Annotated in this window: 51 protein-coding genes and 1 tRNA gene (1 of these 52 cut by a window edge); 32 read left to right on the top strand and 20 right to left on the bottom strand. The window is 71.2% G+C overall.

Translation table 11 applies throughout. The features are described 5' to 3' along the window. A partial coding sequence (locus tag ACQB60_RS39840) for an FG-GAP repeat protein (RefSeq protein WP_496930988.1) occupies nucleotides 1–1328 on the top strand: 1328 nt, incomplete at its 5' end. Nucleotides 1329–1481: 153 nt separating this feature from the next. Next, complete coding sequence (locus ACQB60_RS39845) at nucleotides 1482–2435, top strand: Yip1 family protein (RefSeq protein ID WP_496930989.1); 954 nt, start codon at nucleotides 1482–1484, stop codon at nucleotides 2433–2435. Nucleotides 2436–2511: 76 nt separating this feature from the next. Here ACQB60_RS39845 and ACQB60_RS39850 read toward each other — a convergent pair whose 3' ends face one another. Next, the gene (locus ACQB60_RS39850) at nucleotides 2512–3009 is read right to left on the bottom strand and encodes a phosphoribosyltransferase (protein ID WP_384846957.1); all 498 of its coding nucleotides are present in this window, start codon (nucleotides 3007–3009) and stop codon (nucleotides 2512–2514) included. A gap of 8 nt (nucleotides 3010–3017) precedes the next feature. Then, nucleotides 3018–3593, bottom strand: a complete 576-nt coding sequence (dcd, locus tag ACQB60_RS39855; protein WP_384846959.1) for a dCTP deaminase — start codon at nucleotides 3591–3593, stop codon at nucleotides 3018–3020. Between the two features lie 496 nt (nucleotides 3594–4089). Here dcd and ACQB60_RS39860 point away from each other — a divergent pair. Next, nucleotides 4090–4163 (top strand) — tRNA-Gly (locus ACQB60_RS39860). Nucleotides 4164–4535: 372 nt separating this feature from the next. Here ACQB60_RS39860 and ACQB60_RS39865 read toward each other — a convergent pair. Further along, entirely contained in the window at nucleotides 4536–6902 is a 2367-nt protein-coding gene (locus ACQB60_RS39865; protein ID WP_496930990.1) for an N-6 DNA methylase, read from the bottom strand. Nucleotides 6903–7203: 301 nt separating this feature from the next. Here ACQB60_RS39865 and ACQB60_RS39870 point away from each other — a divergent pair, with 301 nt between their 5' ends. From ACQB60_RS39870 to ACQB60_RS39890, 5 genes are all read left to right on the top strand, one after another. Beyond that, entirely contained in the window at nucleotides 7204–7551 is a 348-nt protein-coding gene (locus ACQB60_RS39870) for a transcriptional regulator (RefSeq protein ID WP_359039907.1), read from the top strand. Next, nucleotides 7548–8219, top strand: coding sequence for a nucleotidyl transferase AbiEii/AbiGii toxin family protein (locus tag ACQB60_RS39875; protein WP_496930991.1), 672 nt, complete (start codon nucleotides 7548–7550; stop codon nucleotides 8217–8219). Before ACQB60_RS39870 ends, ACQB60_RS39875 begins: the two co-directional genes overlap by 4 nt. 469 nt (nucleotides 8220–8688) lie before the next feature. Then, nucleotides 8689–9921, top strand: coding sequence for a M6 family metalloprotease domain-containing protein (locus ACQB60_RS39880; RefSeq protein ID WP_496930992.1), 1233 nt, complete (start codon nucleotides 8689–8691; stop codon nucleotides 9919–9921). 121 nt (nucleotides 9922–10042) lie between these two features. Continuing rightward, complete coding sequence (locus tag ACQB60_RS39885) at nucleotides 10043–10810, top strand: ANTAR domain-containing protein (protein WP_496930993.1); 768 nt, start codon at nucleotides 10043–10045, stop codon at nucleotides 10808–10810. A gap of 165 nt (nucleotides 10811–10975) precedes the next feature. Continuing rightward, on the top strand, nucleotides 10976–12610 hold the full coding sequence (locus tag ACQB60_RS39890; RefSeq protein ID WP_496930994.1) for an outer membrane protein assembly factor BamB family protein: 1635 nt from the start codon (nucleotides 10976–10978) through the stop codon (nucleotides 12608–12610). A gap of 17 nt (nucleotides 12611–12627) precedes the next feature. On the opposite strand, the gene ACQB60_RS39895 is transcribed toward ACQB60_RS39890, so the two are convergent. After that, nucleotides 12628–13635: a DUF3048 domain-containing protein gene (locus ACQB60_RS39895; RefSeq protein WP_496930995.1), complete on the bottom strand. Its 1008-nt coding sequence runs from the start codon at nucleotides 13633–13635 to the stop codon at nucleotides 12628–12630. A 100-nt stretch (nucleotides 13636–13735) separates the two neighbouring features. After that, nucleotides 13736–14662, bottom strand: coding sequence for a cation diffusion facilitator family transporter (locus tag ACQB60_RS39900; protein WP_496930996.1), 927 nt, complete (start codon nucleotides 14660–14662; stop codon nucleotides 13736–13738). A 140-nt stretch (nucleotides 14663–14802) separates the two neighbouring features. Between ACQB60_RS39900 and ACQB60_RS39905 the strand changes: the two genes are divergently transcribed. After that, the gene (locus ACQB60_RS39905) at nucleotides 14803–15477 is read left to right on the top strand and encodes a precorrin-8X methylmutase (RefSeq protein WP_496931086.1); all 675 of its coding nucleotides are present in this window, start codon (nucleotides 14803–14805) and stop codon (nucleotides 15475–15477) included. Here ACQB60_RS39905 and ACQB60_RS39910 read toward each other — a convergent pair. Continuing rightward, entirely contained in the window at nucleotides 15449–16246 is a 798-nt protein-coding gene (locus ACQB60_RS39910) for a cobalt-precorrin-6A reductase (protein ID WP_496930997.1), read from the bottom strand. The genes ACQB60_RS39905 and ACQB60_RS39910 overlap by 29 nt on opposite strands. A 165-nt stretch (nucleotides 16247–16411) precedes the next feature. Between ACQB60_RS39910 and ACQB60_RS39915 the strand changes: the two genes are divergently transcribed. Continuing rightward, nucleotides 16412–17524 (top strand): cobalt-precorrin-5B (C(1))-methyltransferase, encoded by a 1113-nt coding sequence (locus tag ACQB60_RS39915; RefSeq protein WP_496931087.1) that lies wholly within the window; start codon nucleotides 16412–16414, stop codon nucleotides 17522–17524. A gap of 19 nt (nucleotides 17525–17543) precedes the next feature. Here the strand turns inward: ACQB60_RS39915 and ACQB60_RS39920 are convergent, their stop codons facing one another. Further along, on the bottom strand, nucleotides 17544–18197 hold the full coding sequence (locus ACQB60_RS39920) for a CatB-related O-acetyltransferase (RefSeq protein ID WP_496930998.1): 654 nt from the start codon (nucleotides 18195–18197) through the stop codon (nucleotides 17544–17546). A 149-nt stretch (nucleotides 18198–18346) separates the two neighbouring features. Here ACQB60_RS39920 and ACQB60_RS39925 point away from each other — a divergent pair, with 149 nt between their 5' ends. Beyond that, nucleotides 18347–19387: a rod shape-determining protein gene (locus ACQB60_RS39925; RefSeq protein WP_496930999.1), complete on the top strand. Its 1041-nt coding sequence runs from the start codon at nucleotides 18347–18349 to the stop codon at nucleotides 19385–19387. Nucleotides 19388–19508: 121 nt separating this feature from the next. Then, the gene (locus tag ACQB60_RS39930) at nucleotides 19509–20279 is read left to right on the top strand and encodes a sensor domain-containing protein (RefSeq protein WP_496931000.1); all 771 of its coding nucleotides are present in this window, start codon (nucleotides 19509–19511) and stop codon (nucleotides 20277–20279) included. Here ACQB60_RS39930 and ACQB60_RS39935 read toward each other — a convergent pair. After that, nucleotides 20218–20703, bottom strand: coding sequence for an SLAC1 family transporter (locus ACQB60_RS39935; RefSeq protein ID WP_496931001.1), 486 nt, complete (start codon nucleotides 20701–20703; stop codon nucleotides 20218–20220). The two genes, ACQB60_RS39930 and ACQB60_RS39935, sit on opposite strands and share 62 nt — an antisense overlap. Before the next feature lie 188 nt (nucleotides 20704–20891). Here ACQB60_RS39935 and ACQB60_RS39940 point away from each other — a divergent pair, with 188 nt between their 5' ends. The 4 genes from ACQB60_RS39940 to ACQB60_RS39955 are packed head-to-tail and all read left to right on the top strand — an operon-like array spanning nucleotide 20892 to nucleotide 22989. Beyond that, nucleotides 20892–21056, top strand: coding sequence for a DUF5993 family protein (locus ACQB60_RS39940; protein ID WP_496931002.1), 165 nt, complete (start codon nucleotides 20892–20894; stop codon nucleotides 21054–21056). Continuing rightward, nucleotides 21056–21694: a disulfide bond formation protein B gene (locus ACQB60_RS39945; protein WP_496931003.1), complete on the top strand. Its 639-nt coding sequence runs from the start codon at nucleotides 21056–21058 to the stop codon at nucleotides 21692–21694. The genes ACQB60_RS39940 and ACQB60_RS39945 overlap by 1 nt, the downstream gene beginning before the upstream one ends. Beyond that, the gene (locus tag ACQB60_RS39950; RefSeq protein WP_496931004.1) at nucleotides 21669–22205 is read left to right on the top strand and encodes a cupin domain-containing protein; all 537 of its coding nucleotides are present in this window, start codon (nucleotides 21669–21671) and stop codon (nucleotides 22203–22205) included. Before ACQB60_RS39945 ends, ACQB60_RS39950 begins: the two co-directional genes overlap by 26 nt. Beyond that, nucleotides 22198–22989, top strand: a complete 792-nt coding sequence (locus ACQB60_RS39955) for an SDR family NAD(P)-dependent oxidoreductase (protein ID WP_496931005.1) — start codon at nucleotides 22198–22200, stop codon at nucleotides 22987–22989. Before ACQB60_RS39950 ends, ACQB60_RS39955 begins: the two co-directional genes overlap by 8 nt. 439 nt (nucleotides 22990–23428) lie before the next feature. Here ACQB60_RS39955 and ACQB60_RS39960 read toward each other — a convergent pair whose 3' ends face one another. Further along, nucleotides 23429–23710, bottom strand: coding sequence for a DUF397 domain-containing protein (locus tag ACQB60_RS39960; protein WP_496931006.1), 282 nt, complete (start codon nucleotides 23708–23710; stop codon nucleotides 23429–23431). Next, entirely contained in the window at nucleotides 23670–24518 is an 849-nt protein-coding gene (locus ACQB60_RS39965; RefSeq protein ID WP_496931007.1) for a helix-turn-helix domain-containing protein, read from the bottom strand. The genes ACQB60_RS39960 and ACQB60_RS39965 overlap by 41 nt, the downstream gene beginning before the upstream one ends. 138 nt (nucleotides 24519–24656) lie before the next feature. Here ACQB60_RS39965 and ACQB60_RS39970 point away from each other — a divergent pair, with 138 nt between their 5' ends. Genes ACQB60_RS39970 through ACQB60_RS39980 form a run of 3 tightly spaced genes read left to right on the top strand, consistent with a single transcriptional unit; the run spans nucleotide 24657 to nucleotide 26801 of the window. After that, nucleotides 24657–25037, top strand: a complete 381-nt coding sequence (locus ACQB60_RS39970; RefSeq protein ID WP_496931088.1) for an ATP-binding protein — start codon at nucleotides 24657–24659, stop codon at nucleotides 25035–25037. A gap of 49 nt (nucleotides 25038–25086) precedes the next feature. Next, complete coding sequence (locus ACQB60_RS39975) at nucleotides 25087–25518, top strand: DUF7144 family membrane protein (protein ID WP_496931008.1); 432 nt, start codon at nucleotides 25087–25089, stop codon at nucleotides 25516–25518. 5 nt (nucleotides 25519–25523) lie between these two features. After that, nucleotides 25524–26801 carry an ion channel protein gene (locus ACQB60_RS39980; protein WP_496931009.1) on the top strand — a complete coding sequence of 426 codons (1278 nt, stop codon included), beginning with the start codon at nucleotides 25524–25526 and terminating at the stop codon, nucleotides 26799–26801. Between the two features lie 118 nt (nucleotides 26802–26919). On the opposite strand, the gene ACQB60_RS39985 is transcribed toward ACQB60_RS39980, so the two are convergent. Continuing rightward, nucleotides 26920–27828: a LysR family transcriptional regulator gene (locus ACQB60_RS39985; RefSeq protein WP_496931010.1), complete on the bottom strand. Its 909-nt coding sequence runs from the start codon at nucleotides 27826–27828 to the stop codon at nucleotides 26920–26922. Between the two features lie 259 nt (nucleotides 27829–28087). Between ACQB60_RS39985 and ACQB60_RS39990 the strand changes: the two genes are divergently transcribed. From ACQB60_RS39990 to ACQB60_RS40000, 3 genes are read left to right on the top strand one after another with little or no spacing between them, the layout of a single operon-like run. After that, nucleotides 28088–29362: an SGNH/GDSL hydrolase family protein gene (locus tag ACQB60_RS39990; protein ID WP_496931011.1), complete on the top strand. Its 1275-nt coding sequence runs from the start codon at nucleotides 28088–28090 to the stop codon at nucleotides 29360–29362. Next, nucleotides 29359–30675 carry an MFS transporter gene (locus ACQB60_RS39995; RefSeq protein ID WP_496931012.1) on the top strand — a complete coding sequence of 439 codons (1317 nt, stop codon included), beginning with the start codon at nucleotides 29359–29361 and terminating at the stop codon, nucleotides 30673–30675. The genes ACQB60_RS39990 and ACQB60_RS39995 overlap by 4 nt, the downstream gene beginning before the upstream one ends. A gap of 54 nt (nucleotides 30676–30729) precedes the next feature. After that, a complete protein-coding gene (locus tag ACQB60_RS40000) occupies nucleotides 30730–31188 on the top strand; it encodes a hemerythrin domain-containing protein (RefSeq protein ID WP_496931013.1) in 459 nt (152 codons plus the stop codon). A 9-nt stretch (nucleotides 31189–31197) separates the two neighbouring features. Here ACQB60_RS40000 and ACQB60_RS40005 read toward each other — a convergent pair whose 3' ends face one another. Next, nucleotides 31198–31587: a hypothetical protein gene (locus ACQB60_RS40005; RefSeq protein WP_496931014.1), complete on the bottom strand. Its 390-nt coding sequence runs from the start codon at nucleotides 31585–31587 to the stop codon at nucleotides 31198–31200. Between the two features lies 1 nt (nucleotide 31588). Continuing rightward, nucleotides 31589–32011 carry an SH3 domain-containing protein gene (locus ACQB60_RS40010; RefSeq protein WP_496931015.1) on the bottom strand — a complete coding sequence of 141 codons (423 nt, stop codon included), beginning with the start codon at nucleotides 32009–32011 and terminating at the stop codon, nucleotides 31589–31591. A gap of 126 nt (nucleotides 32012–32137) precedes the next feature. On the opposite strand from ACQB60_RS40010, the gene ACQB60_RS40015 reads away from it, so the two are divergent. Genes ACQB60_RS40015 through ACQB60_RS40025 form a run of 3 tightly spaced genes read left to right on the top strand, consistent with a single transcriptional unit; the run spans nucleotide 32138 to nucleotide 36134 of the window. After that, nucleotides 32138–33046 (top strand): hypothetical protein, encoded by a 909-nt coding sequence (locus ACQB60_RS40015; RefSeq protein WP_496931089.1) that lies wholly within the window; start codon nucleotides 32138–32140, stop codon nucleotides 33044–33046. Between the two features lie 53 nt (nucleotides 33047–33099). After that, the gene (locus ACQB60_RS40020; protein ID WP_496931016.1) at nucleotides 33100–34131 is read left to right on the top strand and encodes an endonuclease/exonuclease/phosphatase family protein; all 1032 of its coding nucleotides are present in this window, start codon (nucleotides 33100–33102) and stop codon (nucleotides 34129–34131) included. 38 nt (nucleotides 34132–34169) lie between these two features. Continuing rightward, nucleotides 34170–36134 carry an FUSC family protein gene (locus tag ACQB60_RS40025; protein WP_496931017.1) on the top strand — a complete coding sequence of 655 codons (1965 nt, stop codon included), beginning with the start codon at nucleotides 34170–34172 and terminating at the stop codon, nucleotides 36132–36134. A 21-nt stretch (nucleotides 36135–36155) separates the two neighbouring features. Here the strand turns inward: ACQB60_RS40025 and snpA are convergent, their stop codons facing one another. Beyond that, nucleotides 36156–36827 carry a snapalysin gene (gene snpA, locus ACQB60_RS40030; protein ID WP_496931018.1) on the bottom strand — a complete coding sequence of 224 codons (672 nt, stop codon included), beginning with the start codon at nucleotides 36825–36827 and terminating at the stop codon, nucleotides 36156–36158. 233 nt (nucleotides 36828–37060) lie between these two features. On the opposite strand from snpA, the gene ACQB60_RS40035 reads away from it, so the two are divergent. Then, nucleotides 37061–38038 carry a LysR family transcriptional regulator gene (locus tag ACQB60_RS40035; RefSeq protein ID WP_496931019.1) on the top strand — a complete coding sequence of 326 codons (978 nt, stop codon included), beginning with the start codon at nucleotides 37061–37063 and terminating at the stop codon, nucleotides 38036–38038. 234 nt (nucleotides 38039–38272) lie between these two features. After that, entirely contained in the window at nucleotides 38273–39442 is a 1170-nt protein-coding gene (locus ACQB60_RS40040) for a hypothetical protein (RefSeq protein WP_496931020.1), read from the top strand. Between the two features lie 115 nt (nucleotides 39443–39557). Here the strand turns inward: ACQB60_RS40040 and ACQB60_RS40045 are convergent, their stop codons facing one another. After that, the gene (locus ACQB60_RS40045; RefSeq protein ID WP_496931021.1) at nucleotides 39558–41678 is read right to left on the bottom strand and encodes a PhoX family protein; all 2121 of its coding nucleotides are present in this window, start codon (nucleotides 41676–41678) and stop codon (nucleotides 39558–39560) included. A 550-nt stretch (nucleotides 41679–42228) separates the two neighbouring features. On the opposite strand from ACQB60_RS40045, the gene ACQB60_RS40050 reads away from it, so the two are divergent. From ACQB60_RS40050 to ACQB60_RS40060, 3 genes are all read left to right on the top strand, one after another. After that, nucleotides 42229–43224 carry a VWA domain-containing protein gene (locus ACQB60_RS40050; protein ID WP_496931022.1) on the top strand — a complete coding sequence of 332 codons (996 nt, stop codon included), beginning with the start codon at nucleotides 42229–42231 and terminating at the stop codon, nucleotides 43222–43224. Between the two features lie 95 nt (nucleotides 43225–43319). Further along, entirely contained in the window at nucleotides 43320–44954 is a 1635-nt protein-coding gene (metG, locus tag ACQB60_RS40055; RefSeq protein WP_496931023.1) for a methionine--tRNA ligase, read from the top strand. 228 nt (nucleotides 44955–45182) lie between these two features. Further along, nucleotides 45183–45353 carry a hypothetical protein gene (locus ACQB60_RS40060; RefSeq protein ID WP_496931024.1) on the top strand — a complete coding sequence of 57 codons (171 nt, stop codon included), beginning with the start codon at nucleotides 45183–45185 and terminating at the stop codon, nucleotides 45351–45353. Between the two features lie 210 nt (nucleotides 45354–45563). Here ACQB60_RS40060 and aspS read toward each other — a convergent pair whose 3' ends face one another. Further along, complete coding sequence (gene aspS, locus ACQB60_RS40065; protein ID WP_496931025.1) at nucleotides 45564–47351, bottom strand: aspartate--tRNA ligase; 1788 nt, start codon at nucleotides 47349–47351, stop codon at nucleotides 45564–45566. 135 nt (nucleotides 47352–47486) lie between these two features. Between aspS and ACQB60_RS40070 the strand changes: the two genes are divergently transcribed. Continuing rightward, nucleotides 47487–49721: a SpoIIE family protein phosphatase gene (locus ACQB60_RS40070; RefSeq protein WP_496931026.1), complete on the top strand. Its 2235-nt coding sequence runs from the start codon at nucleotides 47487–47489 to the stop codon at nucleotides 49719–49721. On the opposite strand, the gene ACQB60_RS40075 is transcribed toward ACQB60_RS40070, so the two are convergent. The 4 genes from ACQB60_RS40075 to ACQB60_RS40090 all read right to left on the bottom strand — a co-directional run bounded on the left by ACQB60_RS40075 (nucleotide 49646) and on the right by ACQB60_RS40090 (nucleotide 54539). Beyond that, on the bottom strand, nucleotides 49646–50740 hold the full coding sequence (locus tag ACQB60_RS40075) for an AI-2E family transporter (protein WP_496931027.1): 1095 nt from the start codon (nucleotides 50738–50740) through the stop codon (nucleotides 49646–49648). The two genes, ACQB60_RS40070 and ACQB60_RS40075, sit on opposite strands and share 76 nt — an antisense overlap. Before the next feature lie 61 nt (nucleotides 50741–50801). Further along, on the bottom strand, nucleotides 50802–51758 hold the full coding sequence (locus ACQB60_RS40080) for a pirin family protein (RefSeq protein ID WP_496931028.1): 957 nt from the start codon (nucleotides 51756–51758) through the stop codon (nucleotides 50802–50804). Nucleotides 51759–51878: 120 nt separating this feature from the next. After that, on the bottom strand, nucleotides 51879–53951 hold the full coding sequence (locus ACQB60_RS40085; protein ID WP_496931029.1) for a hypothetical protein: 2073 nt from the start codon (nucleotides 53949–53951) through the stop codon (nucleotides 51879–51881). 93 nt (nucleotides 53952–54044) lie between these two features. Further along, the gene (locus ACQB60_RS40090; RefSeq protein WP_496931030.1) at nucleotides 54045–54539 is read right to left on the bottom strand and encodes an SseB family protein; all 495 of its coding nucleotides are present in this window, start codon (nucleotides 54537–54539) and stop codon (nucleotides 54045–54047) included. 151 nt (nucleotides 54540–54690) lie between these two features. Here ACQB60_RS40090 and ACQB60_RS40095 point away from each other — a divergent pair, with 151 nt between their 5' ends. Next, a protein-coding gene (locus tag ACQB60_RS40095) for an alpha/beta fold hydrolase (protein WP_496931031.1) crosses the window boundary here: on the top strand, nucleotides 54691–55453 show its 5' portion. The gene runs 29 nt beyond the window's last position; the window shows 763 of its 792 coding nt (coding positions 1–763); its start codon is at nucleotides 54691–54693; its stop codon lies off the right edge, out of view.

Genomic DNA, 55453 nt, shown 5'->3' on the forward strand with positions numbered 1-55453 from the left:
CGGTCGGCGTGCCCGCCGCCACCGTCAAGGGCAAGGCGAGGGCCGGGTACGTCAGCGTCGCCTTCGGCGGGAAGTACGGGCCCGGCCCGCACGGAACGGTGCGCGTCACCCAGTCCACCACCGGCGTCCCCGGCACCCCGGAGTCCGGCGACCGCTTCGGCGCCGCCGTCGCCACGGCCGACGTCGACCACGACGGGTACGCGGACCTCGTGATCGGCGCCCCCGGCGAGTCCATCGTCACCAGCACCGACGCGGGCAGCGTCACCGTCGTCCACGGCTCGGCCACCGCCGCGTCCACCGGCTTCGCCCGCGCCACCACCGCCGCCCGCGGCGACCGCCCCGGCGCCGCCTACGGAAACGCCCTGGCCGCCGCCGACTTCACCGGCGACAAGCGCGTCGACCTGGCCATCGGCGCCACCGACCGGATCGTGGCCAACACCACCCCGTCCGGCGCCCGCACCGTCCCCCTCATGGCCGCCCGGCACGGCTTCGGCGGCCGCGCCCCCGTCCTGGCCACCGGCGACTTCGACTCCGACGGCAACGCCGAACTCGCCGTCTCCTACTACACCGAGAACGAGCCGTACATCCGCTCCTACGTCGAGCTCCACACGTACGGCAGGAGCGGGCCCGCCTTCGGCCTCTCCTGGAGCAGCGCCAACAGCGCCGCGAACGCCCTCGCGGTAGGGGACTTCAACGGCGACGGCCGCGACGACCTCGCCCTCGGCAACTGCCGCGAGATCGCCGACGAGAACATCGACGACCCGTGCGGCCCCGAGGAACTCACCAAGGGCGGCGGCATCCACATCCACTACGGGAACGGCGCCGAACCCGCCTGGCGGGGCCAGACCCTCAACCAGGACACCCCGGGCGTGCCCGGCATCGCTGAATCGGGTGACGGCTTCGGTGACGCGCTCACGGCCGCCGACGTCGACGGCGACGGCAGGGACGACCTGGTCGCGGGCGCCCCCGGCGAGGCCATCGGCAGCAGGGCGGGCGCGGGCGCCGTGACCGTCCTCAGGGGCGGCGCACAGGGCATCCTCGACGGCTCGGGCAAGGCGAGGGCGGCCGCGTACCACCAGAGCAGCCCCGACGTCCTCGGTTCGCCCGACCCCGGCGACCGCTTCGGCGGCAGCCTCCGGACGGCCGACTACGACAAGGACGGCCGCCCGGACGTCTCGGTGGCGGCCCCCGGCGAGAACGACTCCGCGGGCGGCGTCTGGTTCTTCCCGTCGGGCGCCCCCGCGAACGGCTCGGTGGTCACCCCGAACTCCCTGGCCCTGCCCGCCTCCCAGGACCCACTGAAGTACGGAGAAGTCCTGGGCCGGTAGGGGCGGGGAGCAGGAGTGGGGAGCAGGAGTGGGGAGCAGGAGTGGGGATATCCCCTCAGGGTCCCCCTAGGGGTTGTCACAGGACGGCCGCAAACGCCCCTCTCCTCCGGAGGAGGGACGCCCCACTCAGGCAGACCAGGTACGTTCGATTCCGTGGCTGGATTCAGGATCGGACGCGGCCGGGACAACCGCGCCCCGCAACAACGACCGCGGCAGGAGCCGTACGGCGGACAGCAGGCCCCCCAGGGCCCGCCCCCGTACGGCTCCCAGCCGAACCCGCACGCCTACGGCCGCGCCCCGCAGCAGCCGGGCTACCCGCAACAGCAGGGGTACCCCCAGCAGCCGGGCCATCCGCAGCAGCAGTGGCCGCAGGCAGGTGGTGGCGCCCACGGCGAGCCGGAGTACTTCGGCGGCGGCCAGGGCGGACCCGGCGACCCGGGCCACGGCGGCTACGACCCGTACGCCGCCAACAACCCCGGCAGCACGCAGGCGTTCTCGCTCGGCGAGGACCCGTACAACGAGGGCGACACGTACCGCGCGGGCCAGGCACCGGCCCCGCCCATCGGCCCGAAGCTGCACTGGAAGGACCTGCTCCGCGGCATCGTCGTCCGCCCGGGCCCGACCTTCCTGCAGATGCGGGACTACGCGATGTGGGCGCCCGCCGTCATCGTCACGTTCCTCTACGGCCTGCTCGCGATCTTCGGCTTCGACGGCGCCCGCGAGGACGCGATCAACGCGACGCTCTCCGCGGCCGTCCCGTACGTCCTCACCACGGCCGTGGCGATCACGATCAGTGCCTTCATCCTCGGCGTGGTCACGCACAGCCTCGCCCGCCAGCTCGGCGGCAACGGCGCGTGGCAGCCGACGGTCGGCCTCTCCATGCTGATCATGTCCATCACGGACGCCCCCCGCCTGGTCGTGGCCATGTTCCTCGGCGGCAACCAGCCCTTCGTCCAGCTCCTCGGCTGGGCGACCTGGCTGGCGGCGGGCGCGCTGCTCACGTCGATGGTGAGCAAGTCCCACGATCTGCCCTGGCCGAAGGCGCTGGGCGCCTCGGCGATCCAGCTCCTGGCGATCCTGTCGATCGTCAAGCTCGGCACGTTCTAGGCAGACGTACGAGGGCCCCGGTGAGAGTGACGCACTCTCACCGGGGCCCTCGTACGTCCGTTGTCCGTGGACCGGATTACGCGTCCAGAACCTGCCCGGCCCGCTGCACCACGGGCGGCTCGACGCTCCACGGGAAGTTGATCCACTCGTCGGTGCGCTTCCACACGTACTCGCACTTCACCAGCGAGTGCGACTTCTCATAGATCACGGCGGACCGGACCTCGGCGACCTCGTCGAGGCAGAAGTCGTGGACGAGCTTCAGCGTCTTCCCGGTGTCGGCGACGTCGTCGGCGATGAGCACCTTCTTGTTGGAGAAGTCGATCGCGTTCGGAACGGGCGCCAGCATCACGGGCATTTCGAGCGTCTCGCCGACGCCCGTGTAGAACTCCACGTTCACCAGGTGGATGTTCTTGCAGTCGAGCGCGTAGGCGAGACCGCCGGCGACGAAGACGCCGCCGCGCGCGATCGACAGGATGATGTCGGGCTCGTACCCGTCGTCGGCGATGGTCTGCGCCAGCTCGCGCACGGCGGTGCCGAACTTCTCGTACGTAAGGTTCTCGCGCACGTCACTCATGCTGGATGTCACACCTGTGTCCGATGGAAATTGAGGAAGGAACGGGAGGCGGTCGGTCCGCGCTGGCCCTGGTAGCGCGACCCGTACCGCTCCGAGCCGTACGGTGCCTCGGCGGGCGAGGTGAGCCGGAACATGCACAGCTGGCCGATCTTCATGCCCGGCCAGAGCTTGATCGGCAGCGTCGCGAGGTTCGACAGTTCGAGGGTCACGTGCCCCGAGAACCCCGGGTCGATGAACCCGGCGGTCGAGTGCGTGACGAGCCCGAGCCGCCCGAGGCTCGACTTCCCCTCCAGGCGCGACGCCAGGTCGTCGGGGAGCGTGATGACCTCGTACGTCGACGCGAGCACGAACTCACCGGGGTGCAGGATGAACGGCTCGTCCCCCTCCGGCTCCACGAGCCGCGTCAGGTCGGCCTGCTCGACGGACGGGTCGATGTGGGGGTACCGGTGGTTCTCGAACACCCGGAAGTAGCGGTCGAGCCGCACGTCGATGCTCGACGGCTGCACCATGGATTCGTCGTAGGGATCGATCCGCACCCGTCCGGCGTCGATCTCGGCCCGGATGTCCTTGTCTGAGAGAAGCACGCCCCGAGGATACGCAGAGCGCGCGGGCCAGCCGCAATTCACTCTCCGCGACCGCCCCGCGCGCTCTGCGCTCCAGCGCTGTTCTACGACTGCTGCTACCGCTCCTGCTACCGCTTCTGCAGCGTCACCGGCACGGCGTGCCGGAGCCGGGCGCACCGGGGACACCGGAGGAGCCGCCCGGGGCCGAGCCGGTCGGCCTGCTGCATCGGAAACGAAGCGGTGCTGAACACGTGCCCTTCGGCACAACGGACGACGGTGCGCTCCATCAAGTCCTCGAGTCCCTTCCCCATACCGTGACGACGAAAGGCCACATTAAGGGATGAAAGGGACGCGGCTCCAGGCGGCACGACCGCGATTCACCGTACGCCCCAACTCCCTTCACCCGCAGTCACTTACACCTCTCAGAACGCAGCCGGGCCCTGGGCGCGGAGGCGCCCGGAGCCCGGGATGAGGTACAGTGTCCGCCAGTACGAAGCCGCTTCAGGGGCCGTACTACGCGGGTGTAGTTTAATGGTAGAACATCAGCTTCCCAAGCTGAGAGCGCGAGTTCGATTCTCGTCACCCGCTCCATGACAAGGCCCAGGTCGTCAACCTGGGCCTTCCTTGTGGTCCGGGTCGGTCAGTGGGCTCGCACCATTCGTGCTTCTTTCCAACGGCTGACAGCCACGCACAGGCAGGCCGGCTCGTTCAGAGTTGGCCGGCCGCGGACAGGACAAGCAAGCAGAGGCCCATCGTCGTGGCAAAAGCAGTGCCGCCGTAAAGGACTGCCTCGGCGAGTCCGGCTCCGGTGCTGGCCTTGAGGATCCCAGCAACGAGGGCCACTACGAGAGAGAACAGCGCTGCCACGAGGAGCCACAGATACCTCGTTCCGGATCGCGGCTCGCACGATGGAGCATTCACAGAAGTCTTCCTTCACGAAGGGGCTAAAGCGGGAGGAGCGCATCATTCCGGGACCAGGACGCCGGTCAGCAGATGGGCGGCGAGTGTGCTGCGATGGTGCATCGCGGCCTGAATGAGTTCGCGATGCGCGGTGATCTGTGCGCCTACCGCATCTAGCGCGTTGCTGATTCGCCGCTGGTGAGCAAGGGGCGGCAACGGTACGGGCAGAAGTGCCAGTGTGGCGGCGCTGAGGGAAGGGACGGCGGTGCCGCGGGCGTACTCCTTGAGCCAATGCACCGTCTGCGGCAGAGACAAGTAGGCGAGCAGGTAGCTGGGGAGGACAAGGACCTCCCCGTCCGATTCCAAGGCACGCAGCCGCAGCAGGTTGGTGCTGAACAGCCAGCCGTCCTGCGCCTTCTCTACCAAGGCAGGGGGCATCTGGGCGCCGGAACGCACGCACAGGATGTCTCCGGGGCGGAGACGGAACCTTGCCAGTGCGCGGGCGACGTCCTCACCCACTTTCTCCATGTCGCGATCGTCGATACGTCCCTCGCGCAGATGCTTCGGCATCACGACACGCAGATCGCCTGCCACGGAGCGAACCTCGGCCGGCAGCCGTGAGTAGGACGGGCCGGCCATGATCTCGACCAGATCGCCCAGCGGAACCCGACGCCAGTCATGAGGTAGCCCGTCATACGAGAGCTCGACGGCTGACGGCAAAGGGCTGTACGAGAGCGCATCGACCGCACCGTCTACGGCTTTCGTTCGACGCCTGGCCGTATCAAGCGCCCGCTTCGTGACTGCTGCCTCAGTCGCCGCATCAGCCGGTGAGGCCGCAGACATCCATCTGTCCACATAGTCGGCGGGGTTCAGCGAGTAACCCGCAGCCCGCACGGCCTCCAGCGGAGCAGCGACCGCAAGATGGCCGGCGCTCTGCCGCCCGAGGCGGAATCCAGTTCCTCGCCGCCACGCCTGAACGGTTTCCGTCACCGCCCCGACGTGTTCGTCGGACAGGACCCGCGGTCCGCGACTCGCCTTGTCGCCCAACTCTCGGGCGTCCACGAACAGGATCTCCTCGCAAACCGCTGTGGAACGCCTCAAGAACCACAAGCAGACGGACACCTGAGCCCCCGAGAAGAGCTGGGGCGGCAGCGCGACGATGCATTCGACAGCCCTGTCCTCCACCAGCCTGCCCCGAATCTCCCGCTCCCGGATGTCTGTGGAGGAGCCCGCGCTGACCGGCATCACGACGCCTGCACGGCCCTCGTCCTTGAGGGACACCAGGACATGCTGGAGCCAGGCGAAGGCAGGGTTGCCTGAGGGAGGCGGTCCGTACGGCCAGTCGATGCCCTCACGCGGCCTCGCCCCAACCCCGCGAGCGTTGAACGGCGGATTGGTCAGGATCAGGTCGGCCTGGCGGGCCTTCGGCCAGACACGCTCGTTCCATGGGGCCATGGTTACGGCCTCCAGTTCGACCGGCACTCCGTGCAGCGCAAGGTTCATTCCGGCGAGCTGAAGTGTGCCGCGCTGCGGGCTCTCACCACGCAGGGTCAGAGGCACGACGCCACCGAGGCGTTCAGCGACCCCGTCAAGCATCTCGCCCGCGCGAACATACGGGTCGTAGACGCGTTGCTCGGAGTCCTCGTCGTCTATGACGGCGTCCCGCATCAGCCGCACGACAGCACGGGGGGTGAAGAACTCTCCACTGGGAAGACCGGCTCGGGAGCCGAATTGATCCACCAATTGCCGGAACTCATCGATCCCCAAGCCGTCGGTCAGGCGAATCACCTCGACGACATCCGCGTACTCCCGAGGCTCCAACCTGACGATGGCTGCCCGCATGCCCGGCGGCACACCACGCAGGCGAAGTGCCTCGTCGGCCGCCTCCCCGATCTCCTGCAACAACGTCGCTGCGGCCGCCCTGGATCGAGCCCGCGCCGCACGCGGGAGCGACACCGAAGGCGGGTCTCCGCTCACCTGAAGAAATACCAACGAGAGGAGCAAGGCAAGGTAGTCCGTCATCGATCCGCCACCGCGCACGGCGTCCGCCATCGGTCCCAGCAGTTGCGCGAGTTGTCGTGCACGCTGTTCTTCGTCGCTCGACAGACCGCTGACGGCTGCCTCATCGCTCGGCGTGGTCGCTTTCTGGCGGGCGTCGTCCGATGCCGTGAGGTTCCGCCGCATACGGTCGGCATAGGTGATCCCGGGCGGCTCGTCGGACGCACGCGCGCGCGACGGGATCGGACGGGAGTCAAGCCACCCGAGAACCGCCCGCAGACTGAAGAGTTCCGTCTCCCCCGTCCTGACCGGCTCCGGATAATCCTCGTACCGACGCTGCCAGTTGGTGACCGCCGGCCGCATCACCCCAGCCAGCTCTGCGAGTTCGGCCCTCGACAACAGGCGATCTTCGCTGAGACCCGTACCGTCCATGAAACCCCCGTACACCGCCCCGGTTGCTCTCGATGAGGGAACGGTAGAGAGGCGACGGTGAGAGCGTCAATGTGCGCACCGTCGGTGCGCATATTGACGGGTTGCGAGACACACAGGATGCGAGGTGGAGCTCCAGGGGCCATCGAAGCTCTCAACAGCTGTTTTCTTTTCCATAGCCCATCTCTTCCGCCCGGTCGACAGAAGGTGAGGGGCATTCCTTGTTAACGGGGTACCTGAGATGGACCTGCGCCAGTCTGCGGATCACTTAGCCCACCGCAGGCTCTTCCTGGATAATCAACGTATGGCAACACAGCCCGGTCTCTCTGATCTTCGCCGCGCCAAGTTTGCTCGCCGTGCGCCTGGCGCACTTTCCGAGCTCGTCGGTCCCCAGCACGGCACGGTGACCCTGCCTCTGCATCTGGCGTGGTCGGGGCTCACCACGTTCGATCTCGACCAGCCGCGGCTGCGGATGAGCTACTACCGGATTGTCCTGGCCGAGGGGCTGCGCGACGATCTCATCCGGTTCCTCAATCGTGACCTTCTGGTCAGCCTGTGGCCCACATTGCGCACACTGGTCAGCCGTGATGTCCGGGAAGTGTGGGAGAGCTCCTTCGACGAGCTGGCTCACGGAGCCCAGGCTGCTGCGTGAACCTCACAGATCTGCACCGTCGGCTGCTTGCGGACGTCCTTGACGTGGGTGGCGTCTACCCTCTGGCGCTCACCGGTGGCTACGCGGTTCAAGCACATGGGCTGGTCAACCGGCTCAGCCAGGATCTCGATGTCGCGACCGAGAACCCGGAACGCATGGAGGACATCGCCACCTCCGTGCGCAGCGGACTGGAAGAGCGCGGATGGCGCGTGAGAGCTCTGGAGACAGATCCACTGTCAGCGCGGCTCATCGTCACCGATCCCGCCAGCCTTGAGGAGTGCGAGGTCGACGTCCTCAAGGAGACACTTTGGCGGCCCCCTGTGCGCACCGAGCACGGGCTGGTGCTGTCCCTCGAAGATGTCGTCGGCACGAAGGTTCGCGCACTGGCCGACCGGGGACTCGCCAGAGATCTGGTCGACGTGCAGGCCGCAGCGGACCGCTGGAGCCACATGGATCTGGAACAACTTGGCCGTCGCCACGCCCGCGACGCATTCGATCTACGCGAGCTTCAAGCACGTCTGGGCGGGGCCGATTGGATCGACGACACCGAGTTCGCCGCCTACGGGCTGGACGAGCCGGCAATCACCGAGCTGCGTCGGTGGGCGCAGTCGTGGGCCGACGACATCGGCGAACGACTCCAGGAGCTGGAAACTCCACACGAGGACTGAAGACCGCAAGGGCGCCGTCGGCCATGAAGGCACGTTTCAGAGCCGACCGCTCACAGCCCGGTTGCACCTCGACCGCACACGCGGCTGCCAACCTGACGTCCAGTGCGTGCGTAGTGGCTCTGCCGACCCGGAAGAGGCGGTAACAACCTGCTGGCCGATTCCGTGCCCATAGCGTGCCCTTCAGAGCGGACAACAACGGTCAGCAGCGGGTGCAACAGACCGCCACGCCTGAAGCGGGACATCGAATCACCGCAGGTCAAAGGGCACGAGGCCGTCCAAGCGCCGTCGCTTCCCAAGCTGAGAGCGCGAGTTCGATTCTCGTCACCCGCTCTTCTTCGAACCCCCGGACCGATGACGGTCCGGGGGTTCTTTTGTTGGGGCCATCCGGCCCTCCCGTCGCGCGCGGGCCGGGCTCCCCGGCTTGTGCTGGTCGCACAGCGCCACCACAAGCCGACCTCCGGGAGCCCCGATGAAGCGCATATCCCTGGCCGCCGCCGCGGCCGCCACCGCCAGTGCTCTGCTCACCGCCCTCACCGCCACCACCGCCCTGCCCGCCGCGACCGCGTTCGCCGCCTCCGCCCCGCCCTCCGGGCCCTGCGCCCTCACCGGACCTGGCGGCGCCTACCAGTTCGAGGGCCTGCCGACGCCGGGCAACTTCCGCAAGACGTCCGGGACCGTGAGGGCGTACACCGTCTTCATCGACTTCCCCGACGCCCCGGCCGAGGGCACCCCGCAGGAGCGCTACGCCGAGTTCTTCCCGGCCGTCGCCGACTACTACGGCAAGAGCTCGTACGGGAAGATGGACTACCGCTCCACGCCCCGCCTCCAGTGGATCCGCATGTCCAAGCCGTTCAGCGCGTACGGCATCGACCGCGGCGTGCCGTTCCAGCCCGGGTACGAGGCGATCACGCGAGAGATCGTCGCGGCGGTCGGCGACGAGGCGGACCTCGGTTCGTACGACGTCCTCAACGTCCTCGCCACTCCCAACGCCGGTCCGCCCGCCACCGAGAAGGTCCTCTCCGTCACCTTCGCCGGGGGGTACATGGACCTCGGGAAGGGGTCCGTGCCCTGGGCGGGTTCCTTCATCTGGAGCCGGCAGACCGGTGACAGCGCCTGGCGCGTCCTCAATCACGAGAACGGGCACGCCTTCGGGCTTCCCGATCTGTACGCCACCCAGCCCGGGTACCCGCCGCACTTCGCGGGCCACTGGGACCCGATGGACGAGGACTGGGGGCCCACCAATGACTTCATGGCCTGGCACAAGTGGAAGCTGGGCTGGCTCGACGCGGACCAGGTCGGGTGCCAAGCCGAGGACGGGGTACGGGAGTTCACGCTCAGCCCGCTGTCGGTGAGCGGCGGGGTCAAGCTGGTCGCCGTGCCGGTCTCGGCGAACGAGGTGATCACCGTCGAGGCGCGTACGAAGGGGGAGCTCGACGCGGCGGTGTGCCGGCCGGGGGTTCTGATCTCCGCCGTCAGCACCAACGTCAACACCGGCACGGGGCCCGTCCGTGTCGTCGACGCCACCCCCAACAGCGCGGGCTGCTACACCGACCCGAACGTCAGCCCCGACTTCAGCGACGCCACGTTCACTCCCGGCCAGACCTACACCGACACCAGGAACAACGTCACCGTCCACGTTCTCGGCACCGACGAGGACGGCAACTACCGCGTCCGGGTGGCGAAGGGCGGCGACACGGGGTAGCGGACTGCTCGCGGGATGTGCTTCGCTCGCTGTGCGGTCATGTGCCACCAGCACAAGTCAGCAAACCGGCAACAGTTCAGCGTGCAATTGTGGAACCCCCCATCGTCCAAGGGTTGTCGCCATGCCTCGCCCCCCTGTCTCGCCCCCGCTGTCCCTTCCCGCGCAGGACCTCGCCATGGCTCCTGCGCTGATCGCCCTGGCCGACGCGCCCCTGAATGGTGAGAGCGACGAGCGGCTGCTGCGCCGTCTCGCCCGGGCCGCCGTCCTCATCCCGGGTGTGGAAGCGGCCAGTTGCAGCCTTCTCGACGCCGACGGCCACCCGGTGCAGACGACCGCCACCAGCGACGTCGCCGGTCAACTCGAGCTGTTCCAGGGCGATGTGCGGGAGGGCCCCGGCAAGGACAGCTGGCGCACCCGAAAACCCCTGGCGAACGTCGATCTCACCCACCGGCACAACCGCGTCCGCTGGCCCCGCTTCGCCCCCCGGGCCGTCGAGGCCGGTGTGACCACGGTGACCGCCCTGCCCCTGCGCCACGACGACCACTCCCTGGGCGCACTCACCCTCCACCACCCGCGGGGCGCCCTGCTGCCGGAGCACCTGCGCTGGAGCACCCTGCTCGCCGACGCCACCGCCGCGGGCCTCGACCACCGCAACGCCCTGCGGCAGGCGACGACCCGCGAGCAGCAGCTCCAACACGCCCTGAACAGCCGCGTGTTGATCGAGCAGGCCAAGGGAATCCTCGCGGAGCGGCTCGACTGCACCGTCGGTGACGCCTTCGACCTGCTGCGCCATCACGCCCGCCGCAACCACCTCAAGGTCACCGATGTGGCCGCCGAGATCGTCCACAGCCCGCCCGGCAGCGGGCCCTTCCCGCGCCCGGGGCACTGACCCGCCGACCGCCCCATGTAAACACCGATCACGGAAAGGGGCGAGCGCCGGAACCGAAGGGAAGCGAGCGGGCATCCTGTCGTTCGGAGACTCCCGGAAACTCCCGGAGACTCTTGAACCGACCCCAGCCCGCGCACTCTCTTCGCACCCCAAGGTGGACACCCGATGACGCAGCCCACCCCGCCGCCCGACGGCTTCGGACCGCCCCAAGGGCCGCACCCGCTCAGCGAGTTCAGCGAGTCCAGGCGCCGTGCGGCCGCCCCTTCCGCGGCCCGCCGCCGGGTCGTGCTCGGCGCCGCCGCCACCGCGGCCGCCGTCCTCGTGGGCGGGGGCGGCTGGTTCGGGTGGCAGGCCATCAGCGACGACGGGGACGCGGACGCCAGGGCGAAGGGACCGAAGGGGCCCGCCTACGTGCGCCCCGAGGAGCGGGTCCCGAAGGACCCCACCGCCACCTTCCAGGTCTCGGCGCCCGGACCGGAGCTGCCCAAGGGGTCCGACACCTGGGCGACCAAGGGATCCTGGCTCACGGACAAGGTGTATGCGAAGGCGTCCGTCAACCGCATCGGCGCCGTGGACGCCGTCACCGGCAAGGACAAGTGGCAGCTCCCGCTGCCCGGCAAGACGTGCGGCGCCTCCCCGGACATCAGCGAGGACGGCGTGAGCGTGGTCATCGCCGCCCAGCCCACGAAGAAGCCCGAGAAGAAGCCCGAAAAGCCCAAGAAGGACGGCAAGAAGGACAAGGGCAAGGGGAAGGCCAAGGGGAAGAAGGGCAAGGGCAAGGGGGGCAAGAATAAGGACGACAAGCCGTCCGCGCAGGACCTCTTCCCCCGCTGCACCGAGATCATCGCCTTCGACGTCGACACCGGCAAGAAGCTCTGGACCAAGTCGGTCACCCTCGGCAGCCAGTCGCGGAAGATGGAGTTCGACCAGGCCGCCATCAGCGGCGACACGGTCGGCGTCGGCGGGATCTACGGAGGGGCCGCCTTCGATCTGAGCAGCGGCAAGGAGCTGTGGCGGCCGTCCGTCTCGTCCCAGTGCCAGGACCGCGGCTACGCGGGCGGCGGCAGCCGGCTCGGCGCGGTGCGCGCGTGCGGTGAGGTGGGCAAGGAGAACTTCAAGATCCAGGTGCTCGACCCGGCCTCCGGCAAGGACAAGGTCACGTACAAGCTGCCCAGCGGTGTCCGCAGCCCCAAGATCTTCTCCGTCGACCCGCTGGTCGTCGGCGTGGACTCGGGCGAGATCTCCGGCTCCGGCGCCACCGACATCCTCGCCGTCGACCGGCGCGGAAAGCTGCGTTCGAAGATCGTGACGCCGGACCGCAAGTTCCAGTTCGACTGCGCCACCGGCATCGTGAACAGCTGCCGTGGCATCGCCGTCGGCAACGACAAGCTGTACCTGGCGACCGCGCGGCACGACGGGAAGGGCAAGTTCAGCTCGACGAACGAGATCATCTCGTACGCCCTCGGCACCGGGAAGACCACCGGTGAGCGGGCCGATGCCGGAGAGCCGTACGAGATGTTCCCGATCCGCATGGACGGGAGCAACATCCTTGCCTACAAGTGGGGTTCGGGCATGCAGATCGTCTCCATCGACGGCCGCACGATGAACCAGTCGACGCTCCTGAAGAGCAAGGCGAGCGTCGCCGGAGCCGGCATCCCGCAGCTCGACTCCGAGATGCGCTTCACGCACGGCCGCTTCTTCATCAGCACCGACCTGCTGTCCCGGCCGACGTCGAAGAAGGGGCCCAAGTCGTATCTGGCGCTCGGCTTCGGAACCAAGCGTTCCGAACCCGCGAAGTAGGCACCCGTCAGCGGGAGTCACTGCTTCTGGTAGACCACCCACACCTGGCCCGGCGCGAACGGCATCCGCTGCCCGTTGCGGAGCGTGAACGTCGTCGGGCTCTTCCGGTTCGGGCGGCTCCACCGCGTCGCGTACGCCTTGCCGTCGCGCAGGACCGTGGCGTGGCCGGTGCCGATCGTCTTGATGTACGGCTCGGGCACGCCGTTGGAGTCGCGGAAGCGCGTCGGCCACATCTTCGCGTACTGGATGACGACGGTACGGCCGCCCAGGCGGGCGCCGTTGGTGGTGGTGGCCGGGCTGCCGTCCATGGAGACCAGCCAGCGGCCGCGCCGGTGCGACCAGGTGAAGGAGTGCGTGGCCGCGCCGTAGCGGACGGTGCGCCGTGCGGTGGGCTTGCCGCCGCGCGGCGCCGGGCCGAAGCGGAAGCCGATGTCGGCGGCCTTGCTCGTGGTGGGCGCGGAGCGCAGCACCGCCCGCGGGTGCACGAACAGGTTGTGCGGGGGCACGCGGCTGCCGGAACGGAAGTAGGCGCCGGGCAGCTTGCCGTGCGAGCGGGTCGGGAACGGGGCCTTGCGGAACAGCCGGTTGATGCCGGGGTGGGTGCCGGAGTAGGCGAGGACCGGGCGGCCGAAGGTGGGCAGCAGCTCCAGGTCGGACTCGCGGCCGCTGCGGACCGGGCCGAGGGTGCGCGGGTAGCGGCTGGAGTAGACGCCCATGATGCGGCTGAGGCCGCCCTCGACCTTCTCGACGTACACGATGTCCGCCTGGTCGAGGCCGGTGTGCGGGCGGGCCATGCTGTGGTTGTCGAACTTGACGGCCAGGACCGGTCCCTGACGGGCATTCAGACCGGTGAAGGGGGAGACGAAGCGCTGCTGCTGCGCCCCGGACCCGGCGGGCGTGGGGTCGGCGGCCGGGGCCGCGGGGGCGGCAGGGGACTCGAAGGCCGCGCCCAGGGTGAGGGCCAGCGCCGCGAGCAGGGCGCCGGTCACCTTCGCCAGGGCTGATCTCGTACGTGTTCCGCTCATGGCGCAAGGTGTTCCTCCCCGGACCGCGCGGCCAATCGCCCCCGGGCAGCTCTCACCCTTTGGCCCACTTCCAGTGCTACGAATGCAGCACCCTGCCGCGCTACGAGTGCAGCACCCGTTCCGGCTCGCGGTGTCCCTCCGGCTCCAGCTGGAGCGTCGAGTGCGCGATGTCGAAGTGGTCGCCGAGGCAGTTCTGGAGGCGGGCCAGGAGCCGGCCGTAGTCCTCGGCGCGCAGGGCTTCGTCGGCGACGGTGATGTGCGCGGTGAGCACCGGCATCCCGGACGTCACCGTCCAGGCGTGCAGGTCGTGGACGGCGACCACGCCCGGCTCGTCGAGGAGGTGGCGGCGGACCTCGTCGAGGTCGGTGTCCTGGGGCGTGGCCTCCAGGAGTACGTGGGTGGCGTCGCGCAGGAGCTGGTAGGAGCGGGGCACGATCAGCAGGCCGATGACGATGGAGGCGATCGGGTCGGCGGCCTGCCAGCCGGTGAACAGGATGATGAGGCCGCCGACGATGACGGCGATGGAGCCGAGGGCGTCACCGAGCACCTCCAGGTAGGCGCCGCGCATGTTGAGGCTGTCGTTCTTGGCGTCGCGCAGGAGGTAGAGGCCGACGCCGTTCGCCGCCAGGCCGAGGACGGCGATGGCGAACATCAGCCCGCCCTTCACCTCCACCGGCTCGTTGAACCGCTGGATCGCCGAGTACAGGACCCACACGAAGATGCCGAGCAGGAGCAGGGCGTTGAGGACCGCCGAGAAGATCTCGACGCGGTAGAAGCCGAAGGTGCGCCGGGGCGTCGGGGCGCGCTGGGCGAGGGTGACCGCGCCGAGCGCGAGGGAGACGCCGATCGCGTCGGTGAGGCTGTGCGCGGCGTCGGCGAGGAGCGCGAGGCTGCCGGACAGGATCGAGCCGACGACCTGGATGAGGGTGATGCTCGCGCTGATGCCGATGGTCCACAGCAGTCGGTTCCGGTACGTCCCGGTGAGGGTTCCCTGGGCCGCCGAGGGGGCGCCGTGGTCGTGGCTCATGGCTTCAACATGGCAGGGGGCGCGGGCGGCGGCACCTCAGCCGGGGCCTCTGAGGGACAATCGGGCCGGTCAGAGCTGCTGCCAGAGCGGTGCGGGACGACGAGGGCGGGGCCGGAGTGCACGAGTACGAGGGGGCCGGGATGTACGAGTACGAGGGGGCCGGGACGTACGCGTACGAGAAGGACGGGACGTACGCGTACGAGAAGGACGGTGCGGAGATCTACCGCCAGTCCTTCGCCACCATCCGCGCGGAGGCGGACCTCGCGGGGCTGCCCGCGGACGTCTCCCGCGTCGCGGTCCGGATGATCCACGCCTGCGGGATGGTCGATCTCGTACGGGACCTCGCGTACACGCCGGACGTGGTGAGCCGTGCGCGGGCGGCGCTGCGGGCGGGGGCTCCGGTCCTCTGTGACGTCCAGATGGTGGCGAGCGGGGTGACCCGCAGGCGGCTGCCCGCCGGCAACGAGGTGCTGTGCACGCTCTCCGACCCGGCGACGGCGGACCTCGCGGCGAAGCTCGGCACGACACGGAGCGCGGCCGCCCTGGAGCTGTGGCGGGACCGTCTTGAAGGTGCCGTGGTGGCGGTGGGCAACGCGCCGACGGCCCTCTTCCGGCTCCTCGAACTGGTCGCGCAGGGGGCGCCGCGGCCCGCCGCCGTCATCGGGGTGCCGGTCGGCTTCGTCGGCGCCGCCGAGTCCAAGGACGCGCTGGCCGCGCAGCGCCTCGGCCTGGACTTCCTCGTCGTACGGGGGCGCAGGGGCGGCAGCGCGATGGCGGCAGCGGCGGTCAACGCGCTGGCGAGCGAGGAAGAGTAAGGAGCCAGGCGAGGGCCTGCTCGACGTCGGCCGCCACGGGAACCCCTGCGGGGACCGGTGGCCGCCGCACGACCACCACCGGGATGCCCGCCTCCCGGGCCGCCGCCAGCTTGGGGGCGGTGGCCGCGCCGCCGCTGTCCTTGGTCACGAGGACGTCCACGCGGTGGGTGCGCAGCAGCTCCCGCTCCCCGTCGAGCGTGAACGGCCCCCGGTCCAGGACGACTTGAAGGTGCGGGGGGTGGGGCGGCTCGGGCGGCTCCACCGACCGCAGGACGAAGTGGACGTCACCGAGCGGGGCGAAGGCGGCGAGCCCGAGACGGCCGGTGCTGAGGAAGACACGGCGGGCGCCGAGCGGGGGCAGGAGGGCGGGGAGGAGGTCGGGCAGGAGGTCGGGCAGGAGGGCGGCGGCCTCGGTGAGGGAGCCGACCGGGTGCCAGTCGTCGCCGGGGCCCGCGACCCAGCCGGGCCTGCGGAGCGCGAGCAGGGGAACATGGGCCGTGGCGGTGGCCGCCGCCGCCGAGAAACTGATCGTCCCCGCGAAAGGGTGTGTGGCGTCGATGACCGCGTCCACCTGGTGCTCGCGCACCCACCCCACCAGCCCCTCGGCCCCGCCGAAACCGCCGACGCGGACGTCTCCCGGTGGCCGCCGGGGCGCCGCGACGCGACCGGCGAGCGAGGTCGTGACCCGGGTGCCCGGGGGCGCTTCGGCGTGCAGGACCTCGGCGAGGCGCCGGGCCTCGGCGGTGCCGCCGAGGATGAGGACGTGCACGGTGGGGTGGGTCCTCTCGTGAGTGGTGCGGCAGGTGGGGCTGGTGGTGCTGGTGGTGTCGGCGCCCCCGGCGGTACGCCCGGCGGCGCCCCCGGCGGTGCGCCCGGCGGTACGCCCGGTGGTGCCTCGGGCGGTGGGCGGAGTGGTCAACTCAAGCACACCGGGTTGCGGGCCGGGTGGACGACCGGGGCCTGTGCGACCGCCGCGGCCACGGCGGCGTACACCGCGCTGCTCAGCGGCGAGTTCCCCGATCCGGTGACTGTCACGCTGCCCAAGGGGCACACCCCTTCCTTCGCGCTCGCCGCCGAGGAGTTGAGGGACGGCGAGTGGGCGATGGCGGGGGTGGTGAAGGACGCCGGGGACGATCCGGACGTCACGCACGGCGCCCTCGTACGGGCCACCGTGCGGGCGCTCCCCGCCGGTTCGGGGGTCGTCTTCGCCGCGGGGCCCGGCGTCGGCACCGTCACCAAGCCCGGCCTTCCGCTGCCCGTCGGGGAACCCGCCGTCAACCCCGTGCCCCGGCAGCTGATGCGCGACCACGTGGCGCGCGTCGCCGAGGCGTACGGGGCCCCGGGCGACGTCGAGATCACCGTCTCCGTCGATCACGGCGAGGAGATCGCGCGCTCCACCTGGAATCCGCGGCTCGGCATCCTCGGCGGGCTCTCGATCCTCGGCACGACCGGCGTCGTCGTCCCCTACTCGTGCTCCGCCTGGATCGACTCCATCCGGCGCGGCGTCGACGTGGCGCGCGCCGCCGGGCACACCCATGTCGCCGGGTGCACGGGCTCGACGTCGGAGAGGACCGTCGTCGCCGAGTACGGGCTGCCGGAGGACGCGCTCCTCGACATGGGGGACTTCGCGGGGGCCGTCCTGAAGTACGTGCGGCGGCACCCGGTGGACCGGCTGACGCTCTGCGGGGGCTTCGCCAAGCTGTCGAAGCTGGCGGCGGGGCACATGGACCTCCACTCGGGGAGGTCGCAGGTCGACAAGGGGTTCCTGGCGGAGCTGGCCCGCGCAGGGGGAGCGGACGCGGCCCTCCGCGAGGGCGTCGCGGGAGCCAACACGGGGCTTGCGGCGCTGCAGTTGAGTCTGGCGGCGGGGGTTCCGCTGGGTGACTTGGTCGCGGCGGAGGCTCGCGACCAGGCCCTGGCAGTGTTGCGGGGTGCGCCCGTCGCGGTCGACGTCATCTGTATTGACCGGGCGGGGCTGGTGGTGGGCCGCAGCGCCCCCAAGGGGCGCGGGGAACTGCGCGACCAGCCCCCACCGGCCCGCGGATGACGCACGGCCGACAGAGCGCTCAGCCCTTCGGAGCCGCCGCCTCCAACTCCTCCACGGTGCCCGACATGATCGTCCGCACGTGCGCCGTGAGGTGCTCAAGCGGCCAGTCCCACCACGCCAGTTGGAGGAGCCGCGCCACCTCCTCCTCGCTGTACCGCGTCCGGATAAGCCGCGCCGGGTTCCCGCCCACGATCCCGTAGTCCGGTACGTCGTCCACGACCACCGAGCCCGACGCCACCACCGCCCCGTGCCCGATCCGTACGCCCGGCATCACCAGCGTCCCGTACCCCAGCCACACGTCATGACCCACCACCGTGTCGCCGCGCCCCGGCAGGCCCGAGATCAGGTCGAAGTGGTCGGACCAGGAGCCGCCCATGATGGGGAAGGGGAACGTGGAGGGGCCGTCCATGCGGTGGTTGGCGCCGTTCATGAGGAAGCGGACGCCCTCGCCGAGCGCGCAGAACTTGCCGATGACGAGCTTCTCGGGCCCGTAGTGGTAGAGGACGTTGCGGGTCTCGAACTGTGTCGGGTCGTCCGGGTCGTCGTAGTACGAGAACTCGCCGACCTCGATCAGCGGTGAGGTGACGAGGGGCTTCAGGAGCACCACCCGGGGCTGCTCCGGCATCGGGTGCAGGACGGTCGGGTCGGCGGGGAGCGGGTGCGCAGGCGTCATGATCGTGGACGCTACCCGCGCGGCCTCCCTCACGGCACCCGTTTTCGGGTGGCCTAAGGAGAGCCCGCCAGCGTTCGCGCACCCGCTGACCTGCTGAGAGAGTCAGGAGCAGAGCGCGCGGCGCGCATCGGCGGCGGGAAGGGCGGACCATGCGACGGACACGACAGCAGACCCTCGCACTGGACCTGGGGAGCTCCACCCTGCGTCTGTGCACGGGCCCGGTGGGCGGCGCGGTGCTGTGCGCGCCCTCGATCGTCGCCCTCGACCACGCGGGCAAGGTGTGTGCCTGGGGCGCCGACGCGCTGCGGCTTCGCGGCCGGGCGCCCGCCGAGCTGGAGGTGATCCAGCCGGTGGCGCGCGGCGTCGTGACGCACCCCCACGCCGCCGTGAGCCTGCTGCGGGTCGCCCTGCGCGCCGCGGCGGCCGACGTCGGTGCCCCGGGTCCCGGGGAGGACGGCGAGGCGGCGGTGTGCGTGCCGGACGGGGCGACGCCCCTGCAGCGCAGCGCCCTCGCCGAGCTCTGCGAAGAGGCGGGCCTGCGCCGCATACGTCTCATACCGAAGTCCCTCTCCCACGTGGTGGGCCTCGGCCTGCCCGTACAGGAACCCTCCGGCGCCCTCGTCGTCGACGTGGGCACCCACCGCACCTCCGCCGCCATGATGACCATGGGCTACACGATGGCGGCCCGCAGCTCCGACTACGGCGGCGAGAGCGTGAACGCCGCCCTCGCCCAGCACCTCCGCCTCGAGTACGGCCTCATGGTCAGCGCCGAGTCCGCCGAGGACGCCAAACTGCGCCTGGCGCACGCCACTTCGGCCATGGAGCCGCTGCCCGTACGCGGCAAGGACCTCACCGGCGGCTGGCCCCGTGCCCAGGAGCTCGCCCCCGCCGACCTGCCGGGGCTCACGCTCCGGCTGCGCGAAGAGGTCGTCGACCTGATCAGCGCCGTGATGACGGACAGCCCCGCCGAGCTCGCCCACGACGTCCTGGACCGGGGGATCCTGCTGTGCGGGCGCGGGGCGCTCCTGCCCGGCCTGGAGGAGCACATCCGCGCGCAGACGCGGCTGCCCGTGCACCTCCTCGACCCGGAGGGGACGGCGAGCGTCATCGGCGCGCACCGCCTGGCGGCGCAGCCGGAGTCGGAGGCGGAGCAGGAAGAGGAGACGGGCCTCATGCCGTCCCCGGTGTAGCGGGTCTCAGCCCGTCCCCCGTATAGGGGGCCTAGCACCACCCCAAGAGGCATGGTCGCCCCATGCCCTCGGGCCGTCTGCTCGGCGAGAGTTGAGGCATCAGCACGGAACGTCCCCACCGATGCCGACGACGCAGACGCAGACGAAGAGGCCCGCCATGACGACGACGCTCACCACTCCCCGCTCCACCGACTACCCCATCGACTACTCGGCCTCCGTGGCCGCTCCCCGGCGGAGCTTCTGGCGCGCCCCGTTCAGCGCCGTCACCTTCCGCGAGCTCGGGTACGCCATCGGCTCGCTGCCGGTCGCGATCGTCGGGTTCGCCTTCGCGGTGACGCTGTTCTCGCTCGGCGCGGGACTCCTCGTGACGCTGCTGGGCCTGCCGGTGTTCGCCGCGATGCTCGCCGGGGCCCGCGGGCTCGGGGCCGCCGAGCGCGGGCGGGCCCGGGGCGCGCTCGGCCTGGACGTGGCGGCGCCCGCGCCCGTCGCGGTGCCGGAGGGCGCGGGCGCGTGGGGTGCGGTGCGGGCGCGGGTCGCGGACGCGGCGGGCTGGAAGGCTCTCGTGTTCCAGGTGGTCATGTTCCCGTGGCGGGTGGCGAGCTTCGTGCTCGCGGTGACGTTCTTCGTGACCGGCTGGGTGGTCGCGCTCTTCCCCGCGTACGCCTGGGTGTTCCCGCACTACCTGGACTGGCCCGGCTACCGCGTCTTCGACTTCACCACGTCGGGCGGCACGCACCACGAGTACTACATCGAGTCGCCGTGGCAGATCGCCGGTGTCTCGCTGGTCGGCGTCGCCCTCGTCCTGCTGACCCCGGTGCTCCTGCGGGCCCTCACGAGCGTGGACCGGGCCGCGGTGCGCGGGCTGCTCGGCGCAGCAGACCGGCGAGCGTGAGCAGCCAGGCGGCGAGCGCGATCCACAGCAGGACCCGTCCCGGCCGGGTGAGCCAGGGAACCTGGGCGGCGGTGGCCACGGTGAGCGTGGCCACCGCCGTCATTCCCATGGGGAACACGGTGGCCCAGCGGCGCACGTCGTAGTGGGGGCGGGGCCGGCGCAGTTCGGCGCAGAGCAGGACCGCGTACCAGGTGAGGTCGAGGGAGAGGACGACGAGGACGGCGGTGCGCAGGGCGTCGTGGACGCCCCCGCCGAAGACCGCGGACCCGTCCACCTGCGCACCCAGGAGCTGCGGGGCCGCCAGGACCCGCAGGGTCGGCGGAAGCGGCGCGACCCGCAGGGCCGCCCGGACCACCGGGGCTGGCAGGGCCACCGGGACCCGCAGGGCCGCCCGGACCACCGGGGCCGGCAGGGCTCGCAGCACCGCCGAGACCCTCGGGGTCGGCCGGAGCGCCAGGGCTCGTCATACGACCAGGCTGCGCAGCCGCGGCTCGGCCCGCCGCCCCGCACCGCCAACCGGCGTACGGCCCTTGTCCCTTCCCGTGGGACTTAGCGCGCGTCCGGCACCCGGTCCCCGGCCCGCGCACGCCCGCACTCCTACGGTCCGGGGCCATGGACACGCTCATCTTCTGTGGCCTCCTGGCCACGATCGTCGCGCTCTATCGACAGCGCTCTCGAACTCTCGTCCTCGCCGCCTGGTGGATCGTGCTCCTCGCCACGATCCTGCTGCTCTCGCACCACATCACGAGCAGCCTGAAGCTGGGGCTGAGCTACTGATGACCACGACCACGGCGCCGCTCGCGGAGCGGGACGCCGAGGGGTTCCTCGGCCAGGTGCAGTACTGGTTCGCCTGTCTCTTCGCCGTCGGCTGGACCGGCATCGTCTGTGCCGGGCTCGGCGTGCAGTTCGGCAGCTGGGACTATCCGTGCCCGCTCTGCATGGTGCAGCGCATGTTCATGCTGCTGGCCGCGCTCGGCGCCCTCCACATCGTCCGCAAGGGCATGACCGGCACCGTCACCGGGCGCGACTACATGGCCGGCTGGGGTCTCGCCCTGGTCGCCTGCATCGCGGGCGGCTTCGCCTCCTGGCGGCAGACCATGCTGCACATCCTGCCCGGCGACAAGGGATACGGAGCCCCGGTGCTCGGCCTGCACATGTACGTGTGGGCGTGGATCCTCTTCATGGCGTCCGTCGTCGCCGTCGGCATCGTCATGTCACTCGCCCACGTCACGGCGGCCCGTGAGATCCAGATCCGCCCCCAACGCACCGTCGGGAGGCTGGTGTTCGGCTTCGTCGCCCTCATCATCGCCGTCAACCTCGTCGCGGTGTTCCTCCTGGAGGGCTTCCACTGGTTCCTGCCGGACGACCCGACGCGGTACCAGTTCTTCTATGACGTCCACATCCTCAAGTCCTGACGGCCCGGAGGCCGTTGCCGCTCACTACGGGCTCGAACCGCTGCCCGTGGAGGGCGGCCGGTTCCGCCGTACGTGGGCGGGGCCGCCCGGCCCCGACGGGCGGCCCGCGGGCTCCGCGATCCTCGTCCTCCTGACCTCCGCCCCCGACGACTTCTCCGCCCTCCACCGGCTCCCCATCGACGAGGTCTGGCACTTCTACCGGGGGGACCCGCTGGAGCTGGTGCTGCTCGCGCCGGACGGCACGGACCGCCTCGTCCGACTGGGGCTGGATGTCGTGCAGTTCGTCGTCCCCGCCGGGACCTGGATGGGGGCGCGGGTCGCGGCGGGCGGGGACTGGTCGCTGGTCGGGACGACGATGGCGCCGGGGTTCATGGAGCGGGATTACGAGGGTGGGGACGCCGACGTGCTGGCCGCGCGGTATCCGGGGCGGGCCGGGGTCATTCGTGAACTGTGCCGCCCAGGTGCGCCGTTGAGCATGGAAGAGGGGGAGGAGGATGGGGGGCATGTCTGATGACTTGTTGCGGGACGAGGCGTTGCCCCGGCTGTCGGGGCGGGTCGCCCTCGTCACCGGCGCCAGCGGTCTCCTCGGGGCCGGGATCGCCTGGCGGTTCGCCCAGGCGGGGGCGGCCGTCGTCGTCCACTTCCACCGGGGCGAGACGGCAGCCCGGGAGCTCGTGAAGCGCATCACGGATCACGGCGGGGACGCCCTCGCCGTCCCGGCCGACCTCACCGACGAGACCGACTGCCACCACCTCGTCGAGGAGGCCCACGCCTGGCGCGGGCGGCTCGATTCACTCGTCAACAACGCGGGCGTACAGCCGGTTCAGGACCTCTCCGGCATGACGGCTGCCGAGTGGCGTGAGGTCAACGAGGCCAACGTGCACAGTGCGTTCTGCTGTACGCAGGCGGCCACGGGGTGGATGCGGGACCAGGAAGGGGGCGGGTCCGTCACCCACATCGCCTCCATCGAAGGCTCCCACCCGGCCGCCGGGCACGCCCACTACAGCGCCTCGAAGGCCGCCCTGATCATGTTCGCCCGCTCCGCCGCCCTGGAGTACGGGCCCCTCGGCATCCGCGTCAACAGCGTCTCGCCCGGCCTCATCGACCGGCCCGGCCTCGCCGACGCCTGGCCCGAGGGCGTCGCCCGCTGGACCGCCGCCGCGCCCCTCACCCGCCTCGGCCGCCCCGAAGACGTGGGCTCTGCCTGCGTGTTCCTCGCCTCCGACGCGGCGTCCTGGATCACGGGAACGGATCTGGTGGTGGACGGCGGAGTGGGTGCGCGCCCCACCTGGTAGCCCCAACTACCGGTCCCGCGCCCCCACTTGTCCGCCGCCCCCCTCCTGGAAGGCAGAAGGCCGCACCGCTCCTGAAACGGTGCGGCCTCCCTCCCCTCTCCCCCAGACGGTGTCCGGTCCACCGCGTCGCTCCGGCAGTGGAGAACGACGCGGCGTACGGACCGGACACCAAGAGCAGTGGCCGCCCGAACCACTCGCTCCGTGACACTCAGGAAGGCTATGCGGAGTGGTAACGGATTGTGTAGCTCCGGTGACTGAGTGGCTCAATTCACCCTGCGAAACGGGAAGTTCACGCCGCGTACGGGACGGTGTGCGCAGGCGGTTGGCCGGGGCGGGTGGGGGCAAACCGGTGTTCGAGCGGTGGCGTCGGAGCGCGCCTTAGTCGACGCGATCCGACGCCTCTTCGTACGCCCGCGGGGCCGGATCGCGCCGTTTGCTGCTAGACGGTTCCCTGGGATGCGGCGGTCACGAAGGCCACGAAGGCGTGGGGCGCGACGGAGAAGGTGGGTCCCCCCGGGTTCTTGCTGTCGCGAACCGCAACGGTGCCTTTGCAAGGGGCTTGGGCCGCTTCTAGGCAGTCGCCCCCGGTGCCGCCGCTGTGCGACGACTTCCGCCACTCAACTCCGTTGAGGGGTGCGCATTCGATGCACTCGCCGCCGCTGCTCCCGCTGTAGGACGACTTACGCCACCGAGCGCTCGTCAGTTCCCGACTGGTCCCCATAGCGTTCCTCCATCACGCGAGTGATCAGCGTGGCTGACTCCTCCCGCGAGAGGGCCGCGCCTTGCAGGCGAGCGTAACCGAGCGAACGCTCCCTGATCACTTGCGGATTGGCAGTCATGTGTCCGGAGTCATAGCTCTCCGAGTAGAACAGGTCAGGGTCGTCGTTGAAGCGCAGGAGGGTGAACGAGCCCATAACAGCAGCGTGTTGACCCACCGAGAACGGCAGCACCTGGAGGTGCAGCCAAGGGCTGTCGCGGAAGTCCAACAAGCGGCCGAGTTGGTCCCGCATGACAGCACGGCCGCCCACCTCTCGGTGCAGCACCGCCTCGTCGACAACGACCAACAGTGCCGGTGGAGTGTCCCGGCCGAGGATCCGCTGACGCTCCAGGCGCGCCGCCACCAGTTCGTCGAGCCGGTCCTTGTGCTCCACACCGAGCACCGCCCGTGCGTACTCCTCCGTCTGGAGAAGCCCGTACACGAGCTGGCACTGGTACGTGGAGATGAACGTCGCCCTCGCCTCCATCTCCGCATACGCCTGGAACCAGCTCGGCAACTGGCTCCGCAACACCAGCCCCACCAACCGCGAGAACACCCCGTCCGTCCCCAGCGCCGCGTCCACCCGCTCGGAGAAGTCCCGCGTCGGCACCTTCTTCGCCGTCTCGATCTGTCCGACCAGGGAACCCGTACAGAAGATGCACTCGCCCAACTGCCCCTGCTTGAGGCCCGCCGCCTCTCTCAAGCGGCGCAGCTCCGAGCCGTAGTAGTCCAGCGGCGACGCGCTGGGGTCCAGTTCATTGATGCGCACCATGGGAACGGCCACCCCCAGCCGGCAACGCTCCACAGCGTTGCTCTCTAGACGTAGCCCAGCGTAATCAAACCGCTCCAGTCTGGTGACGTGAATCACGCAACTCACCTCTTGGACCCCGGAGTTGGCGACGCCTACCGGATGAGCCTCACTGTCAGTGAACACTCGGCCCGGCACCTGCGCCTCATCCTCCGCAGCTACCTCACGAGTTGGGGCATGGACCCGCTCGCCGACCCGGCAGCCCTCGCGCTCACCGAGCTGGTCGCCAACGTCGTACGCCATGTGCCGGACCGGCGCTGCACGGTGCTCATCCAGCGGCGCAAGCAGGGAGTGCGCGTGGAGGTCGCGGACGGGAACGCGGACCTCCCGCCCGAGGAACCCCCGTACCCCGACGGTCTCGCCGAAGGCGGTCGCGGGCTGCTCCTCGTCGACGCGGTGACCGACCGCTGGGAGGTGCGGCCCCTCCCGGGAGGCAACGGCAAGACCATCTGGTTCGAGTGCGACCGCGACCACGACACCTGAACGGCCCACCCGGGTAGCCGCACGCACGCGCCGCTCACAGGGTCGGAACATGAGCAACACGGAAGAGAACGCGGGCAAGGGCGGGAACACGGAGAGTGGCTGGGCCACCGGAGGCACCGTCTTCGCGGGTGTCCTGATGCTGGTCAACGGCATCCTCGGCATCCTCGAAGGCATCGCCGGGATCGCCAAGGACGACGTGTACACGCGCCTCGGCGACTACGTCTACAAGTTCAACCTCAGCACCTGGGGCTGGATCCACCTGATCCTCGGGATCCTGGTCGCGGTGACCGGCTGGGGCATCCTCAAGGGCGCCGAGTGGGCGCGGGCCACCGGCATCGCGCTCGCGGCCCTCGCGATCGTCGTGTACTTCGTGTGGCTGCCGTACCAGCCGCTGTGGGGCCTCATCTCCATCGCCATCGGGATCTTCGTGATCTGGTCGCTGTGCCACGACCGGTCGTCCACCGGGTCGGCCACCAGCTGACACGCATGACCAGAGGAGGGACGGCCCAGGCCCCTGCCCAGGCCCGCGCCCTGCTCCCGACCGTGCTCCCGGCGCTGCTCATCGGCGTCGGGAGCAGTCTCGTGCTGCTCGCCCTCTCCGCCGTCGCGGACCGGCTGCAGGACCTGCTCTGGGACTCCGTGCCGGGCTGGGCGGGCGTGGACGGGACCTCTGCCGGGTGGACCTTCGCGGTGCTCACGGCCGCCGGACTGGCCGTCGGGCTCCTCGTGTGGAAGGTGCCGGGGCACGGCGGGCCCGACCCGGCGACGACCGGCCTCGTCGACCCGCCGCTGCCGCTGCGCGTGCTGCCCGGCATCGCGCTGACCGCGCTCGTCGGGCTCGCGGGCGGAGTGAGCCTCGGCCCGGAGAACCCGATCACGGCCATCAACATCGCCCTCGCGTACGGGCTCGGCGTGCGGGCGCTGCCCCGGGTGCCGGGCGCGGCGTGGGCGGGGCTCGCGGCGGCCGGGACGATCGGGGCGCTGTTCGGGACGCCGGTTGCGGCGGCCCTCGTGCTCTCGGAGTCGCTGAGCGGCGGCGGCGCACCCGACCACGGAGCCGGTCAACAACCCCTGTGGGACCGGCTGTTCGCCCCCCTCGTCGCCGCGGGCGCGGGCGCCCTCACCACCGTGCTCGTGGCGCACCCGGCGTTCTCCGTGGACCTGCCGGACTTCCGGGGCCCGCACTGGGCGGACGGGGCCGCGGCGCTGGTGATCAGCCCGCTCGCCGCCCTCGCGGGACTCGGGGCCGTCGCCGTCTTCCCGTATCTGCACCGGGTCTTCCATGCCCTGCCGCACCCGGTGCTGATGCTGACCGTGGGCGGGGTCGTGCTCGGCGCGCTGGGGGCACTCGGCGGTCAACTCACCCTGTTCAAGGGGCTGGAGGAGATGAAGGAGCTGACGGCGGACGCGGGCGGGCGCGGGGCGGGGAACCTGCTGCTGCTCGGCGTGGTGAAGCTGGTGGCGCTGACCGTCGCGTCGTGCGCCGGATTCCGGGGCGGCCGGATCTTCCCCGCCGTGTTCGCCGGGACGGCGCTCGGCCTGTGCGCGCACGCCCTCGTGGACTCCGTACAGCCCGCGCTCGCCGTCAGCTGCGCCGTCCTCGGGCTGCTGCTCGCCACCACCCGGCAGGGCTGGCTGTCGCTGTTCACGGCGGCGACCGTCGTCCTCGACCTGGACCTGCTGCCGCTGCTGTGCGTGGCGGCGCTGCCCGCGTGGCTGCTGGTGACGGGGCGGCCGGAGATGCAGCTGGCCCCCGAGAGGTGAAGGCTGCGGAGAACGTCAGGGCGGTAAGGAGAACGTCAGGGCGGTAACGGGACGCATCCTGGCCCCGGGGGCGCGGGGCCAGGACGCTGGACACGGTTCCTGCCCGCGCCCGCACTCCCTAGAACGCGGCGGGACCGCCATTGGCCGTAACCGTGTCCTCGACCGCGCGGATGAACGCCTCCGCGCGGGAGTTGGTGCCCGCCGTCCGCCAGATCAGCGCGACGTCCGCCTTCGGAATGTCGTGGATCGGCACGAATGTCACGTCGGGCCGTGAGTAGTACGTCTCGACGGAGGCGATGACCGGTGAGATCCCCTGGCCCGTCGCGATGAGCGTCATCAGCTCCTGGAAGGTGGAGACCGCCTGGCCCCGGTGGATCTCCCGGCCGCTCGGGGTGCGCGGCGGCACGTGGAAGTCCCACCAGTAGGCGGGCGCGCTGTTCACGACGCCGAAGAAGGTCTCCCCGGCCAGCTCCTCCAGGGAGACCGAGGTGCGGCCCGCGAGGGGGTGGCCGAGCGGCATGGCGAGGACGCGGGGCTCGTTGATGACGACCGGGCCGACGGTGAGGTCGGGCTCCGCCACCGGCAGGCAGGTGAAGAGGACGTCGACCTCGCCGCCGCGCAGGGCGCCCAGCGGGTCCTGGAACTGCGTCTCGCGCATCCGCACCTCGCAGCGCGGGCAGCGCTCCTTGAACGTCGCCAGGATGGCGGTGGTCAGCGAGCCCGCGCCCGAGCCGAGGAAGCCGACCTTCAGCTCGCCCTCGACGCCCCGCGCCGCGTCCTTCGCGCGCGCCAGGGCCTGCTCCATCTGCGCGTGCAGCGGCGCCACGTCCTCGTACAACTGCCGCCCGAGCGGCGACATCCGCACCACCCGGCTGGTCCGCTCGAAGAGCGGGGCGCCGATCTTGCGCTCCAGCTTCTTCACGGTCTGGCTGACGCGCGCCTGGGAGAGGAGCAGCCGCTCGGCGGTGCGCCCGAAGTGCAGCTCCTCGGCGAGCGTCAGAAAGGTCTCCAGCTCATGCCGCTCCACGGCCGCTCCCCCTACGAATAGCCCTACGAGCCCTACGAGTAGCCCTACGAGTAGCCCTACGAAGCGCCTCTGACCTGCATCGATAAGCGATATCGCGTCGATCGTTTCACGCTTCGCCGTTGATCGGGAAGTGGCGTCGGCGGATCTTTGAGTCGTCCGGTTCACGGACGACGAAGCACGACCGAGCACGACCGAGCACGGCCAAGCACGGCCGAGCACGGCCGAGCAACTCCCCTTCCCTCACTCCCTGGAGACCCCCATGCCTTCTCTCGCCCGCAAGACCCTCGTCGCCACCGCCGCGCTCGCCCTCACTGCGGGCCTCGCCGTCACCGCCGCGCAGGCCGACAACGAATCCCACAGCAACGACAGTTGGAACGCCGCCTGGGCCGCGGCCCCGCAGCGCCCGAGCACCGGATTCAAGGCGAACTGGTCGGAGTCCGGCTTCTCGGGACAGACCCTGCGCCAGGTCGTCCGCGTCACGGCGGGCGGCGACCGGGCCCGCATCCGGCTCTCCAACGCGTACGGGCCCTCGCCCCTGCACATCGCAGGCGCGACCGTCGCCCGCACCGAGGGAACGAAGGGTGCCGCCGTCGAGGACGGATCGGTGCGGCGGCTCACCTTTGGCGGAAAGCCTTCGGTGGCCATCCCCGCGTACGGCCAACTCTCCAGTGATGCCGCCGAGTTGGACCTGAAGCCCTTCGAGTCGGTGACCGTCACGCTGCATCTGAAGGGGACCACCGGGCCCGCCACCTTCCATGCCCAGTCCTTCGCCACGAGCTACCGCGCGGACGGCGACCACGTCCGGGACACCGGCGGCGGGGCGTTCAAGGAGTCGACGGAGTCCTGGTACTACCTGTCGGGCGTGGACGTGACGGGCGGCCCAAGAGAGCACGAAGGCAAGGGAATCGCACTCTTCGGTGACTCCATCACCGACGGGTTCGCCTCCTCCACCGACCTCAACCGCCGCTGGTCCGACGCGCTCGCCGAACGCCTCGCCAAGGCGGGCACACCACGCCCCGTCGTCAACGAGGGCATCGGCGGCAACATGGTCCTCAACGACTCGGCCTGGTACGGCGACAAGAGCTCCACCCGCTTCCGCCGGGACGCGCTCGACCTGCCGGGCGTCTCCACGATCGTCGTCCTCGAAGGGCTCAACGACATCGGCTTCAGCGAGACCGACAAGCCCACCTACAAGCCCGCTCCCGTCGTGTCCGCCCGCGAACTCATCAACGGACACCGGAAGTTGATCCGCGAGGCGCACGCGGAGGGCAAGCGGATCGTCGGGGCCACCCTGCTGCCGCTCGGCGGCTCCGACCACTACGGCAAGCACGCGGCGGCGGTCAGCGACGCCTTCAACACGTGGGTGCGCACTTCCGGCGAGTACGACGGGTACGCCGACTTCGACAAGGCGCTGGCCGACCCCGCGGACCCCGAGCGGATCCGTCCCGCGTACGACAGCGGCGACCACCTGCACCCGAACGACGCGGGCTACGCGGCGATGGCGCGCGCGGTCGACCTCGGGAACCTTGGATGACCACGACGGCTGCCCCGGCAGTGCCACGCGCGCCTTCGATGACCGGCCGCCAGAAGCTCGTCCTCACGCTGCTCCTGGGCGCGCAGTTCATGGTCGCCGTGGACTTCTCCATCCTGAACGTGGCGCTGCCCGTCGTGGGCGCCGGACTCGGCTTTCCGCTGGGGCAGTTGCCGTGGATCGCGACGTCGTTCGCGCTGGCCGCCGCCGGGTTCACGCTCTTCTTCGGGCGGGTCGCCGACCTCTTCGGCCGCAAGCGGCTCTTCGTCGGCGGGATGGCGGTGCTGGGCCTGTCGTCGCTGCTCGGCGGGCTCGCCACGGCGCCCGAGGTGCTGATCGTCGCCCGCGTCCTCCAAGGTCTCGCCACGGCCGCCGTCGCCCCGGCGGGGCTCGCCCTGCTGACGACGTCCTTCCGCGAAGGGCCGCTGCGGGAGCGGGCGCTGGGGCTCAACGGCGCCCTGATGTCGGCGGGGTTCACGGCGGGCGCCGTGCTGGGCGGGCTGCTGACCGACCTGCTGTCGTGGCGGTGGGCGTTCCTCGTGAACGTGCCGGTCGCCGCCGCCGTCGTCGCTCTCGCGCCGTCCGTCATCCGTGACTCGAAGATCGTGTGCAGGCACCGGCTCGACGTGCCGGGCGCGGTGACCGTGACGGGGGGCCTGCTGGCCCTGGTGTACGGGCTGACGCGGGCGGGGGCGGAGGGCTGGACCGACCCCATTGCCCTGGTGGGCGGCGGTGTTGGGGTGGTGTTGCTCGTCGGGTTCTGGTTCGTCGAGCAGCGGGCGGTGGCACCCCTGGTACCCGTACGGATCATGCGGCGCCGCGGCGTCGTGTGGGGCAACGTGGCCGGGCTCGTGGCCTTCGCCACCGAGACGTCGCTGGTGTTCCTGCTGACCCTGTACCTCCAGGAAGTCCTCGGCTGCTCGCCGCTCGCGACGGGGCTGGCCTTCGGAGTGCTCGGGCTCGGCACCATGCTCGGCGGGACGCTGGGCGGGCGGGTGGTCGGGCGGTACGGGACGGTGCGCACGCCCCTCGTGGGCTTCACGGCCACGGCGACGTCGGGGCTTCCCGATCATGAGCAGAGGCTGGCCACGGGGCTCGCGACGATGACCCAGCAGGCGGGGATCACGTTGGGGATTCCGGTGATGAGTGCGGTGGTCGCTGCGCAGGGCTCGGTGGTTTCTGGGGTGACCACGGCGGTGCTGGTCAACTCGGGCTTGGTGCTTGCCGGTTCGGTGCTGACCTGGCTGTTGCTGCGACGGGGCCCTACAGGGGCGCGGGGAACTGCGCGACCAGCCACGACGCACTCGCAGACATAACAGCGCGGCGCGGCGATCGTCCGCACGTAGTGGCGCATGGCTTAGAACGAAGCCATGTGCCACTACTGCGGTTGCCGTGAGATTCCGCTGATCAAGGAGTTCATCGCGGAGCACGAGAAGGTCACCAACGCGGCCGGGGACGCGGTGCGCGCCCTCGACGAGGGGGACCACGCGCGGGCCGGGGAACTCGTCCACACCATGGCCCGCGAGCTCGACGCGCACTGGCGGGGCGAGGAGAACGGGCTCTTCGCGGTCATGCGCGAGGACCCCGAGTACGAGGGGTACATCGAGGCCCTCGTCGGCGAACACCGCGAGCTCGCCGAGCTGTTGCCCGCCCTGGACCTGACCGAGCCCGCCGACGTACGGCGGTTGAAGGAGGCCATCGACGAGCTGCACCACCACATCGCCAAGGAGGAGGACGGGCTCTTCCCCGCCTCGCTCACCGCCCTCGACGGCCCGGACTGGAACCGGTCGATGGCGGCCTGGCGGGAGGCCCACCCCGGCGCCTCCTAGCCGAGGTGGTCACTCCGTCGTGTAGTAGCGGTAGAACAGCGCCAGGCCCACCGGCACCGCCACCGCGAGCGCCATGATCGTCGACCGCAGCACCGTCGCGCCCGTGAGGCTGTACAGGAAGCCGAACGACAGGCCCGTGAAGACCGTCCAGCTCACCGCGCGCAGCTCGCGCGGCAGGCGGGGGGAGACTGCGCGCAGGCCGTACCAGATCGCGGCGAAGGCGATGCCCGTCACGAAGCCGAACAGGACGTTCATGCCCGTGATGGGGCCCGCGTCACGGTGGATACCGGACGCCCAGATGCCGTAGACGGCGCCCAGGAGCACGGCTGCGAGAGCGAGCCCGGACGTCCTGGAGAGCGGTCCGGACGAGGCCGGTGCGGTGGGAGCGGCGTGTGCCATGTCAGCGGTCCTTCCAGACGGGGCAGGGGTCGTTGCAGTTGTCGTGCCACTGGTGGCAGGGGCCGGAGCCGCCGTTGCCGCCGCAGTCGGGGACTCCGCGGCCCGCCGTGTCGACGTAGGCCGCGCTCACCCAGCCGCGGGCGCCGCCCAGCCAGTACCAGTACGGGTTTCCCCACACGCTGGAGCCACGCGTCGCGCACTCCACGCGGTCCTGGCTGCCGGACGGCAGGGTCGCGACGATCGCGCCGCCCGTGCTGGGCTGGTCGCGGACGTTCAGGTCGGAGGCGGAGACGACGGTGCCCCAGACGACGCCGTCGTTGTTCGCAGGAGCCGTGGCGGACGCTGTGGGCGCGGCCGCGACGGTGAGGGCGCCGCCGGCCAGGAGCGCGGCGGCGAGGGTGGTCAGGGCCGGAGTGGTTCGCATGATCGGCCTCCTCTCCCCAGCTCCAGGAAACACCCGTACGGCCGAGTGCTCCACCGGAGAGCTCCCCCGTGTGCGCCTGCCCGCTCGCGGACGGGCGGCCCGGGGCCTTGCCTGGGAGACGTGCCGCTGCCCCGCAAAGCCCGAAGTGCCCTGTCCGCCGTCCTCCTCGTCCTCGCCTGTCTGCTCGTGCCGCTCGGCGCCCTGTCCACCTGGGCGAAGCTGGAGATCGAGGACACCGACCGGTACGTCGCGACGATGGCGCCGCTCGCCTCCGACAGCGATGTGCAGGGGGCGGTGGCCGACGCGGTCACGGACTCGGTGATGAAGGACATCGACGTGGGCCCTCTCCAGGGCACCGTCGAGACCTTCGTACGGGAAGCGGTGCAGTCCTTCACGGAGACGGCGGCCTTCCAGACGGCGTGGAACGCGGCGAACCGGGCCGCCCACGACGCCGTGCAGGACGCCCTCAACAACGAGTCCGACAGCGAGGTCACCATCGACCTCGCCCCCATCACCGAGCAGGTGAAGAAGCAGCTCGTCGAGGACGGAACGCCGTTCGCCCAGCGCATCCCCGTCCAGCACACGCAGGTCACCGTCATGAAGTCGCAGGACCTCGGCGAGCTGCGGAAGGGATTCCACATGCTTCAGGTGGCGGGCCTCTGGCTCCCGGCGGCCGCCGTCGTCCTCGGCGTCGGCGGCATCCTCCTGGCCGTGCACCGCCGCCGCGCGGTCACGGCCACCGCCCTGGGCGCCGCGCTCGGCGCCGGGGCCCTCGCGATCGCCCTCGCCGTGGGGCGCGGCACGACCCTCGACGACCTGCCGCCCGACGTGTCGAAGGCGGCGGCGGGCGCGGTCTACGACGCCCTGACGGACTCGCTGCGCACCGCGTCCTGGGTGCTCATCGGGGTGGGCCTCGCGGTGGCGCTCGGGAACTGGCTGTGGGGACGCCTGGCAACCACCCGTCGGCGTCCTTCGTCTCTGAGGAAGGATGGGGGCCACAACCGGTCGGCCGACGGCCGGGTGCCCGTCGAGTAGCAGCCGACAGCCGACCAGGAGGGGCCCGCCGTGGACAGCAGAAGGGGCCCTGTGTGGACGGCGTGACGGCGACGGCGCCCGTGCGCGAGCCGGACGAGGGGCCGGGCGACCTCCTCCCGTACCGGCGGCCGTCCCTGTGGCGGCGGCCCTCCGCGTGGCTCGCGGGGCTGCTGCTCCTCGGTACCAGCGTCGTCCTGGGCTGCCGCATCGCTGACGTGGACGGGATCACGCCGGTGCCGCAGCTCCTCGCGTTCCTGCCGTGGCTGCTCGCACCCGCCGCGCTCGGGCTGCTGTGCGCGGGGCTCGCGCGGTGGCGGACCGGGCTGCTGTGGGCGGTCGTCGTGCTCGGCGGCCTCGCCTGGTACATGGAGCCGTACGGCAAGGCCGACGACGCCCCCGGGAAGCCCTTCGCGGAGCTGCGCGTGATGACGTCCAACGTCGAATTCGGGCGCGGCACGGACGGGTTGATCAAGGCGGTGAAGAAGGAGCGGCCCGACCTCCTGTTCGTGGAGGAGTGCGACTTCGGCTGCGACCGGAAGCTGAAGAAGGCGTTCGAGCCGGGCGTGTACCCGTACCGGAGCGCCGTGGAGGCGAGCGGCGCCGAGGGCTCGGTGATCCTGTCGAAGGTGCCGCTGACGAAGGCGGCGGGGGTGCCGGGCACGCTGGGCATGCCGGGGGCGGTGGCCGACGTGAAGGGCGAGAAGGTGCGGCTGCAGCTGGCGCACCCGATGCCGCCGACACCGGGCGACCTGGGCGTGTGGCGCAAGGAGCTGGGCGCGCTGCGGGAGTACGTGGAGTCGGGCGGGGGCCGCTCGACGATCGTCGCCGGGGACTTCAACGCGACGCAGGACCACGCGGCGTTCCGCGGCGTCCTGGACGCGGGGGTGCGGGACGGCTCCCGCCTCGCCGGCTCGTCGCGCTCGCCCAGCTGGCCGGCCGACCTGCCCTCCCCGCTGGGGGCGCAGATCGACCACGTCCTCGCGACGAAGGACTTCGCGGCGCGCGACGCCCGGTTCCTGGAGATCGGGAACACGGATCACCGGGCTCTTGTCCTGGACCTCACACTGCACCGTGGGAACGGCTGAGCGAGGGGCACGGGTGGGGCACGGCTGATAATGGCCCCATGTCCCACCCGTTCCTGAAGCCCCTCGCGCCCCCCGACTGGCTGGTCAGGAGCCTGAAGCCGCAGCCCGCGCCCATTCCTTGGGCGGCCGTCGCGCGCGCCGCCGTCGCCATGGCCCTGCCCGTCGCGCTCGGCATCGCCCTCGGGAACCCCGCGTACGGCGCGCTCGCCTCCATGGGTGCGCTGTCCGGCGTCATCGGCGACACCGCCGACGCGTACCGGATGCGGATCTTCAACATCGCCGTGCCGCAGCTCTTCGGCGCGCTCGGCGTGACCCTGGGCTCGCTGGTGTTCGGGCACGGGTGGGTGGCCGTCGCCGTGGTGACCGCCATCGCGCTGGTCTCCGGGATGATGTCGACGATCGGGGCGGTCGCCTCCGTGTCGGGGCTGCTGCTCCTGCTCAACTCCGTGGTGGGGGCGGGGCTTCCGATGCCGGGGCAGTGGTGGCTGGCTCCGCTGCTCATGACCGGGGGCGGGCTCCTCGTCCTCGTCCTCGCGCTGCTCGCGTGGCCGCTGCGGTCGGGGGTGCCGGAGCGGGCGGCGGTCGCGGGGACGTACCGGAGCGTGGCGGCGCTCCTGGAGGCCGCGGGCACGGACGCGTACGACGACGCCCGCGCCGCCGTCACGGTCTCCCTCAACCAGTCGTACGACCTGGTGCTCGCGCGTCGCGCCCGCGACCACGGGCGCAGCCCCGAACTGGTGCGCCTGGTCGCCGGGTTGAACGCGGTCACCCCCATCGTGGAGGCCGCCCCCGCCGCCCACCAGGGCGGCACCCCCCTGCCGAAGGAGCTCCCCGAGGCGGTGCGGGAGCTGGCCGACCAGGTGGCTGGGGGCGGGGCCCGGGCCGTCACTTCCGTCGGCCTCCCCGAGTGCGACCCCGATGCCGCACCCGCCGCCCGCGCCGTCGACTTCGCCGTGCGCCACGCCGCCGAGACCCTCAGCGACCCCGACCCCCTCGCGGTCATCGACACCGACGACCGCCTCGGCCGCCCGGCCGCCCTGCGGGTCCGCGCCCGCCGCGCCGCCCGCAACGTCCTGCTGTCCGGCGCCTCCTGGCGCTACGGGCTCCGCCTCGCCCTGTGCATCGGCATCGCCCAGGCCCTGGTCTCGCTGATCGAGGTGGACCGCTCGTACTGGGTCGCGCTCACCGTCACGTTCGTCCTGAAGCCGGACTTCGGCTCGGTGTTCTCGCGGGCCGTCATGCGCGCGCTCGGCACGGCGGCGGGGCTCGTGCTCGCGGTGGCGGTGCTCGGGGCGGTGCCGCGCGGCTGGTGGGACGTGCCCGTGATCATGCTGCTCGCGCCGCTCATCCCGGCGCTCACCCCGCGCGGCTACGGCTATCAGACGGCCGCCATCACGCCGGTCATCCTCGTCCTGTCCGACATCCTCAACCACCAGGGCATCGGCCTGGTCGCCCCGCGCCTGTGGGACAGCCTCATCGGCTGCGGGATCTCGCTGGTCGCGGGCTATCTGCTGTGGCCGGAGAGCTGGCGGGCCCGGGTCGGGGACCGGCTCGCGAACGCCGTCACGGACACCGCGCGCTATGTGGAGTGCGCCTTCGGCGAGCAGGGCGAGTCGCCGGCCGCCGCCCGCGCCCGGATGCGCCGCCGCCTCTACCGCGACCTGTCCGTCATCCGTACGGAGTTCCAGCGCGCCCTCACCGAACCCCCGCCCACCGGCACCCGCGCCGCCGCCTGGTGGCCCCTCGTCGTCGCCGTCGAGCGCATCGTGGACGCCACGACGGCCGCCCGCGTCCGCATCCGGCACGGGGCGCCGCAGCCGGGGGCGGACGAGATCGCCGAAGTCGTGCGCCAGCTGCGCGAGTTGGCACAGGGGCTGCGGGAGGCGGAGATCCTCGTGCCGGTCCCCATCGAGTTCAGCGGACCGCAGGACAGCGTCCTGGAGCCGCTGCGGCAAGAGGTGGGGGCGGCGCGGGCGATCACCTCGCCCACGCCGCCCCGGTGAGGCGACTGGTCAACTACGGGGTCAGTGCACCTTGTTGAGCTTGCCCAGCGCCTTGGCGAGGCCATTGGCCCACAGCTGGTCCACCTGCGCCCGCTCGTTCGCGTCCGGCTGCGAGTTGGTGCACGACGGGCCGGGCCCGCCGCCCGACATCAGCTCGCTGCACGGGCCCTCGTAGTGGTCGGGGAGGCCGAGGACGTGGCCGGTCTCGTGGGCGGTGACGCGGGTGGAGTCGTACTCCTGGTTCTGCGCGTAGTCCAGGAAGATGTAGCCGTGGCCGTGGCCGTCGGTGGAGGCGTACGAGCCCTGCGGGTCGTTGCCCTCTCTGTACTCGAAGTCGCCGCCGCCGCTGGACTCCTGGAGCTTCACGTTCGAGACGGCGCCGTTCCAGATGGACGTGCTGTTGGCTATCTGCTGGGCGAAGGTCGGCGCGCCCGAGGCGTCATAGGTGACGGTGACGGACTTCGCGCCCGGGTTGGCGGCGCGCTTCTCCGCGACCGACTTCAGGACGGCCTCGAAGAACGCCTTGTTGGCCTTGGCGTTCTCGGCCGAGCCCGCGTACTTCGCGTACGCGGCGGTCGAGTTCGCGGACGAGCCTGTGGGGGAGGTGGCCGTCGCGGCCGTCGCCGACGTGGTGCCGAGTCCGGCTGCGGCGAGGCCGATGACGGCCGCGACGGACAGGTAACGCTTGTGCATGTGGGGGGCTCCCTACTCGTTCGATGAAAGGTGAACGGTTCGGTGCCGTTGAGTTTCGGGGAACGTGGGGCGCCTGGGAATGATGGCAGTTGGTAATAGGGCGGACCTATCACCCGCGGGCACGGACTTATCACCGGAGAACACATCCCGCGCCGGAAGTGGACCAAGTATGGCGGTTCCATTGGGATTTGGGCGTCTGGTGTGACCGCTGCGGGCGCTCTACGCTCGCGTCCATGGAGCTCGAGGTGAGACACCTCCGCGCGCTGTGCGCCATCGCCGACACCGGAAGCCTGCACAAGGCGGCTCGCCAACTCGGCATGAGCCAGCCGTCGTTGACGACCCAGCTGCGGCGCATCGAGAACTCACTCGGCGGCGAGCTCTTCGCCCGCGGCCGCACCGGCTGCCGCCCGACCCCGCTCGGCCGGAGCGTGCTGCTGCGGGCCCGCCCCCTCGTCACCGAGATGCGGGCCCTCGTCACCGAGACGAAGGCGGCCGCCGCGCGCGCCGCCGAGGGCCCGCGGCTGCGCATCGGCTCCACCGCCAGCCGCGCCCTGCCGGGCTGGCTGCGCCGGCTGCGCGTCCTGCTGCCGGGCACGGAGACCTCGCTCCAGATGGACGTGTCCGCGAACGCGCTGCTGCGCATGGTGGCCGTGGGCCAGCTCGACGTGGCGTTCGTGCACGAGGTGGAGGGCTGCCCGCTGCGGCCGCAGGACGGGGTGCGGCGGCGGGTCCTGCTGGAGCGGGAGCCGCAGTTCGTCTCGGTCGCGGCGAGCCACCCGGCGACGGCGCGGCCGGTGATACGCCTGTCCGAACTGGCCGGTGAGCGCTGGATGGTGGACCCGACGGTGGACGGGGAGTGGGACGGCCTGCGCCGCATGCTGACCGGCGCCGGGCTCAACCCCCAGATCCTGCAGGGGGATTACCTCACCGCGTCGTCCCTCGTCGCGACCGGCGAGGTGGTCACCCTCTGCCAGCCCACCTCGCTGCCCCGCGACGGCATGGCGGTCCGCCCCCTGCACGGCGACCCGCTCGGCGTGCGGCTGCTGCTCGCGGCGCGCACGGAGGAGGAGCTGGACGCGGTGTACGGGGAGCTGGAGGAGTCCTACTGGGAGGCCGCGATGGAGGCGCCCGCCTACAGGGAGTGGCTGGGGCACGGCCGGGTGCCGGTGCCGGTGGCGCGGCCGCGCGAGGGCGACGTGACGGTGGCGTGACAGGCCGTGCCGGGCGGCCCGGGCACTAGGTCCCGAGAAACCCGGGACCTTCAGCGAAACACCCCCTGACCTGCACTTATGGCCGATTTACGGTACTGCGCCACCGTCTGTGGGTGGTTGTTACATTCCCGACGGACGACGCACACATGGCACTCGTAACTTCATTCCTGTCGCCGCCGCAAAGGGGCACAAACACGGACAGACAGCACGAACAGTCAGAGGGAAGTCACCGCTATGCGCGCCACCCGTCGCACCTTCCGCACCGCAGCCATCGCCACCGGCGCGATCGCCGCTCTCGCCGTCCCCACCACCGCCGCCTTCGCGTCGGAGGCCCCGGCCCCGCACGGCCAGGTCGCCACCGGTGACCAGACCGACAGGACGGACAACAACGTCAAGCCCGGCGGTGACGACAACGCCAAGCCCGACGACAACACCAAGCCGGACGACCACACGAAGCCGGACGACCAGACCAAGCCCGACAAGGACAAGGACAAGCCGGTCGTCGGCGGCTGGGAGTCCAAGGGCACCACCGACCTCGGCGGCGGCTGGTCCGCGAAGGTCGACGTACAGCCCTCGACGCGCAGCGCCAAGGCGGAGATCTCCCTCAACAAGGCCATCAAGGGCTCCCTGAAGGCCACCGAGGGCAAGTCCGCGAGCACCAAGATCGACGGCGCCACCTTCACGCTGAGCGCCGACGGCACGGTCACCAAGACCGGCGGCGACGTCACCCCGCCGAAGCCCGGCGGCTGGACCTCCACCATGAAGGACCTGGGCAACGGCTGGTCCGCGAAGGTCGACGTCAACGCCTCCGCGCGCACCGCCAAGGCGGAGATCTACCAGCAGAAGGCCGTCAAGGGGCACCTGAAGGCGTACATCGACGACGCCAGCACGAAGATCGACGGCCGCACCTTCACGCTGACCGCGAGCGGCAACCTGACCATGTCGGGCAAGCCGACCCCGCCGAAGCCGACGCCTGAGCGCACCTTCGCCCGCGAGTACAAGAACCTCGGCGGCTCCGGCTTCGACGCCAAGGTCTACAAGGTCAAGGGCGGCTACGAGGCCGACATGATCGCCAAGGACCCGGCGTCCGGCAAGAAGATCGTCTGGGACACGATCAAGCAGTCCGGCAACAAGGCCGCCTACGGCCAGCACAACGGCGCCCACTTCGTCCTCTACCCGGACGGCACGATGAAGGGCTGGATGGACGGCAAGCCCGCCCCGAAGCCGAACGGCAACAAGAACGACCACACGGTCATCCCGCGCGGCGGCGTCAAGGCCGGTGCCGACGGCGTCAGCAACACCTCCGACGACGCCCCGCTGCTCGCCGCGGGCGGCGGCCTGGCGGCTGCCGGTGCGGCCGGCCTGGGCTTCGCGCTCTACCGCCGTCGCCAGCAGAACGGCTGAGCGTCTGAGCGTCTGAGCGTCTGAGACCTATGAGTAGCTGAGCGGCCGCTCATACGGAAAGAGATGGGGCACCCCCTGGGCCGGGGTGCCCCATCGCCGTATGCGCGCTTACGGGTCAGACGCCGATGTCGCGGCCGTCGCGCCGCCACACCGACACCACCGAGGGCCGGGTGAGCTTCCCGGCGCCGTCGGGCCAGACGCTCGCGGGCTTCTCGACGGAGGCGCCGTCGACCTCGCCCGGGTGCTGCACCGAGACGAGGACGCGCCGGTCCTGCACGAGCGGACCGCAGGTCTCGGCACCGGTCGGCATGGTGAGGAACTGCTTCAGCTCACCGCGCCGCTCCCCACGGGTCGCGACCCCGAACAGCCCGTCGTGCGAGCCGAGTTGATTGCCGTCGGTCGAGATCCAGAGATTCCCGTACGGGTCGAAGGCGACGTTGTCCGGGCAGGAGATGGGGCTGACCCGGTCCTTGGGGAAGCCCGCGAAGTAGGTGGCGGGGTCGTTCGGGTCACCGGCGACGAGGAAGAGCGACCACGCGAAGCCGGTGGACTCGGCGCGATTCCCCCGCTCCGTCAGCTCAAGAATCTGCCCGTGCTTGTTGAGGTTGCGGGGGTTGGCCTCGTCCGCCCCCGCCTTCCCGGCCTTGCCGCGGTCGGAGTTGTTGGTGAGGGCGACGTAGACCTTGCCGGAGTGCGGCGAGGGCTCGATGTCCTCGGGCCGGTCCATCTTCGTGGCGCCGGCCTTGTCCCCGGCGAGGCGCGTGAAGACGTACACCTCCTCGGCGGTCATGCCCTCGACGTGCGAGACGGCCTTGCCGCCGGGCCCGGCGGTGGCGAGCGGGATCCAGGTCCCGCTCCCGTCGAACTCCCCGTCGGACGGCAGGGTTCCCTTCCCGTCGATCTCGCTCACCGGCGAGTCACCGGTCAGCTTGGCGACGTAGAGGGTGCCTTCGTCGAGCAGCGTGAGGTTGTGCTCGTGCGCGGCGCGGGAGTTGCCCTTGGCCATCCGCTTGCTGCTGACGAACTTGTAGAAGTAGTCGAACTTCTCGTCGTCGCCCATGTAGACGACGGGACGCCCGTCGTCGGTCAGCCGGGGCTGCGCGGCCTCGTGCTTGAAGCGGCCGAGGGCGGTGCGCTTGCGCGGCGTCGACTCCGGGTCGTACGGGTCGAGTTCGACGACCCAGCCGAACCGGTTGGCCTCGTTGGGCTCCTTGGCCAGGTCGAAGCGGTCGTCGAACCGCTCCCACTTCCGCTCGGAGGCGCCCCCGACGACCCCGTACCGCTTGAGCCGGGCGGCGGCGACGGGATCGGTGACGGTCTCGGCGCCCGCGAAGTACTGGTTGAAGTTCTCCTCGCCGTGCAGCGTCGTGCCCCAAGGGGTGGTGCCGCCCGAGCAGTTGTTGAGGGTGCCGAGGACGGTGGTGCCGCGCGGATCGGCCTTCGTCCGCACGAGCTCGCTGCCCGCGACCGGTCCGGCGAGCCGGAAGGGGGAGGTGGCGGTGAGCCGCCGGTTGAGCTGGTGCCGGGGCACGAGGGAGAGCGCCCCCCGCCGCCGCTCTTCCTCCACCACCACAACGGACAGCCCATGAGCGGCCCAGGCGACTTCCACCTGCTCACGGGTGGGGTTCTCGGGGTCGTACCCCCGGAACATCAGCACCTCGTCGGTGTACTCGTGGTTGGCGACGAGCACCTGGCGATGCCGCTCACGCCGCAACGGCAGCAGGCTCAGGAAGTCATTGTTGTAACCGAACTGCCCCGCCTGGGCCTTGGCGGTCTGCTTCTCGGGATCGAAGGCGGGCGCACCGCGCAGGATGGGCTCGCCCCACCGGACGACGACGTTCTGCTCGTACCCGTCGGGGACGGTGACGGCGTCACGGGTGTTGGGCGCGACGGGCGCGAAGCGCAGTCCGCGGGCGCTCTTGCCGCGCGCCGCTCCGGCGGAGGCTCCAGCGCCCTGCTGGGCCTCGGCTGCGTGGGCGTCGGCTGCGTGGGCGTCGGAAGCCCCCGTCCCCAGCACGACACTGCCGGCGGCGGCGGTGGCGACGGTCATGACGGCGGCGCCGCGCATCACGGCACGACGGCTGAGTGCCCCCGCGATCACGTCACCCACGTACTCGTTGTCACTGGTGTTGGGCACCTCGTGAAAGCAGGCGTCCCCGCAACGGAACCGGCAGGTCAGGGCGGAACGGCCGCCGCTCCCCGGGTGCGAGGTGATGATCGGCAGCAGCTTGCGCACGCTTCCTCCTGGTGCTTGCGGGTGCTTACGAGTGGCCTGTTTCCGCCGTGACGGTAGGGGCGACTGTCAGCAGCGCGGCGGCCACCGGGTGAACGGAGGATGAATCCGTGGCGCACGAGGGGGAGTTGACGCGAGGGTGGTACGGGAGGGTGACGGTCGCCGCCCCTGCCCAAGATCGCTTTTCGAGGCGGCTAACCTTACGTGTCCGCCCTGGCCAGGGATTTCAGGGACTTTTGGGAACCAACTCACGCGAAGGGTTGCGCACATGGGCATTCTGGACCGCCTGCGGAACGCGTTCGGCCGCTCACGGAAGGCTGAGCCGGAGGCGACAGCCGCGTCCGGGACGCCGACTCCCTCGACTGCGTCGACATCGTCGCCCTCAACATCAACCTCAACATCCTCGTTGACGTCGACGTCGACGTCGACGAGGGCAACGGTCCCGTCCCCTTCCCCGGAACCCACCCCCGAGCCCAAGGCCACGGTCCCGTCCCCCTCCCCGGAACCCACCCCGGACCCGGTGGACGACTTGGTCGCGGCAGCATTCGACAACGTGACGGTCCCGCAACCGTCCCGGGAACGCACCCCGGACCCCGCCCCGGCAGAGCCGGAGCCCAGCGAACCGGAGGCTGAGGAACCCACGTCGCCGGAGGCGGAGACCTCGGAGTCCGGCCAGCCGGAGGCTGAGGAACCCACCACGCCGGAGGCAGAAGCCTCGGAGTCCGGCCAGCCGGAGGCTGAGGAGCCCGCATCCCCGGACGCGGGGACCCCCGAGCCCGGCCAGCCGGAGGACGCCGAGACCCCCGAGACCCCCGAGGCCCCCGAGTCCTCCGAGCCCAGCGAGCCCAGCGAGCCGCAGGCTGAGGCCCCCCAAGCCCCAGCCCCAGCCCTCACCCTCGCCAAGCTCAAGCGCACCGCCCCCTCCCTGGCCACCGCCTACAAGGCGGCCACCGCGGCCCTCAAGAAGAACGACCTCACCGGCACCCGCGCCCCCCTCTACCTCGTCCTGGACCGCTCCGGCTCCATGCGCCCGTACTACAAGGACGGCTCCGCCCAGGCCCTGGGCGACCAGGTCCTCGCGCTCGCCGCGCACACGGCCCCGGACCCCGCCACCCCCTCCGTGCACGTCGTCTTCTTCTCCACCGACATCGACGCGACAGCGACCCTCACCCTCCCCGAGCACGAGAACCGCATCGACCAGCTGCACGCCGACGCGGGCCGCATGGGCCGCACCAGCTACCACCGCGCCATCGAAGAGGTCGTGGCCCACTACGAGAAGTCGGAGCACGCGGGCGAACCCGCCCTCGTCGTGTTCCAGACGGACGGCGCCCCGGACGCGAAGGGCCCCGCCACCCAGGCGCTGGCCGACGCCGCGAAGCACCCCCTCTTCTTCCAGTTCGTCGCCTTCGGTGAGCACGACGCCAAGGGCTTCGACTACCTGCGCAGGCTGAAGGCGGACAACGCCGCGTTCTTCCACGCGGGCCCCGCCCCCCGCGAGCTCACCGACAAGGAGCTCTACGAGGGCCTCCTGGCGGCCTGGCGCCCGTAAGCCGTGACAAGGGGTGGGCGCACGGCGCGTCCACCCCTCGGTACCAGCGGCAATCGAGGTGAGTGGATCTCCGTCAGGCCGTTAGGATTTCGACCATGGCGGCCACTGGATCCGAGAAGCAGGGGGCGAACGAGAACGCGAAGGCGTTCTACGTGTCGACCCCCATCTACTACGTAAACGACGCTCCTCACCTGGGCCACGCCTACACGACCGTCGCAGGCGACGTGCTCACGCGCTGGCACCGTCAGCGCGGCGAGAAGGTGTGGTACCTCACCGGCACGGACGAGCACGGTCAGAAGATCATGCGCACGGCCGAGGCGAACGGGGTCACGCCCCAGGAGTGGTGCGACAAGCTCGTCACCGAGGCGTGGAAGCCCCTCTGGGAGCACCTGAACATCGCGAACGACGACTTCATCCGCACCACGGAGAAGCGCCACACGGACCGCGTGCAGGAGTTCGTCCAGGATCTCTACGACAAGGGCGAGATCTACAAGGGCGGTTACGAGGGCCCGTACTGCGTGGGCTGCGAGGAGTACAAGCTCCCCGGCGACCTCATCGACGGCGAGGCGGGCGGCGAGTTCGCGGGGCAGAAGCTCTGCCCCATCCACAAGAAGCCCGTGGAGATCCTCAGCGAGGAGAACTACTTCTTCAAGCTGAGCGAGTACAGCGACAAGCTCCTCGCGCTCTACGAGTCGAACCCGGGCTTCATCCAGCCCGAGTCCGCGCGCAACGAGGTCGTGAACTTCGTCAAGCAGGGCCTGCAGGACCTCTCCATCTCCCGGTCGACCTTCGACTGGGGCGTCAAGGTCCCCTGGGACGACAAGCACGTCATCTACGTCTGGATCGACGCGCTCCTGAACTACGCGACGGCCGTCGGCTACGGCGCGAACCAGGAGAAGTTCGACACCACCTTCCCCGCCGATGTGCACCTCGTCGGCAAGGACATCCTCCGCTTCCACGCGGTGATCTGGCCCGCGATGCTGCTCGCGCAGGGCCTGCCGGTCCCCGGCAAGGTCGCGGCCAACGGCTGGCTGATGGTCGGCGGCGAGAAGATGTCGAAGTCGAACCTGACCGGCATCAAGCCGCAGGACCTGACCTCGCACTTCGGCGTCGACGCGTACCGCTGGTACTTCCTGCGCGCCATCGCGTTCGGCAGCGACGGCTCGTTCTCCTGGGAGGACTTCACCGCCCGCTACACCAGCGAGCTGGCGAACGACTACGGCAACCTCGCCTCGCGCGTGGCCGCCATGGTCGGCAAGTACTTCGACGGCTCCCTGCCCGCCTCGGCGGCCGACGGCGACGCGGAGAAGACCCTCCACGACGCCCTCGCGGCCACCGTCGCCCAGGCCGACCGCGCCATCGGCGAGGAGCTCGACTTCCAGTCGGGCATCCTCGCGGTCTTCGACTTCGTGAAGCTGGTCAACGGCTACATCACGGAGCAGGAGCCGTGGAAGGTCGCCAAGGACGACTCCGACGAGGGCAAGGTCCGCCTCGCCACGATCCTCTACACGGCGGCGGAGTCGCTGCGCGCCGTGGCCGTCCTGCTCAACCCGATCATGCCGGAGACCTCACAGAAGCTCTGGGAGTCCCTCGGCGCGGAGGCGTCGCTCGGCGCCCTCGCCGACCAGCCGGTCCAGTCGGCCGGCACCTGGGGGCGGCTCCCCGCGGGCTCGACGGTGACGAAGGGCGCGGTGCTGTTCCCGCGCCTGGAGGAGCCGAAGTCGGCGTAACAGCGAGCTAGTTCATCGATTCGGCAGGAGCCGGAACCGCGCGCCGCGGTTCCGGCTCTTACCGTTTGGCACGGCGTTCAGCGGACGTTGATGCTCCGTCCATCCGCACCGGCTGCACTGACCTACCCAACCGGCTGCACAGACCTACCCGAAAATGACGAAGCGATACCGATCACATTCGCCCGTTTTTGACGTCTCCTTCACATCGAACTCCGTAGGCTTCACGGTATGACCACGACTCCCGCCACCCCTGACGGTCCGCGCTCCGCGGCCGAGGTGAACGAGGAGATACGCGCGCTCTGGCTCCGCGCCGGCGGCCGGCTCCGCCCCGAGCAGAGCCGCGAGTACGAGCGCCTGGTCGCCGAGTGGGCCGAGGCCACCCAGGCCCAGTGCGCGTAACCACGTAACCGCGTAGCCACGACCCGTCACAGAGCGCCGGTCAGGCCGAGCACCTCATGGTGGTGGCGGCGGGCGAGGGGCCCAGGCGGTGGTGGCGGCGTACGAGTCGGGGCTGGTGGTCCCGCGTTCGGGCTGAGCCGAGGCCCCCCAACGGCGAAGGGCCCGGGGGATATTCACCACCCCCCGGGCCCAACCTCCGTACAGCGAGGACTACTTCTCCCCCTGCTCCCCCTTCGCGGGAGCCACCGGCTTGCGCAGCGAGATGTTGAGTTCCTTCAGGCGGGACTCGTCCAGCTCCGTCGGCGCGCCCATCATCAGGTCCTGGGCGTTGCCGTTCAGCGGGAAGGCGATCGTCTCGCGGATGTTCGGCTCGTCGGCGAGGAGCATCACGATGCGGTCGACGCCGGGGGCGATGCCACCGTGCGGCGGGGCGCCGAGGCGGAACGCGCGCAGCATGCCCGCGAACTCGTGCTCCACCGTCTCCGCGTCGTAGCCCGCGATCTCGAACGCCTTGAGCATGACGTCCGGCTCGTGGTTGCGGATCGCACCCGAGGACAGCTCGATGCCGTTGCAGACGATGTCGTACTGCCAGGCCAGGATATCCAGCGGGTCCTTCTCCTCCAGGTCCTTCATGCCGCCCTGGGGCATCGAGAAGGGGTTGTGGGAGAAGTCGATCTTGCCGGTCTCCTCGTCCTTCTCGTACATCGGGAAGTCGACGATCCAGCAGAAGCGGAAGACGCCCTCCTCGAAGTGGCCCGCCCGCTTGGCCGCCTCGACGCGCACGGCGCCCATGATCTTCGAGACCTCGTCGAAGTCGCCCGCGCCGAAGAAGACCGCGTGGCCGGCCGCCAGGCCCAGGCGCTCGGTCAGGACCTTGACGTTCTCCTCCGTCAGGAACTTCGCGATGGGGCCCGTCAGCGAGCCGTCCTCGGCGACGCGCACCCAGGCCAGGCCCTTAGCGCCCTGCTCGACCGCGTACTCGCCGAGGCCGTCGAAGAACTTGCGGGACTGGGACGCCGTGTCCGGGACCGGGAGCGCGCGGACGTGCTTGCCCGCGAACGCCTTGAAGTCGGAGCCCTCGAACACGTCGGTGATGTCGACGAGTTCGAGCTTGGCGCGCAGGTCCGGCTTGTCGTTGCCGTACTTCAGCATCGACTCGCGGAAGGGGATGCGGGGGAAGGGGGAGGTCACTTCGCGGCCGCCGCCGAACTCCGTGAAGAGCTCCGTCATCAGCTTCTCGATGGGCTGGAAGACGTCTTCCTGCTCGACGAAGCTCATCTCGACGTCGAGCTGGTAGAACTCGCCCGGCGAGCGGTCCGCGCGCGCGTCCTCGTCACGGAAGCAGGGCGCGATCTGGAAGTAGCGGTCGAAGCCCGAGATCATCAGCAGCTGCTTGAACTGCTGGGGGGCCTGCGGGAGCGCGTAGAACTTGCCCGGGTTCAGACGGGAGGGCACCACGAAGTCGCGGGCGCCCTCCGGCGACGTCGCCGTGAGGATCGGCGTCGCCATCTCGTTGAAGCCGAGCGCGACCATCTTCGAGCGGATCGAGGCGATGACCGCGCTGCGCAGCATGATGTTGCGGTGCATGCGCTCGCGGCGCAGGTCGAGGAAGCGGTACTCCAGGCGCCGCTCCTCGTTGACCCCGTCCTCCGCGTTGATCGTGAAGGGGAGCGGGGCGGCGGTGCCGAGGACCTCGACCTCGCTGGCCTCGATCTCGATCTCGCCGGTGGGCAGCTCCGGGTTCACGTTCTCCGCGCCGCGCGAGACGGCCTTGCCGTCGACGCGGACGACGGTCTCCTTGGAGAGCTTGTCCAGGACCTCGGCGGCCGCGGTGCCCGGGCGGGCGACCAGCTGCGTGATGCCGTAGTGGTCGCGGAGATCGATGAAGAGGATGCCGCCCAGGTCCCGGCGATTGTGCAGCCAGCCGCTCAGCCGGACGTCGCTGCCGACGTCAGAGGCGCGGAGCTCGCCGCAGGTGTGAGACCTGTACCGGTGCATCGTCGTTCATCCAGCCTTTGGAGTAGAGGGAGCACAGAGAGAACCAGGAACCAAGGCTACCGTCCGTCCCAAGATCGCTTCGCCCGGAATAACTCTCGGTGGCGGGCCCGGCGGAGGTCTTCTTAGAGTGGGGCAATGCGCACCGACGATCTCCTCGATCCGGCAGGGGCCGAGGGGGAGGGCTCCCTGCCGCCGGTGCGCGACGTCCTGGCCGCCATCGCGACCGGCCTGTGGCGCTGGGACAACGCCACCGGGACGGTGACGCTCGACGCCGAGGCGGCCCGGCTCATGGGACTGCCCGCGCGCCCCACGACCCTGACGGAGGCGGGCTCGCGCGCCCGCTTCCACCCGGTCGACTGGAACGAGATCTACGGCATCGTCCAGCTCGCCGTCGCCGAGGGCACCCTCGCCGAGGCCCGGCTGCGGGTCATGGACGAGCAGGGGCGGGTCATCCGGACGGTGCGCAGCCGGACCCGGCCGGTCGTGCACGACTCCGCAGAGGCGTACGAGCTGATCGGCACCATCCAGGAGGTCGCCGACTCCCCGGCCGGCGCGGCCTCCCGCTCCCCCGTGACCGGGGACTGGCGGCGGTCGCGGGAAGCCTTCCTCCTCGACGCGGGGCGGGCGCTCGCCGAGGCGCGGTCCACGGAGGAGGTGCTGCGGGTCGCGGCCGGGCTCTCCATGCCGGGGTTCTCGCCGGACGGTCTCGCCGTCTTCGGTTCCGAGGGCGACCGGCTCACCGTCATCGGGCACCACGGCCACCGCGGCTACCCCGACGACGACCCGCTCGCCGCCATGCCCCTGGACACGGACTACCCGGCCGCCGAGGTGGTGCGCACCGGCCGCGCCGTCTATCTCTCCTCGCCCGAGGACTACCGCGCCCGCTACCCCGCGACGTGGCCGCTGGCCTCGCGCTTCGACCGGCAGTCGTGGGCCTTTCTGCCGCTGACCGTCGCGGGCCAGACGATGGGCGCCTGGATGGCGGCCTTCAAGTACCCGGTGTCGTTCACGCCGGACGAGCGCTCCGTCCTGACGACCGTCGCCCGGATGCTGGCGCAGGCCCTGTCGCGGGCGGGCACCGCCGAGTCGGAGCGGGAGCTGACGGAGGGGCTGCAGCGCTCGATGCTGCCGCTGCTGGGGCCGCGGATCCCGGGGATGAGCGTGGCCGCGCGGTACGTCCCGACGGGCGGCGGGCTGCAGGTGGGCGGCGACTGGTACGACATGATCCCGCTGCCCAGCGGCCGCATCGCCTTCGCCATCGGCGACGTGCAGGGGCACGACGTGCGGGCGGCGGGCCTGATGGGGCAGCTGCGGATCGCCCTGCGCGCGTACGCCTCCGAGGGGCACCGCCCGGACGCGGTGCTCAGCCGCGCCACCCGCTTCCTGTCCGGGATCACCGAGAGCTTCGCCGCCGGCACGGGCGGGGAGCCCGGCGCGGACCCGGGCGACGCGCGCTTCGCGACCTGCCTGTACGTGGAGGCGGACCCGGCGACGGGGGTCCTGGAGATCGCCCGCGCGGGCCACCCCGACCCGGCGATACGCATGGCCGACGGCACCGTCCTGGTCCGCCCCACCGCGGGCGGCCTGCCGCTGGGCATCGACCCGGACGCCGACTACCCCACGACCCGTCTCGTCCTCGAACCCGGCCAGACCATGCTGATCTGCACGGACGGCCTGATCGAGACGGGCGGCCACGACCTGGACAGCGGCTGGTCCCGGATCCGGACGATCCTGGAGGAGCACGTCCCGGGGGACGCCGGGAACGAGGACGCCTCCCTGGAGCTGCTCGCCGACGCCCTGGTCCAGGCCGTGCACGGGCCCTCCTCGCACCACACCACGGGCCCCCTCATCGACCGCCGCGAGGACGACATAGCGGTCCTGCTGCTCGCCCGCTCCCCGCGCCCGCAGGAGCGCACCGACGCCCGCCGCACCGTGATGACGGTGGCGCAGGCCGAGCCGGAGCGGATCGCGGGCGCCCGCCGCCACCTGCGGGACCTGCTGCACGACTGGGCCGACCCCGATCAGGTCGACTCGGCGGTCCTGATGGTGTCGGAGATGGTCACCAACGTCCTCGTGCACACCGACGGGGACGCCCTCCTGGTCGCGGAGGTGGCGGGGCGGCCGGGGGCCCGCCGGGTGCGGGCCGAGGTCGCGGACGGCAGCGACGACCTGCCGCACAAGCGGCACCCGGGCGAACTCGCCTCGTCCGGGCGGGGGTTGGTGCTGATGGAGCTGCTCGCCGACGCGTGGGGCGTGGACCCGCGGGGCGACGGAAAGAGCATCTGGTTCGAGCTCTACGAGCGCCCGCCGGCGTCGTCCGACGCGGCATCGGAAGCGGACGCGGCGCCCGACCCCGCCGCCCCCTCGTAGCGTCCCCGCAGCTCCGACACCACCCCGAACGCGGCCGCCGTCAGCGGCACCGCGAGCAGCATCCCGAGGATCCCGGCGACGGACGCCCCCGCGGTGATGGCCAGCATGACGACGGCCGGGTGCATCTGGACGGTGCGGGACTGGATCATCGGCTGCAGGATGTGCCCCTCCAGGACCTGCACCGCGAGCACGACGCCGAGCGCCCACAGCGCGATCACGAACCCCCGGTCGGCGAGCGCGACGAGGATGGCGACGGCGCCGGACAGGAAGGCCCCCAGATACGGGATGTAGGCGCCGACGAAGACGAGGGCGCCGAGGCCCACGGCGCCGGGGACGCCGAGGATCAGCAGCCCGACGGTGATGCAGGTGGCGTCGATGAACGCGATGATCGTGGTGCCCCGCATGAAGCCCTCGATGGCCTCGAAGGCACGGCGCGCGATGGCCTCGACGGAGTCGGCGCTGTCGCCGGGGGCCAGCGAGCGCAGGCTGCCCATGGCCCGCTCGGAGTCGCGCAGGAAGAAGAAGACGAGCAGCAGCGCGAGCACCGCCATGGCGATCATCTCGCCGACCGTGCTGAGCCCGCTGATCACCCCGGACGCGGCGGTCCCGCCGAACTTGCCGAGCAGGTCCTTGGCGTTGGAGGCCATGTCGTCGAGGGAGGTCCCGGCGGCGCCGAAGTACTTGGTGACGCTCTCGGCGGCCTTCTTCACCGAGGCGACGATCTGGTCCCCGGACTCGATGAGCGCCCGCACGACGATGTAGACGGCGCCGCCGACGACCGCGACGACGGCGGCGCAGGTGAGTCCGGCGGCCAGCGAGCGCTGCACCTTCATCTTCAGCAGGCGCCGGTGCAGGGGGCCGAGCAGGGCGCTGCCGAGGAGGGCGAGCAGAACGGGGGTGACGGCCGTCTTGAAGGTGACGCAGAGCCAGATCCCCACGGCGGCGACGCCGGTGACCAGGAGGGCGACGACGCACCAGGCCGCGGTGCGGCGGGCCGGTTCGGGCAGGAGGGTGTGCACCCTCCTACCCGAACACGCCGTCAGATCCCGTGCACGTTATGCGCGTCCGCGTCCCGGAGGGTTACATCCCATGGACGGCAGGCACCGTGCCGAGGAGGCCCTTCTGGTAGTCCTCGAACGCCTGCTGGAGCTCGTCGCGGGTGTTCATCACGAACGGGCCGTAGTGCGCCATGGGCTCCCGGATCGGCTGCCCGCCGAGGAGGACGACCTCCAGGTCGGGGGCGTTCGCGTCCTGCTTCTCGTCGGCGCGGACGGTCAGGGACGAGCCCGCGCCGAAGACCGCGGTCTGGCCGACGTGCACCGGCCGGCGCTCGGCGCCCACGGAGCCGCGCCCGGCGAGGACGTACGCGAGTCCGTTGAAGTCCTCGCGCCAGGGCAGCGTGACCTCGGCGCCGGGCCGCACGGTCGCGTGGATCATGGTGATCGGCGTGTGCGTGATGCCGGGGCCCTCGTGCCCGTCGAGCTCGCCCGCGATGACGCGGAGCAGCGCGCCGCCGTCCGCCGAGGACAGGAGCTGGACCTGGCCGCCGCGGATGTCCTGGTAGCGGGGGTTCATCATCTTGTCCTTGGCGGGCAGGTTCACCCACAGCTGGAGGCCGTGGAAGAGCCCGCCGGACTGGACGAGGGACTCCGGCGGCGCCTCGATGTGGAGCAGGCCGGAACCGGCCGTCATCCACTGGGTGTCGCCGTTGCGGATGGTGCCGCCGCCCCCGTTGGAGTCCTGGTGGATGAAGGTGCCGTCGATCAGGTACGTGACCGTCTCGAAGCCGCGGTGCGGGTGCCAGGGCGTGCCCTTGGGCTCCCCGGCCTCGTACTCCACCTCGCCCATCTGGTCCATCATGATGAACGGGTCCAGGTACTTGTAGTTGATCCCGGCGAACGCGCGGCGCACCGGGAAGCCCTCGCCCTCGAAGCCGCTGGGCGCGGTCGTCACGGCGAGCACGGGGCGGGCCACGGCATCGGCCGACGCGGCGACCTTGGGCAGGGTCAGCGGGTTCTCGACGGTTACAGCGGGCATGGGGGTGCCTCCTTCTCGTACGCTCAGTTTAGTTGAACGTAGAACTTTCTGCCACTCGGAGGAACGCACGACGCCCGGAGGGGATTCCCTCCGGGCGTCGGCGCTGGCCGGAACTGATCGCTACCGCTGCGGGCGGCTCCCGCCCACGCTCACCTGGTCCGCCGCCGAGCAGCTGCCCCGGCAGGTCAGCTCCACGGAGTTGTCCGGCGGCTCCACGGTCGCCTCGTTCCCGGCCACGCGCGGCGGCACGACGCCCACGAACGTGTACGTGACGTCCCCGCCCGCCACGATGTCCGCCGTGGTGTCGAGGTCCCCGACGCCCCGGCCGTCCCCGCACGAACTGGGCGACTTCGCCGAGCAGAGCCAGCTGAAGCCCTTCAGCCACTCCGGCAGGGTGTCCCGCACGCGTACCCCGATCGCGTCCGAGGGACCGGCGTTGTGGACGCCCACCTTGAGGGTCAGCCGGTCGCCCGCCTTGTACTCGTCGGGCGTGTGCGACTGCTGGACCGAGAGCGCGGTGTGCGGCCGCGGCTGGACCTCCGCCTTGTCCCGGCAGACCGGGTCGCAGTCCGGGTCCGAGGAGTTGTCCGGCGGCGCCACGGCCGAGGCCGCGGTGAGCGGTCCGGCCACCGAGGAGGGCACCCGGCCGGTCAGGACATAGGTGACCCGGCCGCCCGGCGGCAGCGTGACCCGCTGGTCGACCGGGCCCGTGCCGGTCCCGTCCTGGCAGGCACCGCCGTCCGCGCCCGTGCACTTCCACGTGAAGTGCCGCAGCGGCTCGGGGAGCCCCGACGTCACCCGCGCGCCCTTCGCCGCGCCGGGCCCGTCGTTCGTCACGACCACCGTGTACGCGAGGTCCTCGCCCGGGACATACGGATCGGGGTCCGCGGTCTCGGAGATGCCGAGGCCCACCTCGTTGACCACGTCGATGGGCAACTGCACGCGGTTGTCACGGGGGTTGAGGTCGGCGTCCGTCTCGCCGCGCACCACCGCGTCGCTGGGTGCCTCGCCGGTCGCCGAGGGCCCGGCCGTCACATCGAGGACGACGGGCGGCGCGGCCGTGCCCGGCTGGATCACGTCGGGCCGGGTGCAGGCGACCTTCTGCTCCTTGACCGCGCACTCCCAGCCGGGCGCCGAGACCACCTTCGGGGTCAGGCCCGGCGGCAGCGTCTTGGTCAGCGTCGTCACGCCCTTGCTGGGCGCCGCGAGCCTGCGGTTGCCGACGTCCAGGACGAGCTGCCCGGTGCCCCCGACCCGGAACTCGCCCTGTACGGACTCCGTCACGTACAGATCCGGGTCGAGCGTCGTCACCTTCACATTGGTGATCTCGTGGAAGCCCGTGGACGCCCCGGTCGAGGCGGCGAAGCCCAGCTTCAGCGTCTCCGGGACGGCGGGCTGGCCCTTGAGCCTGCCGAGGTCGAGCGGCCCGAGCACCCGCTTCATCCCGTGCCCGTCGTGGAAGTCGATGGAGACGGCCAGCTGGAGCGCGGTGGAGAGCTCGACCTTCACGGTCCTGCGGGCCTTCGCCCGGCTCTTCTCGCCGGGCACGGCGAGCGGACGCTGCAACCGGTGGTGCTGGATGTACGCGTTCTGCGTGGCGAGGGCGCCGCGCACGCCGATCGTGTTCGGCACCCGGCCGGGGCCGCCCCTGCCCCTGGCCTGCGGCGGGTTGGTGAAGTTGCCGTACTGGTCGAGGCCCACGCCCACATAGCCGCCCTCGATCCCGGAGTAGCCGAGCGCACCCCCGTAGTGGCCCGCGTCCCGGGGCGCGGCCTTGCCGTCCAGGAAGAAGAAGCTGATCCCGTCGGCGCCGCGCGGCGTCGTCGCCCCGTACTGGTACTGGTCGAACGTGGCCGAGATGCCCGCGTTCGAGGGCAGCGCCTCGTCGATCAGCGCGAAGCCGCTCTGCCGGAAGTCATTGCTGGTGAGCCGGAGCGCCCCGCGCCCCGCCTGGTCCCTCGACGCCCCCTTGGGGCAGCCCTTGAGCGGACCCTGGGCGCCGCGGTCACCGGTCAGACAGGCCCATCCGTCGGGGTCCTGGCCGCCGCGGGCCCGGCTGTACCACTGGCCGGTGTCGACCTCGGACCCGGCGAAGGTCTCGTCGATGAACGTGTCGGCCGACGCGGTGGCCGCGGGCAGGACGAGGCCTGCGGCGGCCAGGGCGAGCAGCGTGAGACCTCGCGCAGCGCGCACCCAGAGTGACGATTTGCTCCACATATTCGCGATTCAGTCACGCAGAGCGACCGATCGCGAGCGGGGTGCGCCGTACGGGCGTTCCTATCCGCCCTACCCGTACATGCGGCGCATCGCGAAGTCGACCATCTGCTCGACCGCCTTCGCGTCGAAGACCATCCGGTGCTCGCCCTCCATGTCGAGCACGAAGCCGTACCCGGTGGGCAGCAGGTCGATGACCTCGGCGCCGGTGATCACGAAGTACTTGGAGTCCTTGCCCGCGTACCGGCGCAGCTCCTTGAGGGAGGTGAACATCGGGATCACGGGCTGCTGGGTGTTGTGCAGCGCCAGGAAACCGGGGTTGTCGCCGCGCGGGCAGTAGACCTTCGACGTCGCGAACGCCTGCTGGAAGTCCTCGGCGGACATCGACCCCGTGGTGAACGCGCGCACCGCGTCCGCGAGCGAGGGGGGCGACGGCTCGGGGTAGAGCGGGGCCTGCTGCTGGTGGGGCTGCTGCTGGCCGTAGCCGCCGGGCATCTGGCCCTGCGGCGGAGGCTGCGGCGGCGCGTAACCCTGGCCGGCGCCCGCGTGTTGGTCGTAGCCGTACATGGGCGCAAGGGTACCGAGACCCGCCGGGGCACCGGGGCCGGATCTTTTCTGTAGTGATCGCTAGACAATAGGCGGGTGACTGGTTACGGTCTTTCTGTATCGAGCGCTACACATTCAGCGCACCGCACCTTCGACGCCCCGGGAGTTCCCCATGCCGTACGCCGCCCCTGCCGCCCCCTCGTACGCCCGCACCGTCCGCGGCACCGGCCCCGGCCTCCTCCTCGCCCACGGCGCGGGCGGCTCGGTCGAGGCCAACTACGGCCCGGTCCTGGGGGAGTTGACCGCGAGCCGCACGGCCGTCGGTGTCGACTACCCGGGCACGGGCGCGACCCCGCGCGCCACCGCGCCGCTCGAACTGGACGCGCTGGTGGACGAGTTGACGGCCGCGGCGGACGCCGAGGGCCTTGACCGGTTCGCGGTGTCGGGGTACTCGCTGGGCACCGCGGTGGCGGTCCGGCTCGCGGCCCGGCACCCCGAGCGCGTGACGGCCCTCGTCCTGACCGCCCCCTTCGCCCGCGCCGACAACCACCTGCGCCTGGCCGCGACCCTCTGGCGCGAGCTCTTCGAGACCGACCGGGACCGCCTCGCGCTCGCCCTGGTCCCGCTGGCCCTGAGCCCGGCCGCCCTCGCCTCGCTCGGCCCCGAGGAGCTCGCGGCGACCCTGAAGGGGACGGCGCAGACGGCCCCCGCCGGCACCCCCGAGCACACCTCCCTGGTCGAGCGGCTCGACGTCCGCGCGGACCTGGCCCGGATCACCGCCCCGACGCTGGTCGTCTCGACGACCGGGGACCGCCTCGTCCCGCCGTCCCTGCACCGCGAGGTGGCCGCCGGGATCCCGGGCGCTCAACTGTCCGAGATCGCCACCGGCCATCTGCCCTTCGCCGAGGCCCCGGCCGCCTGGGCCCGGCTCCTCA

This window comes from Streptomyces odontotermitis (genome assembly GCF_050510915.1).
Lineage (GTDB): Bacteria > Actinomycetota > Actinomycetes > Streptomycetales > Streptomycetaceae > Streptomyces.

Excerpts from the sequence above, each read along its gene's own strand:
- ACQB60_RS39850 (WP_384846957.1), bottom strand. The coding sequence starts at position 3,009 with ATGAGTGACGTGCGCGAGAACCTTACGTACGAGAAGTTCGGCACCGCC.
- ACQB60_RS39865 (WP_496930990.1), bottom strand. The coding sequence starts at position 6,902 with ATGGACGGTACGGGTCTCAGCGAAGATCGCCTGTTGTCGAGGGCCGAA.
- ACQB60_RS39870 (WP_359039907.1), top strand. The coding sequence starts at position 7,204 with ATGGCAACACAGCCCGGTCTCTCTGATCTTCGCCGCGCCAAGTTTGCT.
- ACQB60_RS39880 (WP_496930992.1), top strand. The coding sequence starts at position 8,689 with ATGAAGCGCATATCCCTGGCCGCCGCCGCGGCCGCCACCGCCAGTGCT.
- ACQB60_RS39885 (WP_496930993.1), top strand. The coding sequence starts at position 10,043 with ATGCCTCGCCCCCCTGTCTCGCCCCCGCTGTCCCTTCCCGCGCAGGAC.
- ACQB60_RS39890 (WP_496930994.1), top strand. The coding sequence starts at position 10,976 with ATGACGCAGCCCACCCCGCCGCCCGACGGCTTCGGACCGCCCCAAGGG.
- ACQB60_RS39895 (WP_496930995.1), bottom strand. The coding sequence starts at position 13,635 with ATGAGCGGAACACGTACGAGATCAGCCCTGGCGAAGGTGACCGGCGCC.
- ACQB60_RS39900 (WP_496930996.1), bottom strand. The coding sequence starts at position 14,662 with ATGAGCCACGACCACGGCGCCCCCTCGGCGGCCCAGGGAACCCTCACC.
- ACQB60_RS39905 (WP_496931086.1), top strand. The coding sequence starts at position 14,803 with ATGTACGAGTACGAGGGGGCCGGGACGTACGCGTACGAGAAGGACGGG.
- ACQB60_RS39920 (WP_496930998.1), bottom strand. The coding sequence starts at position 18,197 with ATGACGCCTGCGCACCCGCTCCCCGCCGACCCGACCGTCCTGCACCCG.
- ACQB60_RS39925 (WP_496930999.1), top strand. The coding sequence starts at position 18,347 with ATGCGACGGACACGACAGCAGACCCTCGCACTGGACCTGGGGAGCTCC.
- ACQB60_RS39930 (WP_496931000.1), top strand. The coding sequence starts at position 19,509 with ATGCCGACGACGCAGACGCAGACGAAGAGGCCCGCCATGACGACGACG.
- ACQB60_RS39940 (WP_496931002.1), top strand. The coding sequence starts at position 20,892 with ATGGACACGCTCATCTTCTGTGGCCTCCTGGCCACGATCGTCGCGCTC.
- ACQB60_RS39945 (WP_496931003.1), top strand. The coding sequence starts at position 21,056 with ATGACCACGACCACGGCGCCGCTCGCGGAGCGGGACGCCGAGGGGTTC.
- ACQB60_RS39950 (WP_496931004.1), top strand. The coding sequence starts at position 21,669 with ATGACGTCCACATCCTCAAGTCCTGACGGCCCGGAGGCCGTTGCCGCT.
- ACQB60_RS39955 (WP_496931005.1), top strand. The coding sequence starts at position 22,198 with ATGTCTGATGACTTGTTGCGGGACGAGGCGTTGCCCCGGCTGTCGGGG.
- ACQB60_RS39960 (WP_496931006.1), bottom strand. The coding sequence starts at position 23,710 with ATGGGGACCAGTCGGGAACTGACGAGCGCTCGGTGGCGTAAGTCGTCC.
- ACQB60_RS39965 (WP_496931007.1), bottom strand. The coding sequence starts at position 24,518 with ATGGTGCGCATCAATGAACTGGACCCCAGCGCGTCGCCGCTGGACTAC.
- ACQB60_RS39970 (WP_496931088.1), top strand. The coding sequence starts at position 24,657 with ATGAGCCTCACTGTCAGTGAACACTCGGCCCGGCACCTGCGCCTCATC.
- ACQB60_RS39975 (WP_496931008.1), top strand. The coding sequence starts at position 25,087 with ATGAGCAACACGGAAGAGAACGCGGGCAAGGGCGGGAACACGGAGAGT.
- ACQB60_RS39980 (WP_496931009.1), top strand. The coding sequence starts at position 25,524 with ATGACCAGAGGAGGGACGGCCCAGGCCCCTGCCCAGGCCCGCGCCCTG.
- ACQB60_RS39990 (WP_496931011.1), top strand. The coding sequence starts at position 28,088 with ATGCCTTCTCTCGCCCGCAAGACCCTCGTCGCCACCGCCGCGCTCGCC.
- ACQB60_RS39995 (WP_496931012.1), top strand. The coding sequence starts at position 29,359 with ATGACCACGACGGCTGCCCCGGCAGTGCCACGCGCGCCTTCGATGACC.
- ACQB60_RS40000 (WP_496931013.1), top strand. The coding sequence starts at position 30,730 with ATGTGCCACTACTGCGGTTGCCGTGAGATTCCGCTGATCAAGGAGTTC.
- ACQB60_RS40005 (WP_496931014.1), bottom strand. The coding sequence starts at position 31,587 with ATGGCACACGCCGCTCCCACCGCACCGGCCTCGTCCGGACCGCTCTCC.
- ACQB60_RS40010 (WP_496931015.1), bottom strand. The coding sequence starts at position 32,011 with ATGCGAACCACTCCGGCCCTGACCACCCTCGCCGCCGCGCTCCTGGCC.
- ACQB60_RS40025 (WP_496931017.1), top strand. The coding sequence starts at position 34,170 with ATGTCCCACCCGTTCCTGAAGCCCCTCGCGCCCCCCGACTGGCTGGTC.
- snpA (WP_496931018.1), bottom strand. The coding sequence starts at position 36,827 with ATGCACAAGCGTTACCTGTCCGTCGCGGCCGTCATCGGCCTCGCCGCA.
- ACQB60_RS40035 (WP_496931019.1), top strand. The coding sequence starts at position 37,061 with ATGGAGCTCGAGGTGAGACACCTCCGCGCGCTGTGCGCCATCGCCGAC.
- ACQB60_RS40040 (WP_496931020.1), top strand. The coding sequence starts at position 38,273 with ATGCGCGCCACCCGTCGCACCTTCCGCACCGCAGCCATCGCCACCGGC.
- metG (WP_496931023.1), top strand. The coding sequence starts at position 43,320 with ATGGCGGCCACTGGATCCGAGAAGCAGGGGGCGAACGAGAACGCGAAG.
- ACQB60_RS40060 (WP_496931024.1), top strand. The coding sequence starts at position 45,183 with ATGACCACGACTCCCGCCACCCCTGACGGTCCGCGCTCCGCGGCCGAG.
- aspS (WP_496931025.1), bottom strand. The coding sequence starts at position 47,351 with ATGCACCGGTACAGGTCTCACACCTGCGGCGAGCTCCGCGCCTCTGAC.
- ACQB60_RS40070 (WP_496931026.1), top strand. The coding sequence starts at position 47,487 with ATGCGCACCGACGATCTCCTCGATCCGGCAGGGGCCGAGGGGGAGGGC.
- ACQB60_RS40080 (WP_496931028.1), bottom strand. The coding sequence starts at position 51,758 with ATGCCCGCTGTAACCGTCGAGAACCCGCTGACCCTGCCCAAGGTCGCC.
- ACQB60_RS40090 (WP_496931030.1), bottom strand. The coding sequence starts at position 54,539 with ATGTACGGCTACGACCAACACGCGGGCGCCGGCCAGGGTTACGCGCCG.